The sequence below is a fragment of the Cupriavidus sp. 2KB_3 genome (assembly GCF_052115685.1).
In the GTDB taxonomy this organism is placed as follows: domain Bacteria; phylum Pseudomonadota; class Gammaproteobacteria; order Burkholderiales; family Burkholderiaceae; genus Cupriavidus; species Cupriavidus campinensis.
Genome location: NZ_JBFRHD010000002.1, coordinates 171,708 through 226,468 on the forward strand (window position 1 = coordinate 171,708; position 54,761 = coordinate 226,468).

Annotated in this window: 53 protein-coding genes and 2 riboswitches (1 of these 55 only partly in view); of the genes, 16 read left to right on the top strand and 37 right to left on the bottom strand. The window is 67.2% G+C overall.

Annotation, left to right across the window (positions count from 1 at the left end; genetic code table 11):
* Together glmS and glmU are read right to left on the bottom strand one after the other, a co-directional pair.
* A protein-coding gene (gene glmS, locus AB4120_RS02565; RefSeq protein WP_149136864.1) for a glutamine--fructose-6-phosphate transaminase (isomerizing) crosses the window boundary here: on the bottom strand, positions 1-1,735 show its 5' portion. 104 nt of this gene lie to the left of the window's left edge; 1,735 of the gene's 1,839 nt are visible here — the first part of the coding sequence; the start codon lies at positions 1,733-1,735; its stop codon lies beyond the left edge, outside the window.
* Between the two features lie 107 nt (positions 1,736-1,842).
* Positions 1,843-3,213 carry a bifunctional UDP-N-acetylglucosamine diphosphorylase/glucosamine-1-phosphate N-acetyltransferase GlmU gene (gene glmU / locus AB4120_RS02570; protein WP_149136865.1) on the bottom strand — a complete coding sequence of 457 codons (1,371 nt, stop codon included), beginning with the start codon at positions 3,211-3,213 and terminating at the stop codon, positions 1,843-1,845.
* A gap of 254 nt (positions 3,214-3,467) precedes the next feature.
* Here glmU and AB4120_RS02575 point away from each other — a divergent pair, with 254 nt between their 5' ends.
* A complete protein-coding gene (locus tag AB4120_RS02575) occupies positions 3,468-4,280 on the top strand; it encodes a DUF6279 family lipoprotein (protein WP_149136866.1) in 813 nt (270 codons plus the stop codon).
* Here the strand turns inward: AB4120_RS02575 and ttcA are convergent.
* From ttcA to AB4120_RS02590, 3 genes are all read right to left on the bottom strand, one after another.
* Positions 4,273-5,226, bottom strand: coding sequence for a tRNA 2-thiocytidine(32) synthetase TtcA (ttcA, locus tag AB4120_RS02580; protein WP_441641826.1), 954 nt, complete (start codon positions 5,224-5,226; stop codon positions 4,273-4,275). The genes AB4120_RS02575 and ttcA overlap by 8 nt on opposite strands.
* Before the next feature lie 72 nt (positions 5,227-5,298).
* On the bottom strand, positions 5,299-5,691 hold the full coding sequence (locus tag AB4120_RS02585; RefSeq protein ID WP_144199101.1) for a dihydroneopterin aldolase: 393 nt from the start codon (positions 5,689-5,691) through the stop codon (positions 5,299-5,301).
* A gap of 64 nt (positions 5,692-5,755) precedes the next feature.
* Positions 5,756-6,574, bottom strand: coding sequence for an SDR family oxidoreductase (locus tag AB4120_RS02590; protein ID WP_149136867.1), 819 nt, complete (start codon positions 6,572-6,574; stop codon positions 5,756-5,758).
* Between the two features lie 16 nt (positions 6,575-6,590).
* Between AB4120_RS02590 and AB4120_RS02595 the strand changes: the two genes are divergently transcribed.
* Together AB4120_RS02595 and AB4120_RS02600 are read left to right on the top strand one after the other, a co-directional pair.
* Complete coding sequence (locus tag AB4120_RS02595; protein WP_441641827.1) at positions 6,591-7,769, top strand: class I SAM-dependent methyltransferase; 1,179 nt, start codon at positions 6,591-6,593, stop codon at positions 7,767-7,769.
* Between the two features lie 12 nt (positions 7,770-7,781).
* A complete protein-coding gene (locus AB4120_RS02600) occupies positions 7,782-7,976 on the top strand; it encodes a DUF2905 domain-containing protein (RefSeq protein ID WP_144199105.1) in 195 nt (64 codons plus the stop codon).
* 10 nt (positions 7,977-7,986) lie between these two features.
* On the opposite strand, the gene AB4120_RS02605 is transcribed toward AB4120_RS02600, so the two are convergent.
* The 4 genes from AB4120_RS02605 to AB4120_RS02620 all read right to left on the bottom strand — a co-directional run bounded on the left by AB4120_RS02605 (position 7,987) and on the right by AB4120_RS02620 (position 13,167).
* Entirely contained in the window at positions 7,987-9,237 is a 1,251-nt protein-coding gene (locus AB4120_RS02605) for a multifunctional CCA addition/repair protein (protein ID WP_149136868.1), read from the bottom strand.
* Between the two features lie 7 nt (positions 9,238-9,244).
* On the bottom strand, positions 9,245-9,934 hold the full coding sequence (locus AB4120_RS02610; protein ID WP_149136869.1) for a glutathione S-transferase family protein: 690 nt from the start codon (positions 9,932-9,934) through the stop codon (positions 9,245-9,247).
* 141 nt (positions 9,935-10,075) lie between these two features.
* Complete coding sequence (locus tag AB4120_RS02615) at positions 10,076-11,098, bottom strand: complex I NDUFA9 subunit family protein (RefSeq protein ID WP_149136870.1); 1,023 nt, start codon at positions 11,096-11,098, stop codon at positions 10,076-10,078.
* Positions 11,099-11,181: 83 nt separating this feature from the next.
* On the bottom strand, positions 11,182-13,167 hold the full coding sequence (locus tag AB4120_RS02620) for a transglycosylase SLT domain-containing protein (protein WP_441641828.1): 1,986 nt from the start codon (positions 13,165-13,167) through the stop codon (positions 11,182-11,184).
* Between the two features lie 118 nt (positions 13,168-13,285).
* Here AB4120_RS02620 and AB4120_RS02625 point away from each other — a divergent pair, with 118 nt between their 5' ends.
* On the top strand, positions 13,286-13,879 hold the full coding sequence (locus AB4120_RS02625) for a 5-formyltetrahydrofolate cyclo-ligase (RefSeq protein ID WP_149136871.1): 594 nt from the start codon (positions 13,286-13,288) through the stop codon (positions 13,877-13,879).
* On the opposite strand, the gene AB4120_RS02630 is transcribed toward AB4120_RS02625, so the two are convergent.
* From AB4120_RS02630 to AB4120_RS02655, 6 genes are all read right to left on the bottom strand, one after another.
* The gene (locus AB4120_RS02630) at positions 13,876-14,637 is read right to left on the bottom strand and encodes a Mut7-C RNAse domain-containing protein (RefSeq protein ID WP_149136872.1); all 762 of its coding nucleotides are present in this window, start codon (positions 14,635-14,637) and stop codon (positions 13,876-13,878) included. The two genes, AB4120_RS02625 and AB4120_RS02630, sit on opposite strands and share 4 nt — an antisense overlap.
* Before the next feature lie 38 nt (positions 14,638-14,675).
* Positions 14,676-15,506 carry a methylenetetrahydrofolate reductase [NAD(P)H] gene (gene metF, locus AB4120_RS02635; RefSeq protein WP_144199115.1) on the bottom strand — a complete coding sequence of 277 codons (831 nt, stop codon included), beginning with the start codon at positions 15,504-15,506 and terminating at the stop codon, positions 14,676-14,678.
* Between the two features lie 12 nt (positions 15,507-15,518).
* Positions 15,519-15,866, bottom strand: coding sequence for a phage holin family protein (locus tag AB4120_RS02640; protein WP_092291458.1), 348 nt, complete (start codon positions 15,864-15,866; stop codon positions 15,519-15,521).
* Positions 15,867-15,947: 81 nt separating this feature from the next.
* Entirely contained in the window at positions 15,948-17,366 is a 1,419-nt protein-coding gene (ahcY, locus tag AB4120_RS02645) for an adenosylhomocysteinase (RefSeq protein ID WP_149136873.1), read from the bottom strand.
* Positions 17,367-17,476: 110 nt separating this feature from the next.
* Positions 17,477-17,548, bottom strand: a riboswitch (S-adenosyl-L-homocysteine riboswitch).
* A 32-nt stretch (positions 17,549-17,580) separates the two neighbouring features.
* The gene (locus AB4120_RS02650) at positions 17,581-17,958 is read right to left on the bottom strand and encodes a DUF2195 family protein (RefSeq protein WP_262389496.1); all 378 of its coding nucleotides are present in this window, start codon (positions 17,956-17,958) and stop codon (positions 17,581-17,583) included.
* The gene (locus tag AB4120_RS02655; RefSeq protein WP_244844642.1) at positions 17,951-18,532 is read right to left on the bottom strand and encodes a tlde1 domain-containing protein; all 582 of its coding nucleotides are present in this window, start codon (positions 18,530-18,532) and stop codon (positions 17,951-17,953) included. Before AB4120_RS02655 ends, AB4120_RS02650 begins: the two co-directional genes overlap by 8 nt.
* 110 nt (positions 18,533-18,642) lie before the next feature.
* On the opposite strand from AB4120_RS02655, the gene thiD reads away from it, so the two are divergent.
* Together thiD and AB4120_RS02665 are read left to right on the top strand one after the other, a co-directional pair.
* Positions 18,643-19,494, top strand: a complete 852-nt coding sequence (thiD, locus tag AB4120_RS02660; protein ID WP_149136875.1) for a bifunctional hydroxymethylpyrimidine kinase/phosphomethylpyrimidine kinase — start codon at positions 18,643-18,645, stop codon at positions 19,492-19,494.
* A gap of 9 nt (positions 19,495-19,503) precedes the next feature.
* Positions 19,504-19,920, top strand: coding sequence for a PGDYG domain-containing protein (locus tag AB4120_RS02665; protein ID WP_149136876.1), 417 nt, complete (start codon positions 19,504-19,506; stop codon positions 19,918-19,920).
* Between the two features lie 6 nt (positions 19,921-19,926).
* Here AB4120_RS02665 and AB4120_RS02670 read toward each other — a convergent pair whose 3' ends face one another.
* The 6 genes from AB4120_RS02670 to thiC form a co-directional block, all read right to left on the bottom strand.
* On the bottom strand, positions 19,927-20,361 hold the full coding sequence (locus tag AB4120_RS02670; RefSeq protein WP_144199125.1) for a PaaI family thioesterase: 435 nt from the start codon (positions 20,359-20,361) through the stop codon (positions 19,927-19,929).
* Between the two features lie 109 nt (positions 20,362-20,470).
* Complete coding sequence (locus AB4120_RS02675; RefSeq protein ID WP_149136877.1) at positions 20,471-21,628, bottom strand: thiamine phosphate synthase; 1,158 nt, start codon at positions 21,626-21,628, stop codon at positions 20,471-20,473.
* Positions 21,625-22,482 carry a thiazole synthase gene (locus AB4120_RS02680; RefSeq protein ID WP_144199129.1) on the bottom strand — a complete coding sequence of 286 codons (858 nt, stop codon included), beginning with the start codon at positions 22,480-22,482 and terminating at the stop codon, positions 21,625-21,627. Before AB4120_RS02680 ends, AB4120_RS02675 begins: the two co-directional genes overlap by 4 nt.
* Before the next feature lie 6 nt (positions 22,483-22,488).
* Positions 22,489-22,686, bottom strand: a complete 198-nt coding sequence (gene thiS, locus AB4120_RS02685; protein WP_149136878.1) for a sulfur carrier protein ThiS — start codon at positions 22,684-22,686, stop codon at positions 22,489-22,491.
* A 15-nt stretch (positions 22,687-22,701) separates the two neighbouring features.
* Positions 22,702-23,910 (bottom strand): FAD-dependent oxidoreductase, encoded by a 1,209-nt coding sequence (locus AB4120_RS02690; protein WP_149136879.1) that lies wholly within the window; start codon positions 23,908-23,910, stop codon positions 22,702-22,704.
* A gap of 57 nt (positions 23,911-23,967) precedes the next feature.
* Positions 23,968-25,845, bottom strand: coding sequence for a phosphomethylpyrimidine synthase ThiC (thiC, locus tag AB4120_RS02695; protein ID WP_144199135.1), 1,878 nt, complete (start codon positions 25,843-25,845; stop codon positions 23,968-23,970).
* A 104-nt stretch (positions 25,846-25,949) separates the two neighbouring features.
* Positions 25,950-26,051: riboswitch (TPP riboswitch) on the bottom strand.
* A 224-nt stretch (positions 26,052-26,275) separates the two neighbouring features.
* Here thiC and AB4120_RS02700 point away from each other — a divergent pair.
* Positions 26,276-27,952 carry an acyl-CoA dehydrogenase family protein gene (locus AB4120_RS02700; protein WP_149136880.1) on the top strand — a complete coding sequence of 559 codons (1,677 nt, stop codon included), beginning with the start codon at positions 26,276-26,278 and terminating at the stop codon, positions 27,950-27,952.
* Between the two features lie 3 nt (positions 27,953-27,955).
* On the opposite strand, the gene AB4120_RS02705 is transcribed toward AB4120_RS02700, so the two are convergent.
* Complete coding sequence (locus AB4120_RS02705; RefSeq protein WP_149136881.1) at positions 27,956-29,419, bottom strand: T6SS phospholipase effector Tle1-like catalytic domain-containing protein; 1,464 nt, start codon at positions 29,417-29,419, stop codon at positions 27,956-27,958.
* Entirely contained in the window at positions 29,419-30,033 is a 615-nt protein-coding gene (locus tag AB4120_RS02710; protein ID WP_187645093.1) for a DUF3304 domain-containing protein, read from the bottom strand. The genes AB4120_RS02705 and AB4120_RS02710 overlap by 1 nt, the downstream gene beginning before the upstream one ends.
* Before the next feature lie 279 nt (positions 30,034-30,312).
* On the opposite strand from AB4120_RS02710, the gene AB4120_RS02715 reads away from it, so the two are divergent.
* Entirely contained in the window at positions 30,313-31,857 is a 1,545-nt protein-coding gene (locus AB4120_RS02715; protein ID WP_149136883.1) for a methyl-accepting chemotaxis protein, read from the top strand.
* Positions 31,858-31,879: 22 nt separating this feature from the next.
* Here the strand turns inward: AB4120_RS02715 and AB4120_RS02720 are convergent, their stop codons facing one another.
* A complete protein-coding gene (locus AB4120_RS02720; RefSeq protein ID WP_149136884.1) occupies positions 31,880-33,571 on the bottom strand; it encodes a GMC family oxidoreductase in 1,692 nt (563 codons plus the stop codon).
* Between the two features lie 230 nt (positions 33,572-33,801).
* On the opposite strand from AB4120_RS02720, the gene AB4120_RS02725 reads away from it, so the two are divergent.
* Positions 33,802-35,205, top strand: a complete 1,404-nt coding sequence (locus AB4120_RS02725) for a coniferyl aldehyde dehydrogenase (RefSeq protein WP_149136885.1) — start codon at positions 33,802-33,804, stop codon at positions 35,203-35,205.
* Between the two features lie 31 nt (positions 35,206-35,236).
* Here the strand turns inward: AB4120_RS02725 and AB4120_RS02730 are convergent, their stop codons facing one another.
* A complete protein-coding gene (locus AB4120_RS02730) occupies positions 35,237-36,130 on the bottom strand; it encodes a Kdo hydroxylase family protein (protein WP_149136886.1) in 894 nt (297 codons plus the stop codon).
* Between the two features lie 131 nt (positions 36,131-36,261).
* Entirely contained in the window at positions 36,262-37,425 is a 1,164-nt protein-coding gene (gene metK, locus AB4120_RS02735; RefSeq protein WP_149136887.1) for a methionine adenosyltransferase, read from the bottom strand.
* 335 nt (positions 37,426-37,760) lie between these two features.
* Between metK and AB4120_RS02740 the strand changes: the two genes are divergently transcribed.
* Genes AB4120_RS02740 through AB4120_RS02755 form a run of 4 tightly spaced genes read left to right on the top strand, consistent with a single transcriptional unit; the run spans position 37,761 to position 41,275 of the window.
* Positions 37,761-38,657, top strand: coding sequence for a lysophospholipid acyltransferase family protein (locus AB4120_RS02740; RefSeq protein WP_149136888.1), 897 nt, complete (start codon positions 37,761-37,763; stop codon positions 38,655-38,657).
* Complete coding sequence (locus AB4120_RS02745) at positions 38,654-39,547, top strand: lipid A biosynthesis lauroyl acyltransferase (protein ID WP_144199156.1); 894 nt, start codon at positions 38,654-38,656, stop codon at positions 39,545-39,547. The genes AB4120_RS02740 and AB4120_RS02745 overlap by 4 nt, the downstream gene beginning before the upstream one ends.
* A gap of 14 nt (positions 39,548-39,561) precedes the next feature.
* The gene (dapF, locus tag AB4120_RS02750; RefSeq protein WP_149136889.1) at positions 39,562-40,428 is read left to right on the top strand and encodes a diaminopimelate epimerase; all 867 of its coding nucleotides are present in this window, start codon (positions 39,562-39,564) and stop codon (positions 40,426-40,428) included.
* A 37-nt stretch (positions 40,429-40,465) separates the two neighbouring features.
* On the top strand, positions 40,466-41,275 hold the full coding sequence (locus AB4120_RS02755; RefSeq protein WP_149136890.1) for a PPK2 family polyphosphate kinase: 810 nt from the start codon (positions 40,466-40,468) through the stop codon (positions 41,273-41,275).
* 10 nt (positions 41,276-41,285) lie between these two features.
* On the opposite strand, the gene AB4120_RS02760 is transcribed toward AB4120_RS02755, so the two are convergent.
* Both AB4120_RS02760 and pyrE read right to left on the bottom strand, forming a co-directional pair.
* On the bottom strand, positions 41,286-42,593 hold the full coding sequence (locus tag AB4120_RS02760; RefSeq protein WP_441641841.1) for a DUF3734 domain-containing protein: 1,308 nt from the start codon (positions 42,591-42,593) through the stop codon (positions 41,286-41,288).
* Between the two features lie 88 nt (positions 42,594-42,681).
* The gene (gene pyrE, locus AB4120_RS02765) at positions 42,682-43,359 is read right to left on the bottom strand and encodes an orotate phosphoribosyltransferase (RefSeq protein ID WP_144199164.1); all 678 of its coding nucleotides are present in this window, start codon (positions 43,357-43,359) and stop codon (positions 42,682-42,684) included.
* A gap of 31 nt (positions 43,360-43,390) precedes the next feature.
* On the opposite strand from pyrE, the gene AB4120_RS02770 reads away from it, so the two are divergent.
* On the top strand, positions 43,391-44,167 hold the full coding sequence (locus AB4120_RS02770) for an exodeoxyribonuclease III (protein WP_149136892.1): 777 nt from the start codon (positions 43,391-43,393) through the stop codon (positions 44,165-44,167).
* Between the two features lie 36 nt (positions 44,168-44,203).
* On the opposite strand, the gene AB4120_RS02775 is transcribed toward AB4120_RS02770, so the two are convergent.
* Positions 44,204-44,605 (bottom strand): type II TA system antitoxin MqsA family protein, encoded by a 402-nt coding sequence (locus AB4120_RS02775; RefSeq protein WP_149136893.1) that lies wholly within the window; start codon positions 44,603-44,605, stop codon positions 44,204-44,206.
* A 299-nt stretch (positions 44,606-44,904) separates the two neighbouring features.
* On the opposite strand from AB4120_RS02775, the gene argC reads away from it, so the two are divergent.
* A complete protein-coding gene (argC, locus tag AB4120_RS02780) occupies positions 44,905-45,852 on the top strand; it encodes an N-acetyl-gamma-glutamyl-phosphate reductase (RefSeq protein WP_149136894.1) in 948 nt (315 codons plus the stop codon).
* Positions 45,853-45,952: 100 nt separating this feature from the next.
* Here the strand turns inward: argC and AB4120_RS02785 are convergent, their stop codons facing one another.
* Both AB4120_RS02785 and AB4120_RS02790 read right to left on the bottom strand, forming a co-directional pair.
* Positions 45,953-46,426 (bottom strand): heavy metal-binding domain-containing protein, encoded by a 474-nt coding sequence (locus AB4120_RS02785; RefSeq protein WP_149136895.1) that lies wholly within the window; start codon positions 46,424-46,426, stop codon positions 45,953-45,955.
* 114 nt (positions 46,427-46,540) lie between these two features.
* A complete protein-coding gene (locus tag AB4120_RS02790) occupies positions 46,541-47,482 on the bottom strand; it encodes a M48 family metallopeptidase (protein WP_149137604.1) in 942 nt (313 codons plus the stop codon).
* A gap of 127 nt (positions 47,483-47,609) precedes the next feature.
* Between AB4120_RS02790 and AB4120_RS02795 the strand changes: the two genes are divergently transcribed.
* Positions 47,610-48,893, top strand: a complete 1,284-nt coding sequence (locus AB4120_RS02795) for a muropeptide transporter (RefSeq protein ID WP_149136896.1) — start codon at positions 47,610-47,612, stop codon at positions 48,891-48,893.
* 34 nt (positions 48,894-48,927) lie between these two features.
* On the opposite strand, the gene AB4120_RS02800 is transcribed toward AB4120_RS02795, so the two are convergent.
* From AB4120_RS02800 to argB, 6 genes are all read right to left on the bottom strand, one after another.
* Positions 48,928-49,767, bottom strand: coding sequence for an acyl-CoA thioesterase (locus AB4120_RS02800; protein ID WP_149136897.1), 840 nt, complete (start codon positions 49,765-49,767; stop codon positions 48,928-48,930).
* 82 nt (positions 49,768-49,849) lie between these two features.
* Complete coding sequence (metW, locus tag AB4120_RS02805) at positions 49,850-50,461, bottom strand: methionine biosynthesis protein MetW (RefSeq protein ID WP_144199180.1); 612 nt, start codon at positions 50,459-50,461, stop codon at positions 49,850-49,852.
* The gene (gene metX, locus AB4120_RS02810; protein WP_149136898.1) at positions 50,458-51,636 is read right to left on the bottom strand and encodes a homoserine O-succinyltransferase MetX; all 1,179 of its coding nucleotides are present in this window, start codon (positions 51,634-51,636) and stop codon (positions 50,458-50,460) included. The genes metW and metX overlap by 4 nt, the downstream gene beginning before the upstream one ends.
* A gap of 301 nt (positions 51,637-51,937) precedes the next feature.
* On the bottom strand, positions 51,938-52,597 hold the full coding sequence (gene slmA, locus AB4120_RS02815; protein WP_149136899.1) for a nucleoid occlusion factor SlmA: 660 nt from the start codon (positions 52,595-52,597) through the stop codon (positions 51,938-51,940).
* Complete coding sequence (locus tag AB4120_RS02820) at positions 52,594-53,646, bottom strand: pyrimidine 5'-nucleotidase (RefSeq protein WP_149136900.1); 1,053 nt, start codon at positions 53,644-53,646, stop codon at positions 52,594-52,596. Before AB4120_RS02820 ends, slmA begins: the two co-directional genes overlap by 4 nt.
* A gap of 89 nt (positions 53,647-53,735) precedes the next feature.
* A complete protein-coding gene (gene argB / locus AB4120_RS02825; protein ID WP_092291393.1) occupies positions 53,736-54,653 on the bottom strand; it encodes an acetylglutamate kinase in 918 nt (305 codons plus the stop codon).
* Between the last annotated feature and the right edge of the window lie 108 nt (positions 54,654-54,761).

Here is a 54,761-nt window from a genome sequence, read left to right on the forward strand (position 1 = left end):
GGATCGGCGACAGCGCGCCGTAATGCTCGGGCAGGCGGATCACCTGGATGCCATCGGACGACTGGATATGCGTGTCAGCATCGGCAAACACATAGAGCCGGCCGCCGCGCGCGCGCACTTCCTGGATGTTGGACTTCAGCTTCTCCAGCAGCGCGTCGTTCGGCGCCACGGTCACTACCGGCATTGCCTCGGTGACCAGCGCCAGCGGGCCGTGCTTGAGCTCGCCAGCCGGGTAGGCTTCAGCGTGGATATATGAGATTTCCTTGAGTTTCAGCGCGCCTTCCAGGGCGATGGGGTAGTGCAGGCCCCGGCCCAGGAACAGCGCGTTCTCGCGGCGCGCGAAGTCTTCCGACCAGGCGATGATCTGCGGTTCCAGCGCCAGCACGCCATGCAGCGCCACGGGCAGGTGGCGCAGGTTGGTCAGCGCGGCGGCCTCCTCGGCCTCGGTCAGCCGGCCGCGTACCTTGGCCAGCGCCAGCGTCAGCATGTACAGCGCGGCGAGCTGGGTCGTAAACGCCTTGGTCGAGGCCACGCCGATCTCGGTGCCGGCACGCGTCAGGAAGCGCAGTTCGGTCTCGCGCACCATCGCGCTGGTCGCCACGTTGCAGATGGCCAGCGTGTGGGTGTGGCCGAGGTCGCGGGCATGGCGCAGCGCGGCCATCGTGTCGGCGGTCTCGCCCGACTGGGAGATCACCACCACCAGCGCGCGCGGGTTCGGCACGGTGTCGCGGTAGCGGTATTCGCTGGCCACTTCCACCTGGGTCGGGATCTTCGCCACGGACTCGAGCCAGTACTTGGCCGTGCAGCCCGAGTAGTAGCTGGTGCCGCAGGCCAGGATCAGGATGCTGTCGATCTCGGAAAACACCGAGGCCGCCTTCTCGCCGAACAGTTCAGGCGTGATGGCGACGATGCCTTCCAGCGTGTCGCCCAGTGCGCGCGGCTGCTCGAAGATTTCCTTCTGCATGAAGTGGCGGTACGGGCCCAGCTCGACCGTCGCCGCGTGGGCTTCGACCACGCGTTCCTCGCGCACGACTTCCACGTCGTTCACGTCGCGGATGGTGGCGCCGGCACGGGTCAGCTCCACCACATCGCCCTCTTCCAGATAGACGATGCGGTTGGCGGTGCCGGCCACGGCCAGCGCGTCAGAGGCCAGGAACGATTCGTTCTCGCCCAGCGCCACCACCAGCGGCGAGCCGGCGCGCGCGCCCACCACCACGTCGGGGTTGTCCTTGGCCACCACGGCAATCGCGTAGGCGCCGTGCAGGCGCTTGGTCACCACGCGCACCGAGCCAAACAGGTTGCCGCGCGTGGCGCTGCTCGGGTAGGTGTAGGCCTGGTGGATCAGGTGGGCCACCACCTCGGTGTCGGTCTGCGACTCGAAGCCATAGCCCACGGCGCGCAGTTCGTCGCGCAGCGGCTCGTAGTTCTCGATGATGCCGTTGTGCACCAGCGCGATGGTCTCGTCCGAGAAATGCGGGTGGGCGTTGACCGTATCGGGCTTGCCGTGCGTGGCCCAGCGCGTGTGGGCGATGCCCAGCGTGCCGGCCAGGCCGGACGACTGCGTCTGCGTGTCCAGATCGGCCACGCGCGAGACGGTGCGCGCGCGCTCGAGCATCCCGTCGCGCACGATGGCCACGCCGCACGAGTCATAGCCGCGGTACTCCAGGCGACGCAGGCCTTCGATCAGGACCGGAACGATATTGCGCGTGGAAACCGCGCCGACGATGCCACACATCTTGTGAACCCCCCGTTTGGGTCGCGCCGCGCCGCGCGGCACAACCCGCTGAATAATGATGGCCGGCCCTCCCCGGGCCCGGCCTGACTGACTTTGACTGACTACGCTTACTTCGACTGCTTCGGCTGCTTCACCGGGCGCTGCCACGCGTCCAGCGTCATCTGCTTGGCCCGCGAGAGCGTGAGCTTGCCGGCCGGCGCGTCCTTGGTCAGCGTGGTGCCCGCGCCGATCGTGGCGCCACGGCCCACGGTCACCGGCGCCACCAGCTGCGTGTCGGAGCCGATGAACGCATCGTCCTCGATCACGGTGCGGCTCTTGTTCACGCCATCGTAGTTGCAGGTAATGGTACCCGCCCCGATGTTGACGCGCTGGCCCACCGTGGAATCGCCCACATAGGCCAGGTGGTTGGCCTTGCTGTGATCCCCGACCTGGCTGTTCTTCACCTCGACGAAGTTGCCAATGTGCACGTCCTCGCCCAGCTCGGTGCCGGGGCGCAGCCGCGCGTACGGCCCGATCCGGCCCGCCGGCCCGATCTTTGCTTCCTCGATGTGGCAGAACGGTTGCACGCGCGCGCCGGCGCCGATGGTGGCATTCCGGATCACGCAATGCGCGCCGATGTGCACGCCATCGTCCAGATGCACGCGGCCCTCGAACACGCAGCCGACGTCGATGGTCACATCGCGTCCGCACGTAAGCTGGCCGCGCACATCGATGCGCGCGGGGTCCGGCAGCGTCACGCCGGCCTCGAGCAGGCGCTGGGCGAGGTTGCGCTGGTGAATGCGCTCCACCTCGGCCAGCTGGACCTTGCTGTTGACGCCCAGCGTCTCCCACAGGGCCGCCGGCTGGGCGGAGACGATCTCCACGCCCTCGTTGGCGGCGCGCTCGATGGTGTCCGTGAGGTAGTACTCACCTTGCGCGTTGTCGTTGCCCAGCGTGGCAAGCCAGCGGCGCAGGTGACCGGTCGGGCAGACGATGATGCCGGTGTTGATCTCGCGGATGGCGCGGATCTCGTCGCTGGCATCCTTCTGTTCCACGATGCGCACGATGTTGCCGGCGGCGTCACGTACGATGCGGCCGTATCCGGTAGGATCGGGCATCTCGACGGTCAGCACGCCCAGGCGCTCGGCGCCGGCCGCATGGACCAGGGCCTCGAGCGTGGCGCCGGTGGTGAGCGGCACGTCGCCGTAGAGCACCAGCGTGGGCTGGCTGTCATCGAGCAGCGGCAGCGCCTGCATCACGGCGTGGCCGGTGCCAAGTTGCTGGGTCTGCTCGGCGAACGCCACGTCCGGCGCGCCCACCGCCTCGCGCACGTGCTCCGCACCGTGGCCGACCACCACGACGAGGCGCGACGGCGACAGGGTGCGGGCGGTGTCGAGCACATGGGCGAGCATCGGCCGCCCGGCAACCGGGTGCAGGACCTTGGGCAGGGCGGAATTCATCCGTTTTCCCATCCCTGCGGCAAGAATGACGATATTCACAAGGAGGTCCCTAAGTGAGTGTGTCTGATAATAAGCGCGATAACCCGTGCCACGCGATCCTCTCAATCCCTCCAAACCCTTGTCAGGACTGGGCTGGCGGGCGATCTGCCGGGCCGGAAAACATGCGCGGCGATTTTAGCATGGCGCCTTGCGCCCGACCGCCGGTGGTTTCCGTTTTTCACATTTGGCGGCGGCGCATTTTTGCAGGATTTGCAGCATTTACCGTCGTCCTGGCTCTGGGTGGCTGTAACGCCATGAAACTCGGCTACCAGCAGGGCGACCGGCTCGCCTACTGGTGGGTCGACCGATACGTGGATGTCACGGACGACCAGGAACCGCCGACCCGCGAGGCCATCGCCCGGTTCTTCTCCTGGCACCGCCGCGCCCAGTTGCCCGAGATCGCCACCGTGCTGACGCGGGTCAAGAGCGAGGTGGCCGGCCCGGTGGATCCGTCCATGGTGCGCCACGCGCGCGAGGACACCCAGCGGCTGGGCCGCCAGGCCTTCGAGAACGCCATCCCCGACCTGGCCGACCTGATGCTGACGCTGACGCCTGCGCAGATCCAGCGCATGGAGTCGAAATTCGGCGAAAGCAACGCCAAATATCGCAAGGAATTCCTGAAATCGGACCCGCAAGCGCGCACAAACGCCCGTTTCGACAAGGTCATGGACTACGCCAAGCTGGTATATGGCAAGTTCTCGGACGATCAGGAGCAGAAGATCCGCGCCGCAATGGCGCCGTACATGCAGGGCGCCGATGCCCGCTACGCGGAGCGCGTGAAGCGGCAGCAGGAATGGCTGGCGATTGCCCGGGAGGTCTCGACGACCCATCCGCCCAAGGCGCAGGTGGAAGACATGCTGCGCAAGTACGCCGACCATTGGCAGCGCCCGGCCGCCGAGCGCACGCAGATCCGGCAGGCCAACGAGGCCGGGGTGGACCTGACCGTGACCATCGCCAACCTGACCACCCCGGCGCAGAAGGCCCACGCGGTGGACCGCTTCCAGAAATGGATCGACGATGCCCGCTCGCTGATGCGCGAGGCCGGTCCGTCGCAGGCGTCTAAATAAGGGGGCTGGCGGGGCTGTCGGCCTGATCGGCGTGATTGGCCTTCTCCGCCAGCTTGTCGAACCGGACGAACTCCATCCGGTTCGGCTCGGCGCTGCCGGTGAAGGTCAGCGCCTGCTGGGTGAAGGTGGTCTCGCCGAACAGCGAGGCCTCGTCCACCTTGGCCAGGCCGGTGGCCAGCCCGGTGAACGGGAACAGCTCGGTATCGGCCAGGTGCGACGGCACCACGTTGCGCAGCGACGCGAAGATATTGTCGATGCGGCCCGGGTTCTCGCGCTCCCAGCCCTGCAGCATCTCGCTGACCTTCTTGCGCTGGAGGTTCTCCTGCGAGCCGCACAGGTTGCAGGGGATGATCGGGTAGGCCATGGCCCGCGCGTAGGACGCAATGTCCTTCTCCGCACAATACGCCAGCGGCCGGATCACGATGTGCTGGCCGTCATCGGTGGACAGCTTGGGCGGCATCGCCTTCATCTTCCCGCCGAAGAACATGTTCAGGAAGAAGGTCTGGACGATGTCGTCCCGATGGTGGCCCAGCGCGATCTTGTTGGCGCCCAGCTCCTTGGCCGTGCGGTAGATCACACCCCGGCGCAGCCGCGAGCACAGCGAGCAGGTGGTCTTGCCCTCAGGCACCTTCTCCTTGACGATCGAATATGTATCCGCCTCGACGATCACATATTCCACGCCGGTGGACTTCAGGTACTCGGGCAGGATGTGTTCCGGGAAACCTGGCTGCTTCTGGTCCAGGTTCATCGCGATCAGCTTGAAATTGATCGGCGCGCGCTTCTGGAGCGCCATCAGGACCGACAGCATGGTGTACGAGTCCTTCCCACCACTCATGCAGACCAGCACGGTGTCGCCGTCCTCGATCATGCCGAAATCGCCGATGGCTTTGCCGGTCAGCGACTGGAGGCGGGTTTCGAGGCGATAGAAGTTAGCGGAGTGACTCATAAGACATACCTGATGCGGGGCGCGGGCCTTTGGGGGAGCCCGTCGGATGGCCCTGTCGGACGGGCCCGTATTCTACTTGACGTGGAACACCTCGACGCCGACCGAATCGCAATCCGGGTAGACATCGGGCTTTTCCGTGGAAACGCGCACGGCGCGCACCTTGGGGTGCTTCAGCATGGCACGCGCCACGTCGTCGCACAGCGTTTCCTGCAGGTGGATATGGCCCTGGGCCATGCGCGCGGCCACGGTGCTGCGCATGAAGTCGTAGTCCACCACTTCGTCGAGCTTGTCGGCCTGCGGCGTGCTCTGGGCCAACGGCACGAACAAGTCGATATTGACCAGCACGCGCTGCTCGCCCTTCTTCTCGAATTCGTGCACGCCGATATTGATCTGCACCTCGTAATTGCGCAGGAACAGGCGGCGGCAGTCTTGCAGACTGGGGTGGGAAAGCGCGGCAAAGGTCATGGTGGGGCGTCGGGCAGGTGCTGCGGTAAATCGGAAAAGGCTTGAAAAAGACCGAGGATCGGGATTACTCGGTCAGGAACATCACGTCGCGGGCCAGCGGCATCAGGTGCTGGCCGCCATCGACGTACAGCGTGGTGCCGGTCACGGCCTGGGCACCGGCGAGGTAGGCCACGGCCTGGGCGATGTCATCCGGCGTGGACGACTTGCCAAGTGGCGTCATGCCATGCGCGCGGACGAAGCCGGGGTCGGACTGGTCGCCGGACACCAGCGTGATGCCGGGCGCCACGCCCACCACCCGCAGCCGGGGCGCCAGCGCCTGGGCCAGTTGCACCGTGGCGGTCTGCAGCGCGGCCTTGGACAGCGTGTACGACAGGAAGTCCGGGTTCAGGTTGTTGAGCTTCTGGTCGAGCAGATTGATCACCACGCCGCGCTGGGCGGTCTGGTTGCCGTCGGCGCCAAGCGCCTTGTGCATCTCACGCGCCAGCAGCAGCGGCGCCGCCACGTTGGTGCGCATGTGGGTGTCGAGCGAGGCGTAGGAGAAGCTCGTCGCCACGTCGTACTGGAACAGCGAGGCGTTGTTGACCAGGCAGGTCGGCACGCCGAGCGCGTCGGCGCAGGCGGGGATCAGCTTGGCGGTGGCCGCTTCGTCGGACAGGTCGGCCTGCAGCACGGCAGCCCGGCGGCCCAGGCTGCGGATCTGCGTGGCGAGCGTCTCGGCTTCGTCGCGCGAGCGGTTGCAGTGGATCGCCACGTCCCAGCCTCGCGTGGCAAGTTCCAGCGCGATGGCACGGCCCAGGCGGCGCGCGCCGCCGGTCACGAGGGCGACGCCGCGCGCGGCGGCAGGATGGGCGCCGGAGGCGCCAGCAGTCAGGGAATCTGGCATTGCTACAATTCGCGGTATGCAGAAAGTCGCTAGTCTACCCCTTCCCCCCGCCGACGCGCTGGACGCCTCCGCGGCCCTTTCCACCTGTATTGGCGACGCCATCGAGGCCGCCGACGGCTGGATCGGCTTCGACCGCTATATGGCGCTGGCCCTCTACGCCCCCCGGCTCGGCTATTACAGTGGCGGCGCCGCCAAGTTCGGCTGCGATGCCCGGGACGGCAGCGACTTCATCACCGCCCCGGAGCTGACCCCCTTCTTCGCCCGCACGCTGGCACGCCAGTTCGCGCCGCTGATCGCCATGGACCTGCCGCGCGTGCTCGAATTCGGCGCCGGTACGGGCCGGCTCGCGGCGGACCTGCTGCTCGCCCTGGAAACCGAAGGTGCGCTGCCCGAGACCTACCAGATCGTCGAATTGTCGGGCGAGCTGCGCGTGCGCCAGCAGGAAACGCTGGCCGCCCGCGCGCCGCATCTGGCCGGCCGCGTGCAGTGGCTGGACGAACTTCCTGCGCAATTCGAAGGGGTTATCGTCGGCAACGAGGTGCTCGACGCCATGCCGGTGCGCCTGTTCGCGCGCCTGGGCGGCCGCTGGCACGAGCGCGGCGTGGCGCTGGCCGACGGCAAGTTCACGTTCGAGGACCGTCCGCTGGCGGACAACGCCATCCCCGACGTGCTGCGCGTGCTGCCAGGCGACCACGACATGGTCACCGAAACCCATGCCGAAGCCGAAGGCTTCACGCGCGCCGTGGGCGCAATGCTGACGCGCGGCGCCGCCTTCTTCATCGACTACGGCTTCCCGGCGGCCGAGTACTACCATCCGCAGCGCGCCGAGGGCACGCTGATGTGCCATTACCGCCACCACGCGCACCCCGATCCGTTCCTGTATCCGGGGTTGCAGGACATCACCGCGCACGTCAATTTCAGCGGCATCGCCGAGGCGGCGGTGGACGCAGGGCTGTCCGTGGCCGGCTTCGCCTCGCAGGCGCGCTTCCTGATGAATGCCGGGATCACCGAGCTGCTGATGGAACTGGACCCGACCGACGCCCGCGCCTTCCTGCCCCACGCCAACGCGGTGCAGAAGCTGCTGTCCGAGGCCGAGATGGGCGAGCTGTTCAAGGTGATCGTGCTCACGCGCGGCCTGGACGACGCGCTGCCGCTCGCAGGCTTCGCGCGCGGCGATCGCACGCACGCACTCTGAGGAACAGCCGCCATGCTGCGCTGGACATTCACCATCTTCCTCTGCGTGATCGTGCTGTCGGCCTCGCTGCCGTGGCTGCAGAAGATCGGCCTGGGGCGCCTGCCGGGCGACGTGCGCTTCCGGCTATTCAAGCGCGAGTTCGTGCTGCCGTTCGCCTCGACGATCCTGCTGTCGCTGATCGCGCTGGCGATTGGCAAGCTGCTGTAGGGGAAGCCCGTCAGGCGGGCTCCGCGCCCAGCCCCAATTGCTCCGCTACCGCCGCGATCCGCGCCTTGTGCACGCGTTCCTTGATCAGGTCCGGGCGGTCCGCGCAGGCCTTGGCAATTGCGCCGGCATCGACCGCCGCCGCCGCCGCCCGCGCCGCCAGCAGGCGTTCCGTCTGCGGATAATCGCGATCCTCGAAACCTAGCCGGCCGCGCGCGTCGGCCTCGCAGGCCCGCAGGGCCTCCGCGAAGCGGTCTGGCTTGCGCAGCGCGTCGCAGCGCTCCACCAGCCGGGTCAGCGCGGCGGCGCCGAATTCCATCGCGCGATGGATGTTGCCGTGCTCGCGCGCCACCAGCACCGCCAGGTCGCGGCAGTCGTTCGGCACGCGCAGCCGCTCGCAGACCGCCTCGAGCAACTTCACGCTGCGCTGCTCGTGGCCGATGTGGCGCGGCAGCACATCTGCCGGCGTGGTGCCCTTGCCGAGGTCATGGACCAGCGCCGCGAAGCGGATCGGCAGCGACGCGCCCGTCGCGGCCGCATGATCGACCACCATCATCACGTGCACGCCCGTGTCCACCTCGGGGTGATACTCGGCGCGCTGCGGCACGCCCCAGAGCCGGTCCAGCTCCGGCAGCAGCCGCACCAGCGCGCCGCATTCGCGCAGCACGTCGAACATCCGGGACGGCTTCGCCTCCATCAGCCCGCGCGCCAGTTCCTGCCACACGCGCTCCGGCACCAGCGCATCGACCTCGCCCGCCTCGACCATCGCGCGCATCAGCGCCACGGTCTCGGGCGCCACGGAGAAATCATGGAAGCGCGCCGCAAACCGCGCCGCGCGCAGGATGCGCACCGGGTCTTCGGCAAAGGCATCGGAGACATGGCGGAACAGCCGCGCAGCCAAATCGCGCTGGCCGCCGTACGGATCGATGACCGGGCCGACCAGCTGGCCGGCATCGTCCACGGCCTGCGCCATCGCGTTGATGGTCAGGTCACGCCGGACCAGGTCGTCTTCCAGCGTGACGTCGGGCGCGCAGTAGAACGCGAAGCCCTTGTAGCCGGCGGCCGTCTTGCGCTCGGTACGCGCTAGCGCGTACTCCTCCTTGGTGCGCGGATGCAGGAAGACCGGGAAGTCCTTGCCCACGGGCTTGAAGCCGGCCGCTTCCATCTCGGCCGGCGTGGCGCCTACCACCACGTAGTCGCGGTCCTGGCTTGGCTTGCCCAGCAACTGGTCGCGGATGGCGCCGCCCACGGCATAGACCTGCATGAAATTCCTAGTGATGGATGATGATGGCGTCCGGATGGTCCGGCACGGTGCGGTACGGCTCGTCGTCGGCCAGGAAATCACGTTCCTCGCGTGCGGCGGCGATCCATTCTTGCATGGCCGGCAGGGCGAGGATGAAATCGGCGTATTGCTTGGCCGCCTCGGGCAGGTGGATGCCGTAGGTAGCGAAGCGCGTGACCACGGGGGCGTAGAACGCGTCCGCCACCGTGAACGTGCCGAACAGGAACGGGCCTTCGGCGCCGTAGCGCGTGCGCAGGTCGGTCCAGATTGCGGCGATGCGCTCCACCTCGCGCTGCACCGCCACGTTCCAGCCGCAGCCGGGCAGCACGGCGGTCACGTTCATCGGCAGCAGGTTGCGCACGTTGGGGAAGCCCGAATGCATCTCGGCACAGACCGAACGGGCCAGCGCGCGCGCGGCGGGGTCGGCCGGCCAGAGCGCCTTCTCGGGGAAGCGCTCGGCCAGGTATTCCGAGATCGACAGGGAATCCCAGACCGTGATGTCGCCATCCACCAGCGTCGGCACCTTGCCGGCCGGCGAGTACTGGGCGACCTGGGCGGCGAAGCCGGGCGTGCCCAGCCGCACGGGAATCTCCTCGAACGCGATGCCAGCCTGGCGCAGCAGCAGCCAGGGGCGCAGCGACCAGGACGAGTAATTCTTGTTGCCGATGACGAGTTTCATCGCGAATCCTTGGGGGCGGGGGGAGGGAAGTGGGCTGAACCGATGATTCTAGCGAGTGGGCCGCGCCACCTCCAAATGAATTGCGCTCGCAAGGCTGTGAGCGCAAGTCACATCGGCGTCGGAGGGGGCGGGCTGGCGGTGTCAGCGATGCACGCTCTCCCGCATGGCCTGGAGTGCCGCCTCGCGATTGCGGCCACCCAGCACATCGGTCATCACGGACTCCAGGCTGGACGGCTGCAGGCCGAGATCGGCTGACATCGGCGCGTGCAGCACGTTGTCCAGCCGCATCGAGTCGAGGTTATCGCGCGACATGACCGGCCCGCCGGGCATGTGTTCGAGCACGGCCGCCTGCACGCGCGCGAGCGCATCAGGCAGCGCGATCACCGGGCGCGGATGGCCCGACGCCCGCCCCGCGAAGCGCACCAGTTCCTCGAGCGTATAGACCTGCGGCCCGCCCACCTCGTAGACCTGGCCCACCGTGGCCGGGTTGACCATCGCGCGCAGGAACGCCTCCACCACATCCATTACGAACACCGGCTGGAAGCGCGCCTGGGCGCAGGCCAGCGGCACCACGGGCGCCATCTGCTGCATCTGGGCGAACAGGTTCAGGAAGTGGTCGTCCGGCCCGAACACGACCGACGGCCGCATGACGGTCCAGTCGAGCCCACTTTCGCGCACCACGCGCTCGCCCTCGCCCTTGCTGCGCAGGTACATCGACGGCCCCTGCGGGTCCGCGCCGAGCGCGCTCATGTGGATCAGCCGGCGAACGCCGGTGCGCTGGCAGGAAGCCACGATCTGGCGCGGCAGGTCCACATGCGCGGCGGCGAACTGGGGGCCATATGGGTCGCCCCGGTCGCCATGCAGCACGCCGACGAGGTTGACCACAATGCCATCCATGCCGACCGAGCCGATGGCGTCGTCCAGCGCGGCGGCATCGGCCAGGCCCAGCTCGCACACCTCCACGCGCGGCAGCAGCAACAGGTGCTGGGCATGCTCGGCATGGCGCGTGCCCACCAGGATGCGCTCGGGCGCGATGGGGCTGTCGGGATTGGTGGCGGGGTTGCGCGGCACCCCGGAGGCGGAGGCCGCGCCGGCAAGGCGGGAGACGAGGTGGCTGCCGATGAATCCGGCGCCACCGATCACAAGGACATTACTGGTCAGCATGTTGGGCTCCGTGACGGTCACGTAACGCTGGCATCTCACGATGCGCGCCCGGGGTCACGGCGCCCCTGCTGGCCCCGCTTACGTCAAGGCAGGCTGGTGGTCGTGATCGAGGACGGTGCGACTGTCCCCAGGCGGTCTTTGAGAGACTGGGGCCGGCCGCTCATCAATGCAGCATAGTACGTAGCGTTGGAAAGCACATTCTTGACATAAGTTCGCGTTTCCGTGAACGGAATCGTCTCTGCAAAGATCGCGCCTTCCACCGGCCGGGACAGGCTGCTGCGCCAGTTCTTGGGCCGCCCCGGGCCGGCGTTGTAGCCCGCAGAGGCCAGCGTCCACGAGCTGTCCAGGTCCGTCAGCACCATGCTCATGTAGCTGGTGCCGAGCAGGATGTTGATATTGGGGTCACTCATCATCGACGGCGAAAAGTCGGTCATGCCGATCTTGCGCGCCACGAACTTGGCCGTGGCCGGCATCACCTGCATCAGGCCATGCGCGCCGGCCGACGAGCGCGCATTCATGATGAAGCGCGATTCCTGGCGGATCAGGCCATAGGCCCAGGCCATGTCCAGGCCCACGTCATCGGTCGCGCGCTGCATGATGTCCCGGTACGGCATCACAAAGCGCAGCGAGAAATCGTGCTCCGCCTTGGTGCGGTCGGCCGTGTTGACGGTGCGGTCCAGCAGTTCGATCTTGCGCGCGTACTCGGCGGCGGCCAGCAGTTCGCGGTCGCTCATGCTGCGCAGCTCCCAGTTCCACTCGCGATTGCCTTCGAAGCGCAGGTTCAGTTCATAGAACTTCTGCGCGCGCACGAAGCCGGGCCGCGTACGCATGGCCATGGCCTCGGCATCCGAGACCGTGGTGCGCGCCGGCAGCGTGATGCGGTTGCCAAGTTCCTCGGTGGCCAGCTGGCCGTAGAAGTTGAACTGGCCGGCGATGGTCTGGAACTGCGTCTGCGCGTCCGCGGTACGGCCATCGGCCTTGAGCGCGCGGGCGTACCAGTAGATCCATGCCGGGTCCTTGGTGCGCAGCTCGGGGCGCATCAGTTCCACGGCCTGGCGCACCTGCTTCCAGTCGCCCTGGCGCAGCGCAGCGCGCACGCGCCATTCCTGCGATTCGTCGGACAGCCACTGGTTGCCGCCCAGCGTCATCTGGTTCTTGTAGTAGCCAGCCGCTTCCGGCATCAGCTTCTTGGCCGCGTACTGGCCGATCACGCCCCAGCCGGCGCCCTGCTCGTCGCGTGACAGCGCGCCGCCCGTGGCGGTCAGGTAGGCGGCAGCCTGGGCCGGATCGTTGCGCGCCATCTTGACCACGGTGGCCAGCGTGTCGCTGTCCACCCGCGCCCCCGGTGCCGTGGGCGCCGATGGTGTATCCGGCACGGTTGCGGCGATCTTTGCCGCCAGCGTGGTGAAGTTCAGTTCGAGCGCCTGGCGTGCCTGGAACGCCACGTCGCTGCGCTGGATCTGCTGGCTCTGGGCCAGGTAGCTGATCAGGTCGACGCAGCCCTCGCCGTAGTAGCGCGGGTCCGCCAGCACCGCGCGGGATTCGGCGGCCACGTTCTTGCCCTTGAGCGCACTCGACAGCAGCGCGTAGCACTCCACCTGCGTGTCGTCCTTGAGCACGAACTGCGGGTATTCGACGTCGAAGTTCGCCCAGTCGCGCTTCTTGCCCAGCACCAGCAGCCAGTCGTTGCGCATCCGGTCGGCAATCGCCTCGCCCTGGTAGCGCTTCAGGAACACGCGCACCTGCTCGTCGGGCACGTCGATGCGGGCCAGGCCGCTGGCATCGAACATCTGCGGCTTGATGCGGAAATACTCCACATACGACGGAATCGGATAGTCCACCAGCGTGGCCGAGATGGCAGCCGTGCGGTCCACGTCGTTCTTGCGGGCGGCCTCGCGCAGCGCGACAAAGGCCTCGTCCGGATTGCTGGGGATGGTCAGCGCGGCCGGCTGCGGCGCCGGGCGCTTCTGGGCGTAGGCCGGCGTGGCCAGCAATGCACCTGTCAACGCCCCCAGCCCTGCCAGCCACGCGGCGCGTTGCGCACGGCGCAGATATACTCCCTTCGGCATTCTTGCTATCCCTTGTTGGTCCGCGCGCGGCGCCGGGATTCCCGGTCGCGCCCTGCGCGTGTTGGTATTCGGATGTCGATCCGTCGATCGATCGCGGTGCCGGCCATTATTGCACGCCATGCAGCCTGAACAGGCCCCAGACAACGGGGCGGAAAACCTGCCATTCCTCGAAGATCGCCGCGCGCTGCGCCGGCGGCTGCTCGCGCTGCGCGCCGGCCTGCCGGATCGTGCCGATGCCGACGCGCGCATCGGCGCCGCGCTGGCGCCCCTGCTCGAACGCCTGGGCGCGCGACGCGTGGGCTTCTACTGGCCGATCCAGGGCGAATTCGACGCCCGCGCCGTCATCGCGCAATGGCTGGCCGGCATGCCGGGCCGCCAGGCCGCGCTGCCCGTGGTCAGCCGCCCCGGCACGCCGCTGGACTTCCACGCCTGGACGCCCGAGACGACAATGCGCGCCGGCCACTACGACATTCCCGTGCCCCATGGCACCGAAGCCGTGTTGCCCGACGCGCTGCTCATTCCCTGTGTCGGTTTCAGCCGCGATAAGTTCCGCCTCGGCTACGGCGGCGGCTTCTATGACCGCACGCTGGCGGCCCGCGCAGACACCCCAGTGGCGATCGGCATCGGCTTCGCGGCCTGCGAGATTCCCTTGCAGGCCCAGCCGCACGACCTGCCGATGGACTGGATCGTCACCGAAGGCGGCGCGTTTTAAGCGTTCGCTTCCCCTAGCAATTCGTCCACCAGCGCGCGCATCTTGCGCCAGTGCGACCCTTCCCAGAACACCCGCCGGCAGTGCGTGCAGGTAACAAAGCGCGCGTGCCGCGCCAGCACGCCCTCGGGCACGCGGCCATCCACGTCAGACTTGTCGATCCGGTGCAGCGGCACGTTGCAGTCCAGGCACAGCGCGAACGGCCGCGCGCTGCGGGCCAGGTCCAGCCGCCGGAAGACCTCCCGCACCTGAAGCGACGACTTGATCGCCCGCACATAGCAGCCGTGCGTCACCCCGCGCCGCTTGAGCAGTTCGCGGTCGCGCGTGAGCACGATGCGGCCCTCCTCGGCGGCAATCCGCGCGATCTCGCTGTCTTCGAAACGATTGTCGTAGAGCGTGTCGAAGCCGGTCATGCGCAGCAGGTGCGCCAAGCCGCCCAGGTGGGCATCGGCAACGAAACGGGTCTCGCGCAGTGGCTGATCGCGCACGCGGAGCAGGGGCGAGATGTCGAACGCCTCGAAGGTGGGATAGACGGCCACGCGGTCGCCGTCCTGCAGGGGGCGGTCGAACGGCACCGATTCGCCGTTGACCAGGATCAACTCCACCTCGGTGTGCGGCACGCCAAGCGCCTCGATCATGTGCTTGACCGTGGCCGCGCGGGCGCAGGGCACGACGATGTCCTGGTGGCGTCGGGTGTGCGCCAGGAAATCGTTCAGCTCCTCGTAGAAGCGGAAGGTGGCGGTGACGTTGGCGGGAACCATGGGGCGCAGTATGCCCCCATGACCCCGTCCGATGGAAGTTACAGCTTCAGCCGTTCCCAGACCGCCTTGGTGGCGCCGGCCGCGTTGAGCGTGTAGAAGTGCAGGCCCGGCACGCCGGCGGCCAGCAGCCGCTCGCAGAGCCCGGTCACCACGTCCAGCCCGAATGCGCGGATGGACTCCCGGTCGTCGCCGAACGACTCCAGCCGCTTGGCCACCCAGCGCGGCACTTCGGCACCGCACATTTCCGAAAAACGCATCAGTTGCGAGTAGTTCGTGATCGGCATGATGCCTGGCACGATCGGCACGTCCACGCCCTGCGCGCGCACCTCGTCCACGAAGCGGAAGTAGGCGTCGGCGTTGTAGAAGTACTGGGTGATCGCCGAATCGGCGCCTGCACGGACCTTGCGGACGAAATTGTCGAGGTCGTGGCGCGGCGACTTGGCCTGCGGGTGGTACTCGGGATACGCCGCCACCTCGATGTGGAACCAGTCGCCGGTCTCGGCGCGGATGAATTCCACGAGTTCGTTGGCGTATCGGAATTCGCCGATTTCGCCCATGCCGGAGGGCATGTCGCCACGCAGCGCAACGATATGGCGGATGCCGCCGTCGCGGTACGTCTTCAGGATCTGGCGGATGCTGTCGCGCGTGGAGCCCACGCACGAGAGGTGCGGTGCGGCCTCGATGCCGTCACGCTGGATCTCCAGCACGGCGTCCAGCGTGCCCTGCTGCGTGGTGCCGCCGGCGCCGAATGTCACCGAGATGTACTTGGGTTGCAGCGGAGCCAGCTGCGCGCGCGTGTTGCGCAGTTTCTCCGTGCCTTCCGCCGTCTTCGGCGGGAAGAATTCGAAGCTGTAGTAGCGGTCTGTCATGCGAATAAAGTCTCAGTCGCGGTCGCCGAGCAACAGGCTCGACAGCACCCACGAGATCACGCTGTACAGGATGGAGCCCAGCAGCGCGGCGCCGAAGCCCTGCACCACGAAGCCCGACAGCAGGTTGCCGACGAACAGGAACAGCAGCGCGTTGATGACGAAGATGAACAGGCCCAGCGTCAGCAGCGTGACCGGCAGCGTCAGAATGACCAGGATGGGCCGGATCAGCGTGTTGACGAGGCCCAGCACCAGCGCGGCGATCATCGCCGAGCCAAACCCGCCCAGCGAGATGCCGGAGATGACGCTTCCGACCAGGAACAGCGAGGCGGCGTTGATGATCCAAACGGCCAACAGTCTCATTGCGACTCCTTTTCCCTTTTCCAGGTTGCCTGTCGAATTCCCCCTCCCCCGCGCACGGGAGAGGGGGACACCTCCCGCCAATCAATAGCGGTAGTGGTCAGCCTTGTACGGACCCTGCTTCTGCACGCCGATGTAGGCGGCCTGCTGGTCGGTCAGCTCGGTCAGCTGCGCGTTCAGCTTCTTCAGCTGCAGGCGCGCCACCTTCTCGTCCAGGTGCTTCGGCAGCGTGTACACGCCCACCGGGTACTTGCCGCTGTCACGCTCGGCCCACAGTTCGATCTGGGCGATGGTCTGGTTGGCAAACGAGCTGCTCATCACGTACGACGGGTGGCCCGTGGCGCAGCCCAGGTTCACCAGGCGGCCCTTGGCCAGGATGATGATCTTCTTGCCGTCCGGGAACACCACGTGGTCCACCTGCGGCTTGATCTCGTCCCACTGGTACTTTTCCACCGAGGCGATGTCGATCTCGTTGTCGAAGTGGCCGATGTTGCAGACGATGGCCTGGTCCTTCATCTTGGCCATGTGGTCATGCGTGATGACGTGGTAGTTGCCGGTGCAGGTGACGAAGATGTCGCCGTGCTCGGCGGCGTAGTCCATGGTCACCACGCGGTAGCCTTCCATGGCAGCCTGGAGCGCGCAGATCGGGTCGATCTCGGTCACCCAGACCTGGGCCGACAGCGCGCGCAGGGCCTGGGCGCTGCCCTTGCCCACGTCGCCGTAGCCAGCCACCACGGCCACCTTGCCGGCGATCATCACGTCCGTGGCACGCTTGATGCCGTCCACGAGCGATTCCCGGCAGCCGTACAGGTTGTCGAACTTGCTCTTGGTCACCGAGTCGTTCACGTTGATGGCGGGGAACTTCAGTTCGCCCTTCTGCGCCATCTGGTACAGGCGGTGCACGCCGGTGGTGGTTTCCTCGGTCACGCCACGGATGGCGGCGAGGTTGCGGCTGTACCAGCTCGGGTCCTTGGCGAGCTTTTCCTTGATCGCGGCGAACAGGAAGGTTTCTTCCTCGCTGGTCGGCTTGGCGATCAGCGACGCATCCTTCTCGGCGCGGGCGCCCAGGTGCAGCAGCAGCGTGGCGTCGCCGCCGTCGTCCAGGATCATGTTCGGCGTGCCGCCGTCGGCCCAGTCGAAGATGCGGTGCGTGAAGTCCCAGTATTCCTTGAGCGACTCGCCCTTGAACGCGAACACCGGCGTGCCGGACGCAGCGATGGCGGCGGCGGCATGGTCCTGCGTCGAGAAGATGTTGCACGAGGCCCAGCGCACGTCGGCACCCAGTGCCGCCAGCGTCTCGATCAGCACGGCGGTCTGGATGGTCATGTGCAGCGAACCGGCGATGCGGGCGCCCTTGAGCGGCTGCGCGGCGGCGAATTCGTCACGGATGGCCATCAGACCCGGCATTTCGGTCTCGGCGATGGCGATTTCCTTGCGGCCCCAGCCGGCCAGGCCGATGTCGGCCACGAGGTAGTCTTGCTTGAGTTCGGTCACAGCGTTCATGTTTCACTCCGGTGAAGAGTGGCACGCAGGTGACGAGGGGGGACAACGGCCGCATCCCGCGCGAATTGCGGAACGGGCGGATAGGTCGACTCGCCTCCGTGCGGACCACGGATCAGCGAGCGCCGTTGAAACATTCCGAGCCTGGCGGATGAGGGCCATCCGTTGCAACGCTCCTCGGACGGACAGGAGTGTACCATTTCTGGCGCAAAAGACGCTATGAGGGGCCAGCACAAGCCAATCGCACCTGTACCGCTTTGTTGGTGACCAGGGCCGGCTCCGTCGCAAGAACGAGTGATTTTTCTCCGCCACTTTTTAGCCCGACCAAGCCCCCTTGCAGGATCTGCCGGACCCCCGCCCGGTTTACGCTGCTGGTGTATGTTGCCAGCGCCGAGAGACAGCCACATTCGCCAATGGGTTTACGCAACTGAATGGTGGTATTGGCCAGCACCACATTGGATGCCGTCGCCGTCTTCGTTTCCTTTATCGCCACGCAGGCGGACAAATCATTCTGAAATGTAATTTTCTCAACATCCGCGGCGGAGGCTATACCAACGAATGTCGCCAACACGATGAACGGGATCAGGTTACGCACGCGTGCCCCCGTTCGTCGCGCGTCCCGGAACATACTTGACGCTCAGAATGAAATGGCTCCGCTGGCTTGTCGCGCGCGCTCGCAGGATCGCGAAGAACCGTGGCTCCACTTCAATACATCCGTGGCTGTAGCCTTTAGTGGAATCGTGTATATAAAAACCGGCCCGTTTGGGCGTGCATGCCTTGCTCGTCTTGATGTCGGCGGGTTCCAGTCTTGCCCGGTTCCGCCCCCAGTTTGCCCAATAGGTTTCGCACATTCCGGCATCGGCTCCCCGCGGAATCCTTTGGACACCCCATCCAGGCGACAAGTTACATTGCCCGGTGCCGTCGTCCTTCGCAACACCAAGATCCGTAACAAGCACTTTATACATGCCCTCGGGAATCGGCCCGCTGTCCTTGACACATTGGTTGTTTGGGTGCTGGTGGCCAGCGAGTCCCGTAGTTGCCTTGAACGTTCCCGAGCCGATCCATGACAACACCTGTCCATCGAACTTCATGTCTGGAATCACAAGCATCTCCCTGAACCAATCGTTGGCGACGGCGTGCCGCCATTCCGAGTGATAAAAGAGGCCCATTGTTCAGCGACGCTTTCTTCACATCAATCGCCGAAGCCCTAAAATTGCCGGATTGCGTGAGAATCGTTCCAGTGGTTCCTTCCAGATTACCGACTTTCCTGCCCGCCCATATGCTTTCCACGCCACCCCGCACGCTGACCATCGCCGGTTCCGACTCCGGCGGCGGTGCCGGCATCCAGGCAGACCTGAAGACTTTCAGCGCACTCGGCTGCTTCGGCATGAGCGCGATCACCGCCATCACGGCGCAGAACACGCTCGGCGTGACCGGCGTGCACGCCATTCCGGCCGACATGGTGGCCGCCCAGATCGATGCCGTCGCCACGGACATCGGCGTGGACGCCGCCAAGACCGGCATGCTCGGCACGGCCGCCATCGTCGAGGCCGTGGCCGAGGCGGTGGACCGGCACGGCATCCGCCAGTTGGTGGTGGACCCGGTGATGATTTCCACCTCGGGCGCCACACTTTCCGACGACGCCACCAGCCAGGCCATGGTGCGGCTGCTGTTCCCGCGTGCGCTGGTGGTCACGCCCAACCTGCCGGAAGCCTCGTACCTGCTCGGCCGCCGCATCGCGCGCCGCTCGGACATGGAAACCGCCGCCGCGGACCTGCTCGCGCTGGGCTGCCAGGCCGTGCTGCTCAAGGGCGGCCATCTGGAAGACGATCGTAAAGCCGATCGGGACGATGGCCTGGACGGACGGGGGCTGGATGACCTGCTGATGCTGGCCGACGGCACGGTGCGCGTGTTCACCCATCCGCGCATCGACACGCCGAACCTGCACGGCACCGGCTGCACGCTGGCGGCCGCCATCGCCGCGCAACTGGCCCGTGGCGACGCGCTGGCCGACGCCATCAGCACCGCGCTGGACTACGTGGCCCAGGCCATCGCCGCCGGCGCCCGGCTGCGCATCGGGGCCGGCAACGGCCCCCTGAACCATGCCTTCGCGCCGCGCGCGCTGGGCTGAGGACCGACCATGCAGACCCTGAGCGATATCGACCTGCGCACCGATCCGGCCGCAGCCCGCTATATAAAAGAGGAAGTGGTCCAGGTGACGTTTGCCGCAGAGCCCGGCGAGCTGGCGAGCCGGGAAGGCCCCAACCGCTACCAGCCCGGCGACGCCATCGTGACCGGTGCCACGGGCGACCGCTGGGTGGTCTCGCGCGACCGCTTCGACGCGCGCTACGTGCCCGCGGACGGCGGTGGCTGGTGCAACCGGCCGGTGCCGGTGCTGGCGAAGGAGATGGCGGCGCCGTTCGCCATCGCACGCTCGGCCGGGGGCGACGTGCTGACCGGCAAGGCCGGTGACTGGCTGATGCAATACGCGCCCGGCGACTATGGCATCACCGAGCGCGCGCGCTTCCTGGCGGTGTACCGCCGAATGGAGGACTAGTCGGACTTAGTTGCCGCCGGCCAGCTGCACAAGCTTGAATGCGGCGCGGGCCACGCACACCACGGTGCCGGCCGCGTCACGCGCCTCGCCTTCGCAGAAGGCGATCTTGGCGCCGCGCCGGATGCAGCGCGACTCGAAGGTCAGTTCGCCGCGCGCAGCGGCCAGGAAATGCGTGGACATGTCGATGGTGATGACCCCCACGTCGAGCGGCGAGTAGGAGCGCGCCGCGCCGCTAAGCGTGAAATCGAGCACCGCCATCAGCGTGCCGCCGTGCACATCGCCCCGGCTGTTCACGAGCGACGGGTTGGCCGGCAGGCGCGTGCGGCACATCCCCTCTTCCATATGTTCCGGCTGCAGGCCCAGATGCCGCATCAGCGGAATGTCGATGCCGAAATACGGCTTTTCCGGCGTGCCAGGGGCGGCGGGCTTGATCTCGTTCACGGCTGTTTCCTCTCTGCTCCGGGTTCCGTATGGCGGAACCTCGATCCATTGTGTCGGTGGAGCGGAGAGGATATGCGGATTTCAGGGGCCGTGCCAGCCGGCTGGGCGGTCAGCGCCCAAACAATGCGGTGAGGGAGGCGACCGCCGCCGGCACGTCGCTGGCCTCGGTAATCGCCCGCACCACGGCGGCGCTGCCGACGCCCACATCGAGCACCTCGCGCAGGTTGCTCCCGTTGACCCCGCCAATGCCCACCAGCGCGGGCACCACCGGCTGCATCAGCGCCACATAGGCCCGGAAGCGGCCCATGCCCTGCGGCGCGGTCGGCATGACCTTGGTCGTGGTCGGGAAGATCGCCCCGAGCGCCAGATAGCTGGGGCCGATGGCGGCCACGCGCAGCATCTCGGCGTAGCCGTGCGTGGACACGCCCAGACGCAGCCCGGAGGCGCGAATCGCCTCGAGATCGGCCTCGTCGAGGTCTTCCTGGCCCAGATGGATGCCGTAGATGCCGCTGTCGCCACCCATCGCCGCATGGTGGTCGAGCGCCACGCGCCAGTGATCGTTGATGAACAGGCGCGACGGCTGGCCCTTGGCTGCCCTGGCCGCGCGGGCGACTTCGGCCTTGACCGCCGCCGAGTCGTCCGATTTGAAGCGCAGTTGCACGGTCGGCACGGCCAGCGGCACCAGCCGCTCGATCCAGTCCGCGCTTGGCACCACGGCGTACAGGCCGAGGTCCGGCGGGCACGGCGCGAACGGTTGGGGTGGATTGTCGGGCGAGGCCAGCGCCGCGTGGCGCACGCGCGGGAAGCGGGCGAAGTCGGTCGGCCAGTCCTGGCGGCCCGGCTGCCACGCGCGGGCGATGCACAGCGCGTCGTGGGCCGGGAAGTGCAGTGCCAGCGCGGCCAGCAGCACGGCCACGAAAGCCGGCGGGTGCGGCATATCGTCGTCGGTACGGTCGTCGGTACCGTCGTCGGCTTGGACGTCCAGCACCCAGGTGCCCATCGGCGAGCGCACGGTGTCGATCCAGCGGCCGCCCTCGCGGTCGGTCTCGATCAGCACGGCGCCGGCCGCAGTCAGTTGGGCGATGGTGTCTGCCGTGGCCTCGCCTTCGGCCAGCACCACGTCGTGGCGGCCCGGCGCGGCCGGGGCGTTGGCCAGCGGCCACGCACGCCACGGGGCGTCGTCATGGCCGAAGGTGGCGCCGAAGCGGGTGATCAGGGTGTCGAACAGCGCGGAGTCGATGGCCGCGGCCACGCCGGGGCGCGTCATGCGCGGTCCTCCGCGCCTTCGGCGTGCCAGAACGGCATGCCGACCACCGGCGTGCTGGCCTGCGCCACGTCACGTTCGGGCATCGGCCCGGCCAGATAGGCGGTGCGGCCAGCCTCCACGGCCAGCGCGAACGCGCGGGCCATATTCACCGGGTAGGCGGACTGCGCCACGGCGGTGTTCAGCAGCACGCCGTCATAGCCCCATTCCAGCACCTGCGCCGCGTGCGACGGCAGGCCCAGGCCGGCATCGACGATCAGCGGCGTGTCCGGGAGTCGGTCACGCAGCGTGCGCATGGCCAGCGGATTGGCGGCGCCCCGGCCCGTGCCGATCGGCGCGGCCCACGGCATCAGCGCCTGGCAGCCCACGTCCAGCAGGCGGCGGCACAACACCAGGTCCTCGGTGCAGTACGGCAGCACCTTGAAGCCTTCCTTGATCAGCGTCTCGGCCACGGCGGGCATGTTCAGCGTGTCCGGCTGGAGCGTGTAGTCGTCGCCGATCAGTTCCAGCTTGATCCAGTCGGTCTCGAAGACCTCGCGCGCCATCATCGCCGTGGTGATGACTTCCTGCGCCGTGAAGCAGCCGGCGGTGTTCGGCAGTACCGGTACGCCCAGCGCGCGCAGCATCTGCCAGAACGGCTGGCCGCCGAGCGTCTGGCCATCGCTGCCGTCGCCCTTGCCCACCGCGCTCTGGCGGCGCAGCGCCACCGTGATCATGGCGGGGCGGCTGGCTTCCACGGCCGCCTGCAGCGTGGCCGGCGACGGATAGCGCGCGGTACCGAGCAGCAGGCGCGAGGCGAAGGACTCGCCATAGAGCACGAACGGGTCGCGCAGGGTTTCAGCGGGTTCGAAAGTCATGATGGGTCAGCCTCCCGTCACGGGTTGCACGAGGTCAATGTGGTCGCCCGCCGCAAGCGGCGTGGCGGCATGGGCGGTGCGCGGCACGAACTGGCCGTTGACCGCCGCGGCGAACGGGGGCGCGATGGCAGCCGCCGTCACCGCGTCCGCCAGCGTGGCGGCCTCGGGCAGGTGCAGCAGCTTGCCGTTGAGCAGGATTTCCATGATCCGGGTGTCTTCCTAATGCAGCATGCTGCCCAATCCCGGCACCGCCGCGCCGCGCGCGTGGGCGGGCTCCTCGACGGACTGGATCAGGCCCGGCCAGCGCAGCGACGCCGGCACCGCGTGCGCGGCCGGGTCCCCGGCCAGCAACGCGCGCACCACGGCGCAGGCGGCCTCGGTCACGGCCGGCGCAATCAGCCAGCCATGCCGGTACAAGCCATTCACACGCACCACGCGCGCCTGCTGATCCACGCGGATCGCCGGCAGGTGGTCGGGCCGCGTGGGCCGGCGCTGCACGTTCAGCTCCAGCACGCGGGCCTCGCCAAACGCGGGGTGCAGCGAGTGCGCCGCCGAGAGCAGCTCCAGCGCGGAGCGCACGCTCATCGGCGAGTCGTCCTCGGACTCGATTTCGGTCGCGCCAATCACGTACAGGTCGTTCGGCTTGGGCGCGATATAGATGGGGTAGCGCGGATGCAGCAGGCGGACGGGCCGATGCAGCTTCACGTCGGGCGCATGCACGCGCACCACTTCGCCACGCAGGCCGCGCAGGCCGGGCTTGACCACGCCGGGCTCCGCCGTGGGATCGCACCACGCCTCGCGCGCGCCCAGGCCGCGGCAGTCCAGCACCACGTTGGCGCGGATGTCGAACTGAGGCAGCAGGTCGATATCGACATCGCCGGCCTCCCAGATGCAATGCACGCCTTCCTTGACCGCGCAGTCGAGCAGCGCGCGCAGCGCGCCACGGTTGTCCAGCTGGCCTTCGCCCTTGAGCAGCAGGCCCTGTGGGAAGCGCCCGGCCAGTTCCGGCTCCACGGCGGCCACGCCGGCGCCGTCCAGCACGGCCAGCCTCTCCCGCACCAGTTCCGGCGGCGCCACGGCGCGCATGCGGCCCGTGAACAGCGACACCTCGCTGCGGTCCCGCGCGTGCCAGACCACCAGCGTGCCGTCTTCCTGGAAGAACACGGGCTCGGGCAACTCCTGGAGCCAGGCACGCCACAGGTCGACGCTGGCGATGCCGAGATCGACGATACGCCGCTCCGCGATGGCCGACTCGGCCAGCGGGGCCAGCATGGCGGCGGCCACGTGGGCGGCCGCGCCGGTGCCGTCGGGGCCGTCACGCTCGACCAGCGCCACGCGGGCACCGGCGCGCACCAGCAGCCAGGCGCACAAACGCCCGGCCAGGCCGGCGCCAAGAATGGCGACATCGAAGGACTTTACTGCTGTCATGGGTATCTTCGCCGCGGGCGCCCGGGTGGAGGTGGCGCCGCGCGGTCTTTAGTTGAATTACGAGTAGATCTTGGAGCCGGACTTCACGAACTCGATCGATTTCTCCTCCATGCCGCGCTCGGCTGCGGGCAGCGATGCCGCGTAGTCGCGCACTTCCTGGGTGATCTTCATCGAGCAGAACTTCGGCCCGCACATCGAGCAGAAATGCGCGATCTTGGCGCCCTCGGCCGGCAGCGTGGCATCGTGGTACGAGCGCGCGCGCTCCGGATCGAGGCCCAGGTTGAACTGGTCTTCCCAGCGGAACTCGAAGCGGGCCTTGGACAGCGCATTATCGCGCAGCTGCGCGCCGGGCCAGCCCTTGGCGAGGTCGGCGGCGTGGGCGGCGATCTTGTACGTGATGATGCCCTCGCGCACGTCTTCCTTGTCCGGCAGCCCCAGGTGCTCCTTGGGCGTGACGTAGCACAGCATGGCCGTGCCCATCCAGCCGATGTTGGCCGCGCCGATGCCGCTGGTGATGTGGTCGTAGCCGGGGGCGATGTCCGTCACGAGCGGTCCGAGGGTGTAGAACGGGGCCTCGTAGCAGTGCTTGAGTTCCTCGTCCATATTGGCCTGGATGCGCTGGAGCGGCACGTGGCCCGGGCCCTCGATCATCACCTGCACGTCATGCTTCCACGCCTTGGCGGTCAGCTCGCCCAGGGTGCGCAGCTCGCCGAACTGGGCGTCGTCGTTGGAGTCCGCGATGCAGCCCGGACGCAGGCCGTCGCCGAGGCTGAACGACACGTCGTAGGCCTTCATGATTTCGCAGATCTCGTCGAAATGCGTGTACAGGAAGTTTTCCTTGTGGTGCGCCAGGCACCACTTGGCCATGATCGAGCCGCCGCGCGAGACGATACCCGTCACCCGGTCGGCCGTCATCGGCACGTAGCGCAGCAGCACGCCGGCGTGGATCGTGAAGTAGTCCACGCCCTGCTCGGCCTGCTCGATCAGCGTGTCGCGGAACATCTCCCAGGTCAGGTCCTCGGCGATGCCGCCGGTCTTGTCCAGCGCCTGGTAGATCGGCACCGTGCCGATGGGTACCGGCGAGTTGCGCAGAATCCACTCGCGGGTCTCGTGGATGTGCTTGCCGGTGGAGAGATCCATGATGGTGTCGGCGCCCCAGCGGATCGACCAGACCATCTTTTCCACTTCCTCGGCCAGCGAGGACGTCACGGCCGAATTGCCGAGGTTGCCGTTGATCTTGACGCGGAAGTTGCGGCCGATGGCCATCGGCTCCAGTTCCGTGTGGTTGATGTTGGCGGGGATGATGGCGCGGCCGGCGGCGATTTCCTTGCGCACGAATTCCGGGGTCATGTCCTCGGGGCGCAGCGGCAGGTTCGCGCCGAGCGCGTTGCCCGGATGCTGGCGCAGCAGGGCCTTGTACTCGGGCTTGTCGTAGAGCGCCTGGAGGTTCAGCGACTCGCGCAGCGCCACGTATTCCATTTCCGGCGTGATGATGCCCTGGCGCGCGTAGTGCATCTGCGACACATTGGCACCCGCCTTGGCACGGCGCGGGTTGGTCAGCTGGGCAAAGCGCAGGTGCGCCGTGGCCGGGTCGTTGGCGCGGTCGCGGCCATATTCGGACGACAGGCCCGGCAGCACCTCGGTGTCGCCGCGCTCCTCGATCCAGCGGGTGCGCACGCCGGGCAGGCCGGCCTTCAGGTCGATATGGATGTCCGGGTCGCTGTACGGGCCCGAGGTGTCGTAGACGGGGATCGGCGGATTCGCCATCTCGCCCTTGTCGGTGCGCGTGGACGTCTGCAGGATCGTGCGCAGCGGCACGCGCAGGTCCGGACGGCTGCCGGTCAGGTAGGTCTTGCTGGAAGCCGGATAGGCGAATTTCTGGTCGAGATCGCTCTCGAGCGATTCAAACGATGCGGCGGGGGCAGTGCGGGCCATGGGTGTCGTCCTCTCTCTTGCGGGGGATGGACGAAACCAGGAGCCCTGTGAGCCCGCTGCGCGGCAGAGCCGGCGGCGAGGTCCCGTTGCGGGACAGGAGCTGTTCGGTATTCAGTGAAACTTCCCACGCCGGTACTAGCCGGATCGGGTTCGAAGGGACTCTCTCAGCCGCACGGCCCATCCGTACGGCACCCCTGTTTCATCCAACGGGGTGAATTTAAGCACAAGCCCCCGCCCGGCGCCACCCGGAATTTTGTTGCGACTGCCGTGCGCGAAGGTATCGACTGGCCGATGTTGCACTGCACGATGGCCGACGATGTAGCGACCTCGACCATTTTTGCCCGGGAATGCGCGCGTTTCCCGAACGCGGCAGTTGCCGTACCATCGGCCGTACCATCGACGCAGCCCGCCCGATTGCCAAGGAGCCGCCATGTCTGCCGTGCCCGATTCCTCCGCCGCGACCCACGCCGTGTTCAATCAGGTGCCGGACCTCTCCGGCTACAACCTGTTCGAGACCGACCCCGGCCTGCGGGCCACGCTGGAACGGCTGGGCGGGGGATGGCACGCCGGCGCGCTCGGGGCCTTCGGCGCCCGGCTCGGCGATCCCCAGGTACAGGCGTGGGCCGCCGACGCCAACCGGCTGACGCCGGAACTCCACACCCACAGCCGCACCGGCGAGCGCATCGATGCGGTGAGCTTCCATCCGTCCTGGCACGCCCTGCTCGGCCTGCTGCGCGGTCAGCAACTGCAGGCCCTGCCCTTCGCCCAGCCGCGCCCGGGTGCGTGGGCCGCGCGCACCGCCGGCTACTTCCTCCAGGCCCAGGTGGAATCGGGCTCGCTCTGCCCCACCACCATGACGCTGGCCAGCATTCCGGTGCTGCGCAAGGAACCCGCGCTGTTCCGCGACCTGGAACCCCGGCTGTATTCGACCGAGCACGACGCCCGCGACCTGCCCTGGCGCGACAAGACCGCCGTGATGATCGGCATGGGCATGACCGAGAAGCAGGGCGGCTCCGACGTGCGCGCCAACACCACCGTCGCCCTGCCGGTGCGCGGCGAGGGCCGGGGCGCCGAGTACGCGCTGACGGGCCACAAGTGGTTCTTCTCCGCACCGATGTGCGACGCCCATCTGGTCGTGGCGCGCATGGGCGGGCCCGAGGGCCCGCTCTCGTGCTTCTTCGTGCCGCGCTTCCGCGACGACGGCAGCAAGAACCCGATCGAGATCCAGCGCCTCAAGGACAAGCTCGGCAACCGCTCCAACGCGAGCAGCGAGGTCGAGTTCCGGGGCGCCACGGGCATCCTGATTGGCGAGGAAGGGCGCGGTATCCCCACCATCATCGAGATGGCCACCAACACCCGGCTCGACTGCGTGATCGGCAGCGCGGCGCTGCTGCGCGCGGCGCTGGTGCAGTCGCTCCATCACGCGCGCCACCGCATGGCGTTCGGCAAGCTGCTGGCCGACCAGCCGCTGATGCGCAACGTGCTGGCCGACCTCGCCCTGGAGTCCGAAGCCGCCACGCAGATGATGATGGCCCTCGCCCACGCCTTCGAGCATGCCGAGGACGACCCGCTCGCCGCCGCGTGGAAGCGCGTGGTCACGCCCGCCGCCAAGTTCTGGATCTGCAAACGTGCGCTGGAAGCCACTGGCGAGGCCATGGAGGTCTGGGGCGGCAACGGCTACGTCGAGGAAGGCCCGATGGCGCGGCTCTACCGCGAAGCGCCGGTCAATTCGATCTGGGAAGGCTCGGGCAACGTGATGTGCCTGGACGTGCTGCGCGCGCTGCAACGCAACCCCGACGATGGCGCGCGGATCCTGCACGAACTGGCGCGGCTTTCCAACGGCAACGCGGCCGTGCGCGCGGAACTTGCGTCGCTGCAGGCCATGCTGCGCGAACCGGCCGAGCAACTCGAAGCGAGCGGCCGACGCTTCGCGCAGGGCCTGGTGCTGACCGCGCAGGCCGCGCTGATGATCGCGCATGCGGACTCGGAATCGGCCGAACTGTTCGTCGCCAGCCGCCTCGGGCGGCAGCACGGCCGCGTGTTCGGCACGCTGGATGCCGATACCGTCACATTGCAACGCGTGGCCAAGCGGACGTGGCCGGTCTGATTCCTATAGAGCGGCAAGCGCAGGAGTCGCCGCTGGCACGACCGACATCGCCACGATATCGCGCGGCGACAAATAGCCGCCATTGCCGACCATCATGAATCCCGCCCGCGAGTCATGCACATATTCGTCGAAGAAGCGGATGAGATTGGGCGACAGGTCGGGCGGGTTGCTCCACGCCTCGAAGTAGGCGGATTCCCTTTCGCTCAGCACCGGCGGCGCGCGATGTTCGTGTTCGTAGCGCATCGCCAGATGCCAGCGATAGGTATCGGGATACCGGCGCTGCATATCGGCGACCCAGGCGCGATCCGCCAGTTGCGCGGCATCGCGTTCGAGATAGGCGTAGGACTTCCGGATCCGGTCCATCTCCGCATCGCCGCCGATATTCGAGGCTTGACACCGACTATAGACATCGCACGGGCTGGTCTTGTAGCGGGATTTCAACCACCCGTAGTACAGCCGCACATGGGCCAATATCTGCGCCTCGCGTGATTCGTGGGTCGGGATGGCCGCCATATATTCGTCGTACAGGGCTTTCAGGTCCGCGCTGTATTCGAAGAGCGCATGAACATCCGGAGTCAGGAGCAGGGGCGGCGTAAATGGCACGCCGGCAATGGCCGCCTCCAGCCGCATGCGATTCAGCGGAATGCGGGCCAGCATGTCGGATCTCCCCTGGTCGTCAGGCCGATATCCGCCGCCCACGTCGGAATGCACGCCCGGCATGGCGATTTCCTCGCAGTGCTTGAGACCGGCATCGACGGGCGTCAGCGGGAAAAAGGACCGCAGTTCGTGCGTGGCGTAGTGATGGACGCAGCGTTCCACCTGCTCGGGAATGGACATCCACATGTCCGGATGCAGGTTTTTTCCCGGCAGGCCGACCGATTCGACGGTATCGAAAAGGCCCAGGAACCGGATATGCAGCGGTGCGGATTCGCCGTCTAGGGCAGTCTCGCAAGGCCAGTGGAGTATGCCATCGCGCATTTCGCACTTTTGGATCAGGCGGTTGACGAAGGCCCGCGCCAGGGCGGCGCCTCGGGAAAATCCGAAAACGGCGATGTCGATGCGCGTGACGCGGTGGGTGTATTTGAGGAGGTCGACCAAATCAGCTTGTGCAGTGGCCAGTCGAATGTCGGCGCCAAGTCCTGCTCCGCCGCCAAGCGCCTCGCTATCGCGGACCATTTCAAGCCAACTTGCGTTGCTCGGAGCGAGCGGGGTGCCAACACCTGGATAATATAGGCGAGAAACTTTAGGAGTTTCTTCGCTATGCCCCTCGTAAAGCCTCGCAATATTTGAAAATTTATTTAAAGGCCTGTCGATATCCATGTTGTTGCCCGTCCCATCAAAGAAGAAACTGACCCATGGACGCTGCTCGCATGTCGAGCAGGTCACAAAATCGTCTGGGTAAAGAATAGTGGCGGTTTTCAGGGCCCGAAAAAATGTATCGTGGCAATCTTGAATCCAATCCTGCATCACTCCCCCTTACGCCGCATGAGCCGTTTTCCGGAGAACGCAGCGTCAGTGCGTGGATTGGCCGGATGAAATTTCTCCCTTTGTATAAACTCCGCCTCAATCTCGTGACCTTCGAAGAATCGGATAATTAGATACCCTTTCGCATTTGCCTTACTGGGGGCCTCACCGATAATAATGACGTCTTTGCTGTACGTTTTCCACTGCGGACGCAGATCATGAAAGTCCCCAACCTGCCATTCAACCTTGATAGATCGGCCTACACCGGGTAGCCATACGCAGCAGCCACCGGTACCTGCACTTCCCCAGGAAAAGGGCTTCACTTGACCACCGCCAATACCATAGGGCTCACCGCTAAGCTTCATGATTGAGTAGCGATGGATGTAATCTTCCGTGTAGTTAACCGATTTTGCGCGGGCATCGATAGAATTATCTGGCGCAACAGCGCACCCACTAATCGCGACTGCAATGGCAAGTATTGCCGACGATCGGACAACCCGTCTCGACACACTGATATATAAAACCTGACAATCTGACGCCCTTCGGGCCGTCAGCAACGCAGATGGACGAGGCATCCGTGGCAAGAAAAATCCGAGAAAAGATGAATGCCGCCTCATGAAATACCCCTCCTTTGCGATACGCACATGCGCAAGAGGCATATCAGGCCCTTTCAGATCCGATTAAACAATCGTAAAAATGTGATTTTTGATATCTCAGGGGATCTCAGCGCAGTGGGGGCATGGCCGGACATCGCACGCCGGTTGCTGCGGCGCATCGAAAATCCCTTCAACCCGTCAGAAACCGGTCGTAAACGTTGAGGTGACGGGCTACGAGCCTGCCTGCACTTCAGTCGCCACCAACGAGCACTGCGATAAAGCATGTGCCGTCCACACCCCATGAATATCACCCAACGCCTGCTTCTTACGCTTTCCATCGCCGTACTCTCGCTGCTGTTCCTCGGAATCGGCGGCATCTGGCAACTCAACCAAGCCGAGAAACGACTCGAGTACTTCAACTCGAACACGCTGGCCAGTGTGCGACACCTGAATATCATCAGCGACGCCGTGGCCGGTCTGCGCGTGAGCCTGTACCGCCATGCGGTCACCGATGACGCCGCGGCCAAGAAGGAGGCCGAAGCCGACATCGACAAGGCCAGGAAGCGCCTCGACGAAATGGCGGCGCTGTACGCCCGCGAGGATATCTCGGACGAGACCGACAGCAAGATGCTGGAATCCGGCAAATCCGCCATCAAGCGGTTCGTCGACCAGTTCCCCGCCTTCCTCGATCGGTCCAACAACAACGACCATAATGCGGTCCAGCAAATGCTGACGCCCGGCAGCGAGCTGTTCCAGGCATCGGCGGCGCTGCGCAATGCCATCGACGAACACATCGCGTACAACACCAAGCTCGGCGACGACGCCGTGGTGGCGAACAAGGCGCAGCACACCCGCACCGTGTGGACGTTCGTGAGCGTCATCGTCGCCGTCGTGGCGTTCACCGTCTTCATGGCCGTGTCGCTGTATCGCCGCATCAGGCACAGCCTGGCCGATATCCAGGGCACGCTGGAACACGTGAGCCAGACGCTGGACCTGGATCATCGCGCGTCGGTGGCGCGGATGGACGAGATCGGCCAGACCGCGCAATCGTTCAACACGCTGATCGAGCGCGTGGCGCAGACCCTGCGCGAGGTGCGCCAGTCCACCGATTCCGTCAGCGTGGCCGCCGGGCAGATCGCGGCCGGCAATGTGGACCTGTCGTCGCGCACGGAGCAGCAGGCGGCGTCACTGGAGGAAACCGCGTCGAGCATGGAAGAACTGACCACCACCGTGCGCCAGAACGCCGAAAACGCGCGCCAGGCCAGTTCGCTGGCCGCCAATGCCGCCGAGGTGGCCGACGCCGGCAACCAGGCCGTGCAGCAGATGGTGGATACGATGGGCGCCATCAGCGGCAGTTCCGAGCGCATCGCCGAGATCACCAACCTGATCGAGGGCATCGCCTTCCAGACCAATATCCTCGCGCTGAACGCCGCCGTGGAAGCGGCCCGCGCCGGCGAGCAGGGCCGTGGCTTCGCGGTCGTGGCCGGCGAGGTGCGCAGCCTGGCGCAGCGCTCGTCCAGCGCCGCCAAGGAAATCAAGGAGTTGATCGAGGCCTCGGTGACCACCGTGCGCACCGGCTCGGCCCAGGCCGAAGGCGTGGGCGGCACGATGACCGAGATCCGCCAGGCCGTGAAGCGCGTGTCGGACATCATCGCGGAGATCGCCGCCGCCTCGCAGGAGCAGAGCGCCGGCATCGAGCAGGTGGGCCACGCGGTGGGCCAGATGGATCAGGTCACGCAGCAGAACGCCGCGCTGGTCGAGGAAGCCGCCGCCGCCGCCCAGTCCCTGGACGAGCAGGCCGGCAAGCTGCGCGAGTGCGTGGGGCAGTTCCGGATGGCCGGCTGATCAATCCGCCATCAGTCCGCCATCAGTCCGCCGCCACGCCGGCCACGGTCTCCCGGATGCGCAGCGTCACGCGCGGCGCATAGCGGATCAGGTCGTGGGCGCGCTCGCCGATCATGATGGCGGGCGCGTTGGTATTGCCGCCGACCAGCGTCGGCATGATCGACGCATCGACCACGCGCAGCCCCTCCACGCCGCGCACCCGTAGCTGCGGGTCCACCACGGCCAGCGGGTCCATGCCCATGCGGCAGGTGCCCACCGGGTGGTAGATGGTGTCCGCATGGCGGCGGATCAGGGCGCGCACGGCGTCATCGTCGCTGCCATCGAGCCGCAGGTCCGCCGAATACAGTTCCCGCCCGCCAAACGCGGCCAGCGGGGGCTGGTCGAAAATGGCGCGCACGATGCGCAGCCCGGTGACCATCCCCTCCATGTCTTGGGGATCGGACAAATAGCGCGGATCGATGGCCGGCGCCTCGCGCATGTCCGCCGAGGCCAGCCGCACCACGCCCCGGCTGCGCGGCCGCAGCAGGCACACATGGCAGGAATAGCCATGCCCGCGATTGACGCGGCGCATGTGGTTGTCCGCCATCCCCACCACGAAATGCAGTTGCAGATCTGGTTCGTCGAGGTCCGGACGGCTGCGCACGAAGGCACCCGCCTCGGCGAAATTCGAGGTCATCATGCCGGCGTTCTCGCGGCGGTAGCGCCGCATCTCGGCCAGCAGCCGCCAGGCCCCCGCCAGCGAGACGCCGAACAGCGCCGTGGCCGCCACGCGCTTGTGCAGGATCACGTCGAGATGGTCCTGGAGGTTCTCGCCCACGCCGGGCAGGTCGTGCACCACGGCCACGCCGTGCCCGCGCAGGTGCGCCGCCGGGCCGATGCCGGACGCCATCAGCAACTGCGGCGAGCCGAACGCACCGGCGCTGACGATGACTTCGCGGCGCGCGCGCAGCACCACTTCGGCCCCATCGCGCCGGGCCAGCACCCCCACCGCGCGGCGCCCTTCGAACAGGATGCGCAACACCTGCGTGCCGGTGAGCACATGCAGGTGCGAGCGCCCGCCGTTGCAGGCGCGGTCGCGCACGTTGCCGCCGTGCAGGTAGGCGCGCGCGGCGTTCCAGCGCTCGCCGTTGTGCTGGGTCACCTGATACCAGCCCACGCCCTCCTGCTCGTCGCCATTGAAATCGTCGTTGCGGGGCAGGCCGGCCAGTTCGGCGGCATCGATGAAATGCTGGCCGAAGGGGTTGGGCGAGCACAGGTCGCTGACGTGGAGGGGGCCGGTGCCGCCGTGCAGCGGATCGTCGTCGTGGCCGGCCACGCGGGCGTTGCATTCGGCGCGGCGGAAGACGGGCAGGACGTCGTCCCACGACCAGCCGTCGCAGCCGGCGGCGGCCCAGCCGTCGTAGTCAGCCGGGCGGCCCCGCATATAGATCATGGCGTTGATCGACGATGACCCGCCCAGGCCCCGGCCGCGCGGCTGGTAGCCGCGCCGGCCATCCAGCCCGGCCTGCGGCACCGTCTCGTAGCCGTAGTTGCGGCGGCCGGCGCGCGGCAGCATCGCGCCGCAGCCGGCGGGTGTGCGCACCAGCACATGGTGATCGTGGCCGCCGGTTTCGAGCAGGCCGATGGAGTCGGTGCCGCTGTCGGCCAGCCGGCCGGCGAGCGCGCAGCCGGCCGAGCCGGCCCCCACGACGAGATAGTCAAAGATCGCTTCCATCTGTCTCCCCGCCTGCCTGTGTTCCCGGGCCACCGCGAAAATCCAGTGTAGGCGCTGGGGCCGGCGGAATGAAGCCGGGAACGACCCGCGCCGGCACGCAGCGTTTGGGGGCCGTCCTCCATTGCGGGAACGAGGCGGCTGGCTTATGGTGCGCGATGGTGCGCGATGGCCTTGCGCCATCCCCCCGATGCAGCCCCCGGACAGCCCCCGGACAGCCAGGAGACCGCCAGATGAGAGAAGTTCCCGCCATGTCATCGGTGTTCGGCGCCATGCGCGCGGCGTCGCGGCACGACCAGACCCCGCCGTGGGACGTCCGCGCGGACCGCCTGCGCCGGCTGCGGCAGCTCGTGAAGACCCACCACGACGCCATCGCCACCGCCATCAGCGCCGACTTCACCAACCGGCCACCGCAGGAAACCGCGCTGCTGGAGGTATTCCCAAGCCTGGCCGGCATCGATGACGCACTGCGGCACGGCCGGCGCTGGATGCGCGTGCGCCGCGCCCGCACCGGCCTGTGGTTCCTGCCGGGCCGCTCGCGCCTGATGCCGCAGCCGCTCGGCGTGGTGGGCGTGGTGGTGCCGTGGAACTATCCGCTCTACCTCACCGTGGGGCCGCTCACCGGCGCGCTGGTGGCCGGCAACCGGGCCATGGTCAAGCTGTCCGAATACACGCCGCGCTTCTCGGCGCTGTTCGCCCAGCTGGTGCAGGCCAGCTTCGCGCCGGACGAGATATCGGTCATCAACGGCGATGCCGAGGTCGCCGCCACCTTCAGCGCCCTGCCGTTCGACCACCTGCTGTTCACCGGCTCGACCAACGTCGGCCATCACGTGATGCGCGCTGCCGCCGCCAACCTCACACCGGTGACACTGGAGCTGGGCGGGAAGTCGCCGGCCATCATCGGTCCGCATGCCGATTTCGACCACGCCGTGGAACGCATCGTGGTGGGCAAGCTGCTCAACGCCGGCCAGACCTGCATCGCCCCGGACTACGTGCTGGTGCCCGAGCACCAGCACGAGCGCTTTGCCGAGACCGCGCGCCGCTGCGTGAACCGCCTCTATCCAGATCTGACCCGCAACCCCGACTACACCAGCATCATCAGCCCGCGCCACTTTGGCCGGCTGGTGTCGATGATCGACGCCGCGCGCGCAGCCGGCGCCAGCGTGGTGCCGCTGACCGACGCCACGCCGGATGCCGACGCGCGCCGCCTGCCGCCCGTGCTGCTGACGAACGTGCCCGGCGATGTGATGGCGATGCAGGAGGAGATTTTCGGGCCGGTGCTGCCCGTGGTGACCTATCGCACCGTGGACGAGGCCATCGGCTTCGTCAATGCGCGGCCCCGGCCGCTGGCGCTCTATCTGTTCGACCGGCGCCGCGACGTGGTGGACCACGTGATGCGCCAGACCGTGGCCGGCGGCGTCACCATCAACGACACGCTGTTCCATATCGCCCAGGACGACCTGCCGTTCGGCGGCGTGGGCCCGAGCGGCATGGGCGTGTACCACGGCCGGGCCGGCTTCGAGACCTTCTCCAAGCTCAAGCCGGTGTTCCATCAGGCCGGGCTGAACGGCGCCGGCCTGCTGCGGCCGCCTTACGGCAAGCGTTTCGCGTCGATGCTGAAGCTGTTGTTGCGCTGAATCGGGTCCGCTCGGGGACCGTCATGCACGCTCAGGCCGCCAGCATCGGCTTGCCGAGCATGCGCGCCAGCACCGCCTCGGGCGAGTGGGTGTGGTCGCTGATGGCTGCCGGATCGAGGTAGATGGTCTGCTCCATCATCGCCCGGCCGCGCATGGCGGCGTGGAGCAACTGGTCGCTGAACACGATCCAGGTGGCGCCGGGCGGGAAGTGGAACTCCTGCTGCGGCACGGTCTTCTGGTAGTCCAGGTCGGCCTTGGCCAGGTCGTGCAGCTGGAGCATGCGGTGGTCGTACTCGGACCGCGTGCGCTTGGTGATGTGGAGCTGCTTCATCAGCCACGCCTGCCCCGGCCACATGCCGCGCGTCTTCGGCACGAAACGGGCGGCGAAGTCCGCGAACGGCTCGCCCACGCGCCACACGCGCGGCGCGGCGGGGTCGATGTTGTGGAACACGCGCAGCAGGCGCTTGCCCAGCATCGGATTGGACGGGAAGGAATCCACGTGCAGGCGGGTGTCGTCCTTGCGCCAGCTCACCGGCCGGCCGGCGATCTCGCTGGGCCGCAGCGAGGTGCCCGCACGCGTCATATGCGTCACATATTCCGGGAACAGCGTGTGGATCAGCGTCTCGCTGGCGTCCGCATAGCGGCGGATCAGCGCGTAGAGATCGGCCAGGTCCTGCTCGCTGCCCACGGCACCGCGCACGGCGCGGTCATCGGCGCGCAGGTTGATGTTCTTCGACTTGCCGTCGGACCAGCGGGCATCGAGAAAGCGCTCCTCGCCAGGCTGGAAGCGGAAATTCAGGTTCGGGAAGTACAGCACGGCGCCCTGCTCCAGCTGGCGGCGCAGGTCGGCGCGCACCTCGGGGGTGACGTCGGGCGCCCATTCGGTATAGGGCTGCGTGCGGATCAGGTTCAGCGGGGTCGTCATGGCGTTGGCGTGGAGGTCCGGTTGCCCCGGATTCTACTCCGCGGCCAGCGTGGTGCCACGTGGCGCCCAGATAACAAAAAACCCCGCGGGTCCCGAAGGACCGGCGGGGTTTCTGACTGCCGGGCGACCGATTACAGGCCGGCGGCGGCGCGCAGCACGGCGGCCTTGTCGGTGGCTTCCCACGAGAACTCCGGCTCCTCGCGGCCAAAGTGGCCGTAGGCGGCGCTCTTCTCGTAGATCGGGCGCAGCAGGTCCAGCATCTGGACGATGCCCTTCGGGCGCAGGTCGAAGTGCTCCTGCACCAGCTCGGCGATCTTCTCGTCCGAGATCTTGCCGGTGCCTTCCGTGTACACGGTCACGTTGATCGGGCGGGCCACGCCGATGGCGTAGCTGACCTGCACCTGGCACTGGCGCGCCAGGCCGGCTGCCACCACGTTCTTGGCCACGTAGCGGGCGGCGTAGGCGGCCGAGCGGTCCACCTTCGACGGATCCTTGCCCGAGAACGCGCCGCCACCGTGCGGCGAGGCACCGCCGTAGGTATCGACGATGATCTTGCGGCCGGTCAGGCCGCAGTCGCCCTGCGGGCCGCCAATCACGAAACGGCCGGTCGGGTTGACCAGGTACTTGGTGTCCTTGAGCATCGCGGCCGGCAGCACCGGCTTGATGATTTCCTCGATCACGGCTTCGCGGATCTGGGCCTGAGTGATATCCGGGGCGTGCTGGGTCGACAGCACCACGGTATCCACGCTGTGCGGCACGCCGTCGACATAGCGCACGGTGACCTGCGACTTGGCGTCCGGGCGCAGCCAGGACAGGCGGCCGTCACGGCGCAGCTGCGACTGGCGCTCCACCAGACGGTGGGCGTAGTAGATCGGGAACGGCATCAGTTCGGGCGTCTCGTCGCAGGCGTAGCCGAACATCAGGCCCTGGTCGCCGGCGCCCTGGTTCAGGTAGTCGTCCGAGGCGCGGTCCACGCCCTGGGCGATGTCCGGCGACTGCTTGTCGTACGCCACCAGCACGGCACAACCCTTGTAGTCGATGCCGTACTCGGTGTTGTCGTAGCCGATGCGCTTGATGGTGTCGCGGGCGACCTGGATGTAGTCCACGTTGGCCGTGGTGGTAATTTCACCGGCCAGCACCACCAGACCGGTGTTGCAGAGCGTCTCGGCCGCCACGCGGGCGTACTTGTCCTGGGCCAGAATGGCGTCCAGGACAGCGTCCGAGATCTGGTCGGCAACTTTATCGGGATGGCCTTCGGATACAGATTCCGAAGTGAACAGGAAGTCGTTTGCCACGAGCTTGTTTCTCCAAGGTTTGCCAATATTGGCTGTGAGTCGGCTATTGCGTGCCACCCTCGGGAAACGATGCGGCGACGCTTTAGCGGTATTTTCAGACCGCTCTGGAGAGAGCGGCATCGCCCCGCAAGTTGTCAGTTAACTCGGCGATACAGGCTATTATACGCGCCTGCCGCGTGCGCTGCAGCACTCCGCGATGCCCGGGAATGGCGCGCCGCACAGTGCACCGCGCGCACGGATGCGCCAGGACGTATAGCCGGTACGATACCGTGCCTGCCTCGCGCGCGATTCCCCGTCGACAAGCCTTTTTTGCCCGTATTTCCACGTTTGGCCCCATGACCTTTATCTTCTGGCTCATCTCCCTCCTGCCCCTGCGCGTGCTGCACGCCATCGGCGGCGCGCTGGGCCTGCTCGTGGCGCGGCTGCCGGGCCGCTATGGCCAGCGGCTGACCGAGAACTTCCGCCACGCCTACCCGGACGCCACCGACGCCATGCTGGCCGAGGCCGCGCGCGCCACGGGCCGGCTGATCCTTGAGATGCCGTACTTCTGGAGCCGCAAGACGCTGGACGCCAAGCTCTACAACTTCGACGACTCGCTCTGGCCCACGCTGAACCGGCTCCAGATGCAGGCCAACGGCATCATCATCCTGACCCCGCACCTGGGCTGCTTCGAAGTGCTGCCGCAGTCCCATGCGGTGCACCGCCCCGTGACCGTGCTGTACAAGCCGCCGCACCAGCAGTGGCTGCGCGAGTTCATCGAACGGATGCGCAGCCGGCCGGGCATCTCGATGGCGCCGGCCACGCCGCGCGGCGTGCGGATGCTGGTCAAGGCGCTCAAGCGCGGCGAGGCCGTCGGCATCCTGCCCGACCAGGTACCAAGTGCCGGAGACGGCACCTGGGCGCCGTTCTTCGGCAAGCCGGCCTATTCGATGACGCTGGTGCACCGCCTGCACCGGCTGACCAACGCGCCGGTGGTGATGATGTTCGCCGAGCGCCTGCCCAAGGGCGCCGGCTATGTCGGCCACATGCGTCTGGTGGGCTGTGGCGGCGTGCTGGCCGCCGAGGTGGACGCGGCCGCCGCCCAGATCAACCGCGCGGTCGAGGAGTCGATTGCGATGGCGCCCACCCAGTACCTCTGGGGCTACAACCGCTACAAGCAGCCCACCGGCGCCCCGCCGCCGCCCGCCCTGACCAGCCAGCCGCAGGCGGCCACCCACGACACCATCCAATGAGCCGAATCTTTACCTGGCTCGGCATCGGCCTGCTGACCGTGCTGGGCAAGTTGCCGTATCCGTTCGTTGCGCGCTTCGGCGAAGGGCTGGGCGGCTTGCTCTACCGGATTCCGAGCGGCCGCCGCGAGGTGGTGCGCGCCAACCTGCGGCTCTGTTTCCCGGAGAAATCCGAAGCCGAGATCGACGAGATGTCGCGCGAGACCTTCCGCCACATCTTCCGCAGCTTTGCCGAGCGCGGCATCTTCTGGACCGGCAGCGAGGCGCAGATGCGCCGCTGGGTGCAGATCGACGACCAGGCCAACCTGGTGGCGCTGGACGGCAAGCCCCATATCCTGGTGACCATGCACCTCTCGGGCGTGGAGGCGGGCGCGATCCGGCTGACCATCCACCTGCGCGACCACGTGGGCCGCTCGGGGGCTTCGCTATATACCAAGCAGAAGAACGCGCTGTTCGACGATTTCCTGAAGCACGCGCGTGGCCGCTTCGGCGCCAACATGATCTCGCGCAACGACAGCGCGCGCGACATCCTGCGCTGCCTGAAGAAGGGCGAGGCGCTGCAACTGATCGCCGACATGGATTTCGGCGAGCGCGACTCGGAATTCGTGCCGTTTTTCGGCGTCGAGGCGCTCACGCTGACCTCCGTGTCACGGCTGGCGCGGCTGACCGGCGCCAAGGTCGTGCCGATCTATACCGAGATGCTGCCCGACTACAAGGGCTATGTGCTGCACATCCTGCCCGCCTGGGAGGACTACCCGGGCGATAGCGTGACCGACGACACGCGCCGCATGAACGCCTTCTTCGAGGACGCCATCCGCCCGCGCGTGACCGAGTACTACTGGGTGCACAAGCGCTTCAAGCATCGGCCGCCCGGCGAGGCGGAGATTTACTAGCTACAATCCGAGCCATGAAACTCCAGTTCACCAAGATGCACGGCGCCGGCAACGACTTCGTCGTGCTGGACGGCATCCACCAGAAGCTCGACCTGACCGAGGCCCAGTGGCGCGCGCTGGCCAGCCGGCACTTTGGCGTGGGCGCGGACCAGATCCTGATCGTCGAGAAATCGACGCGGCCGGACGTGGACTTCCGCTACCGGATCTTCAATGCCGATGGCGGCGAGGTGGAGCATTGCGGCAACGGCGCGCGCTGCTTCGTGCGCTTTGTCACGGACAAGGGCATGACCGACAAGCGCTCGGTGCGCGTGGAGGTCATGAACGGCGTGATCACGCTGACCCTGCAGGACGACGGCCAGGTCACGGTGGACATGGGCGCGCCCGAGCTCACGCCGGCCCGCGTGCCGTTCCTGCCCGAGGGCCTGCCGACGCGCCGCGAGGGCGACGACACGCTCTATGGGCTCGAGGTAAACGGGCGCACGGCGTGGATCTCGGCGGTGTCGATGGGCAATCCGCACGCGGTGCAGATCGTGGATGACGTCGAGCAGTTTCCGGTGCTCCAGGATGGCCCGGTGATCGAACACCATCAGACATTTCCCAAGCGGGTGAACGCCGGCTTCATGCAGATCTTGGATCGCGGCACCGTGCGGCTGCGCGTGTTCGAGCGCGGCGCCGGCGAGACGCTGGCCTGCGGCACGGGCGCCTGCGCGGCCGTGGTGGCCGGTATCCGGCGCGGCCTGCTGGACTCGCCGGTCAAGGTCCACACCCATGGTGGCGACCTGACCATCGCCTGGAACGGCGCCGGCCAGCCCGTGCAGATGACCGGCCCGGCTACCACCGTGTTCGAAGGCACTATTGACCTCGCCGCACTGAACGCGTGACTATGAGGGCTCCGCAGGCCACGCCACCGGAGACCCCATGACGCTGGACGATTTCCGCATCACCAGTAGTAAAAAATTCAATCTGGCCGATTTCGACCCGCGCGGCAAACCGCTGTCGCAGGGCGACAAAGCCGCCGACGAGGCGCGGCTGGAGACACTCTCGGCAGAACTCGACGCGCTCCAGGACATCTTCTACGCCGAGCACCGCCGCAAGGTGCTGGTCGTCCTGCAAGGCATGGATACCAGCGGCAAGGACGGCACGGTGCGCTCGGTCTTCCGCAGCGTCGATCCGCTCGGCATCCGCGTGGTCAGCTTCAAGGTTCCCACCGCCGAGGAACTGGCGCGCGACTACCTGTGGCGCGTGCATGCACAGGTGCCGCGCGTCGGCGAGATCGTGCTGTTCAACCGCAGCCATTACGAGGACGTGCTGATCACGCGCGTGCATGGCTGGATCGACGAAGCCGAGTGGGAGCGCCGGTACAAGCAGATCCGCGCGTTCGAGTCCCTGCTGACCGATACCGGCACGACCATCGTGAAGTGCTTCCTCCATATTTCGAAGGACGAGCAGAAGGCGCGGCTCGAGGCGCGCATCGCCGATCCACAGAAACACTGGAAGTTCGACACGCAGGACCTGGCCGAGCGCAAGTTCTGGAAGGAATACGAGAAAGCCTACGAAGCCGCCATCGCGGCCACGGCCACGCCGGACTGCCCGTGGTACATCGTGCCGTCCGACTCCAAGACCCACCGCAACCTGATGGTGGCCGAGATCATCACGGCCGTGTTCCGGCAGCTCAAGCCGGAATACCCGCCGCCGAAGCCGGAACTGGCAAAGCTAAAGGTGGAGTAGGCGCCGGCGATCAGTCGTCGCCGTTGCCGCGATGCACGTCGTGGGTGACGAACGGCCGCTCCGGGCCGGGCATCGCCAGCCATTTCGGGTGCTTGAGGGTGTCGCGGATATCCTCGAGCCCGCTCGCCCAGTGCTCGTGCATCGTCAGCGCACCGAACTGGTAGTCCTTGGCGCTGCCCTCGAACGACTTGTCGCGGTAGATCAGCTGGATGACGTTGCGGCGCGCGTCGCAGGCATGGTCGGCGGCGCGCTGGTACCACGGGTCGTTGCGCCTGGACGCCGGCACCAGCGCCATCAGCTCGCTCAGCATGCGGCGATAGTTCTGCTGCTCGCGCATGACGTCCGTGATGGCGCGTGTGCGGCTGGAATACTGGATGTCCTTCTGGCGCTCGGCCACGTCGAGCAGGTTGTGCGGCAGCTTGCCGCGCGCGCTCCAGAGGTCCACCTGGAAGATCAGGGCGTCCCGGCGCGGCTGGGCGGTCAGCACTTCCTGGAGCGGCGTATTCGAGACCAGCCCACCATCCCAGTAGTACTCGCCATCGATCTCCACGGCCGGGAAACCCGGCGGCAGGGCGCCGGACGCCATGAAGTGCTCGGCGCGCAGCCGCTCGCGCGTGTTGTCGAAATACGCGAAATTGCCTGTGCGCACGTTCACCGCGCCCACCGAGACGCGCATCTCCTTAGGATGGTTGATGCGGTCGAAATCGGCAAAGCGCTCCAGCGTGGCCTTGAGCGGCGCGGTGTCGTAGTAGCTGGCGCGGCCCGGGTCTTCGCCACGGCCCCAGAGATCGGCGATGGCGCGCGGCGTGAAGAAGCCGCGCTGGCCTTCGATCATCGCGCGGGCCGCGTTGAGGCTGTCGAACCAGATCCGCATCGGCTCCGGCCAGGTGGGCGCGGTCTCGGTCAGCAGCTCCAGCGGCAGGCCGGGCAGCCACGGCTGGGCGCAGATGTACTCCCAGAACGCGCGCAGCTGCGTCACGCGGGTTTCGGGCGGGTTGCCGGCGATGACCGCCGCATTGAGCGCGCCGATCGAGATACCCGCGATCCAGTTCGGATGAATGCCGCCTTCGGCCAGGCCCTGGTAGACGCCGGCCTGGTAGGCGCCGAGCGCGCCGCCGCCTTGCAGCACCAGCGCGCGGATCGCATAGGCTTCGTGGGCGGGGCCGTCGCCCGGCAGCGCGTCAGGGGCGCAGTGGTCGCTCACTGCGGCGCGCTTGGGCGCCCGGGTGCGCTTCGCCCGGGCCGCTGTGGCCGTCGAGGCGGAGTCCTGCGGGGGCGCGCCCTGATCGCCCAGTTCGCGCCTGACTGCCTGCCCGATTGCCTGCTTTACTTTTTGCCGCTTGTCCGCCACGCCATGCTCCCTCGGAAGTTGAGCCGGGGCGCCCCATGGCGCCCGCTCCGGCGCGTCAGACGCCGTACTTCTGACGATAGGCCGCCACGGCCGCCCGGGAGTTCCCGAGCGCGGGGTCGTTCGACGCATCGAGGTAGGCCAGCAGGTCCTTGAGGCTGGCGATCGAGATCACCGGTACGCCGTATTCGCGCTGCACGTCCTGCACGGCCGAATGCGTGCCGATGTTGTCGGCGGTGCCGCTCTTTTCCATGCGGTCCAGCGCGATCAGCACGGCGGCCGGCTCGGCGCCGGCGGCGCGAATCATCTGCATCGACTCGCGCACCGAGGTGCCGGCCGAGATCACGTCATCGATGATCACCACCTTGCCCTGCAGCTTGGCGCCGACCAGCGTGCCGCCTTCGCCATGGTCCTTGGCTTCCTTGCGGTTGTAGGCAAACCCCACGTCCCGGCCCATGCCGGCCAGCGCCACGGCCGTGGCCGAGGCCAGCGTGATGCCCTTGTAGGCCGGCCCGAACAGCACGTCGAACTCGAGGCCCGAGTTGAGCAGGGTTTTCGCATAGAATTGCGCCACCTGACCCAGCATCGCGCCCTGGTTGAACAGGCCGGCGTTGAAGAAGTAGGGCGACTTGCGGCCCGCCTTGGTCACGAACTCGCCAAAGGACAGCACGCCCGCATCGAGCGCGAAGCGGATAAAGGTCTGGCTGAGGTCGTCCGGCGTGGTCTGCTGCGTCATCTTTTCTCTCTGAATTTCAAAATTTCCCGAGATGTTACGGATTATCAGCGCCAACCTCAACGGCATCCGCTCCGCGGCCAAGAAGGGCTTTTTCGAGTGGATGGGCAAGCAGGACGCGGACATGATCTGCGTGCAGGAACTGAAGGCCCAGGAAGCCGACATGACCGAGGCGTTCCTGGCGCCACATGGCTACCACGGCTTTTTCCACTACGCCGAGAAGAAGGGCTACAGCGGCGTGGGCCTGTACACGCGCCACAAGCCCGAGCGGGTGGTCACCGGCTTCGGCGTGCCCGAGTTCGACGCCGAGGGCCGCTACGTGGAAGTGCAGTATCCGCACCTTGCGGTGATCTCGGTCTACGTGCCGTCCGGCTCCAGCGGCGAAGAACGCCAGCAGGCCAAGTTCCGCTTCATGGAGGCGTTCCTGCCGCATCTGCTCCAGTTGAAGGCCAGCGGGCGCGAGATCGTTTTGTGCGGTGACGTCAACATCGCCCACAAGGAAATCGACATCAAGAACTGGAAGGGCAACCTCAAGAACTCCGGTTTCCTGCCCGAGGAGCGCGCCTGGATTGGCGAACTGTTCGACAACCATGGCTATGTGGATGTCTTCCGCCAGCTCGATCCGCGCCCGGACCAGTACACCTGGTGGAGCAACCGCGGCCAGGCCTACGCGAAGAACGTCGGCTGGCGCATCGACTACCACCTGACCACCGACAAGATCGCCGCCACGGCTCGCGCCTGCGCCATCTACAAGGACGAGAAGTTCAGCGACCACGCCCCGCTGTCGATCGATTACGATTTTCCGCTTTAAGGCAGGCGCCCCGGCGGGATGCCGGGGCCGTCGCGCTCAGATGGCGCGGATTTCCTCCAGCAAGTTCGGGTGGCGATCCAGCAACTTGAGCAGCTTCACCAGCGCCAGCGGTGGCTTGGTCCGGCCGGTCTCATAGCGCGAGAACGCATTGACGCCGCCGCCGAAGATCTCGCCGGCCTCCCGCTGGTCGAGTTCCAGCTTGCGGCGCACGGATACGATGAACGCCGGATCGACGATGGCGGCGTTGACCTGCTTGTTGAAGGCAACCATCAAGTGTCCGATCCGCTCGTCTTCATCGAGATCGAGAACTCCTTCACCGCAGGCGGGACACCAGTCCGCCAGCACTGCTTCGATCACCGTGGTTTCGCCGCGATAGTCGTAGGGCATGTCTCGCCGCTTCCTGACCAGTTCGGATCCGCCGCATGCCGGGCATCTCATATCCCGACTCCTTTTTCGAGGTGGTGCTCTTTACAGCACCTTGAATGACACAATCACCAGTTGCCCGATCACACCCTCCCCTCTGCCACCAACGCCCTCACCAAAGACAGCTTGTAATGCGCTGACGATTTCTCCATGCAAAATTAACCTACTTGGTTATTGCCTGCAAGCCCCGGAATGTGTCGGATCGCAACCGCTCCTCTCGCGTAAACCCTGCGCCCAACCCCCAACCTCGCTACAATGCAGGTTCGCTGCCCCGTTGGGCAGGCGACTTTTCGCATTTTCAGAGTGAGTCAGCCATGGTTTTCAAAGTGTTCGTCGATGGTCAGGAAGGCACCACCGGTCTCCGGCTGCTGGACTACCTCTCGGGTCGCTCCGATGTGGAGTTGCTGCGCATTGCCGATGACAAGCGCAAGGACCCGCAGGAGCGAGCACGCTTTCTGAATGCCTCGGATGTCTCGTTCCTGTGCCTGCCGGACGTGGCCTCGCGCGAGGCCGTTTCGCTGGTGACCAATCCCGATACGTGCGTGATCGACGCCAGCACGGCGTTCCGCACCACCGACTCGTGGGCCTATGGCCTGCCCGAGCTGACCCGTGGCCAGCGCGAGCGCGTGCGTGCCAGCAAGCGCATCGCGGTGCCGGGCTGCCACGCCAGCGCCTTCGTGCTGGCCGTGCGGCCGCTCGTGGAAGCGGGCCTGATGCCGGCCGACTACCCGGTTTCGGCGTTCTCGCTGACCGGCTACAGCGGCGGCGGCAAGAAGATGATTGCCGAGTTCGAGGCGGGCGGGAATCCGCGTCTCGATAGCCCGCGCCCCTACGCGCTGGGCCTCGAGCACAAGCACCTGCCCGAAATGCGCGTGCAGGCCGGCCTGGCCCAGGCGCCGATCTTCAACCCGATCGTCGGCAACTTCCTGAAGGGGCTGGCCGTGACCGTGCCGGTGTTCCCGGCGCTGCTCTCGCGCAAGGCCGATGCCGAGGCCATCCTCGACATCTACCGCAAGCATTACGAGGGCGAGCAGTTCGTGCGCGTGCATCCGTTCAATAGCGATGCCAACCTCGACGGCGGCTTCTTCGACGTCCAGGCCAGCAACGACACCAATCGCGTGGACCTGTTCGTGTTCGGCAACGCCGAGCGCCTGAACCTGGTGGCGCGCCTGGACAACCTCGGCAAGGGCGCCGCCGGCGCCGCGGTGCAGTGCATGAACGTGCACGTGGGCGCCGACGAGGCGACCGGGCTGACCGCCTGACGCGGCACGCACAGCGGCACGGCACGCGTCACGAACGCGTCGCCACAATAAGAAAAGCCGGCTTCGCGCCGGCTTTTCGCTTTTCCAGGGTCCAGCCGGCCTAGCTGCCGGTCTTGACCAGCGTGGCCTTCAGCGCCACGCCGATGTAGGCCGCGCCCTTGGCGCAGACGTAAGTGGTCTCGCTGGCGGTCTCGTCGTCCTTCCAGTTGCTGCGGATCTCCACCACGGCATTGCTGCCGGCCTCGGCCGCGCGTTGCTGGAGGTCCTGCACGGCCTGCACGAAGACCGTCTGGCACAGTTGCTCATCGGTCGGCTTGGGGGCATCCGGCACCTGGCTCACCGGGCGCCGCACGCGCTTCACTGTCTTGTACGCGGTGGGCGCGGTGGCGCCTTCGAGCTTGTTGAAGCCGAACAGCAGCTTCGTGTTCGGGTCGATGCGTTCCTTGGCGGCCTCGCTGGACAGCGCCTTGTCGATCGGCATCGTCAGCAGTTTGTCGGCGGCGCTGGCCATGCCCGACGCGCCCGCAGCCACCAGCGCGGCCGCTACCAGGCCGCAGCGCAATCCTGTCCTCATGTCTTTCTCCCTGATCAAGGTTGAGATCCTCGCTCGCCCACGCCGGGTTCAGGGGCGCTGGCGCCACTTTTCCATCGTACAGGAATGGCCGATAACCTGATTCGTCGGCCGTCGTTACTTTTTTAGTGGACGCTGGCTGTCGTCGTCGCCGGCATCGACCGGGGCGTCACCGAGGTTAGCCATGTTGGGGGTGTGCGCGGGCAGCTTCTCCATCGGCATGTTCATGGCCTTGGCATAGAGCGGCATCACCTCGGCCATGTGCGCCTCCAGCACCGCGATGCGGCTGCGGCCGGACGGGTGCGTGGACTTGAACTCGTCGCCCATCGCCAGCACCGTGCCCATCTTGCGCCACAGCGTGACGGCGGCGCGCGGGTCGTAGCCGGCGCGGGCGGCAATATCCATGCCGATCAGGTCCGCCTCGGTTTCCTCCAGCCGCGAAAACCGCAGCGAGACGAGCCGGGCATTGTTGCCAATATCGAAATTGCCGAGGTTGCCGAAGCCGGTCAGCTGGGACACCACGTTGGCGCCAAGATTCGAGATCTCGGACTGCGCCGCGCGCTGCCGGGCGTGCTCCTCCAGCGCGTGGGCGATCTCGTGGCCCATCACCATGGCCACTTCGTCGTCGGTGAGCTTGAGTTGGTCGAGCAGGCCGGAGTAGACCGCCATCTTGCCGCCGGGCATGCAGAACGCATTGACCAGCTTCGATTCGATCAGGTTGATCTCCCACGCCCAACGGCCCGCGCGCGGGTTCCACAGCACGGTCTCGGGCAGCAGCCGGATGCCGATCTCGCGCAGGCGCTTCACCTGCGGGTTGTCGTCGCCGGCCAGCGTGTGCTTGGCGATGGCTTCCTGCTTGATCTGCTCGTACTCGCGGGCGGCCTGCTGGTCGATGACTTCCATCGGCACGATCGTGCGCACACGGGAGTAGCGGCGCTCCACGCGCACGCCGTCGTCGGGCGCGGCCACCACGGCCACTTCCTGCGCGATGGCCGGCAGGCACACGCACGCGGCGCAGGACCATGCCAGCCATGCCAGCCAGCCCGGGCGCCGGGGCATGCGGCGCCGTGGCAACGGCGATTCGTTCGACGCGATCAGGGTCACGGCAGGGCTCGGCGCGATAAGGGTCGACAAACGGCGTCGAATCGGTAAGTGGGGACGCAAACGGTGATGCAATAATACATCCATGACGTTCCAAGACTACCTCGACATTTTCCGCAACCGACGCATCGGCGCCATGCTGACGCTGGGCTTTGCGTCCGGACTGCCGCTCGCGCTGACCTCGGGCACGCTCCAGGCCTGGATGACCGTGGAGGGGCTCGACATCAAGACCATCGGCTTCTTCTCGCTGGTCGGGCAGGCGTACATCTTCAAGTTCCTGTGGGCGCCACTGATGGACCGCTACACGCCGCCCCTGCTGGGCCGGCGGCGCGGCTGGCTGCTGGTGACGCAGCTCGGGCTGGTGGCCAGCATCGCCGCCATGGCGTTCTGCCCCCCGCGCGAGGCGCTCTGGGCGCTGGCGGCGCTGGCCACGCTGGTGGCGTTCCTGTCGGCGTCGCAGGACATTGTGTTCGATGCCTACAGCACCGACGTGCTGCGCCCGGCCGAACGGGGCGCCGGTGCGGCGGTCAAGGTGCTCGGCTACCGGCTGGCGATGCTGGTCTCCGGCGGGCTGGCGCTGTACCTGGCGGACCGCGTGCTGGGCTGGTCCAGCATGTACCTGCTGATGGCGGCGCTGATGGCGGTGGGGCTGCTGACGCTGTTCTGGGCGCCCGAGCCGGACGTGCCTGCGCGCCAGCCGCGCACGCTGGAGGAAGCCGTGGTCGGCCCGCTGCGCGACTTCTTCGGGCGCCAGGGCGCGTGGTGGCTGCTGCTGCTGATCGTGCTCTACAAGCTGGGCGATGCCTTCGCCGGCAGCCTCTCCACCACGTTCCTGATCCGGGGCCTGGGCTTCGATCCGGGCGAGGTGGGCATCGTCAACAAGACGCTGGGCCTCGCGGCGACGATCATCGGTGCGCTGTTCGGCGGGTCGCTGATGGTGCGGTTGGGGCTGTACCGGTCGCTGATGCTGTTCGGCATCCTGCAGGCCGTGTCGAACCTCGGCTACTGGGTGCTCTCGGTCACGCCGCCCCATATCTGGAGCATGGGCGCGACCATCGCCATCGAGAACATCTGCGGCGGCATGGGCACGGCGGCCTTCGTGGCGCTGCTGATGACGCTCTGCAACCGCTCGTTCTCGGCCACGCAGTATGCGCTGCTGTCCGCACTGGCGTCGATTGGCCGGGTCTACGTGGGGCCCACCTCGGGCTATATGGTCGAAGCCTGGGGCTGGGCGCCCTTCTACCTCGGCACCGTGGTGGCGGCCGTGCCCGGCGTGGCCCTGCTCTGGGCGATGCGCGGCACGGTCCACCGCTATGAGGCCCAGGCGCGCGAGCCGGCCAAGGAGCCGGGCGTGCCCCGCCCGGCCTGATCGGCCTGAGCCGCCTGATTGGCCTTATTCCTTGTTATTCCTTGTAGTAAACGATCTGGTGCGACGAGGCCAGCAGCACGCCGCTGGCGCTCCAGATCTGCGCGCTCTGGTCGAAAAAGCCCTGGCGGAACACCTGGGCGCACGCGCTGCCGAGCACGTGGCTGTCGCCCAGCGCGGCCAGCGTGGCCGCATCGGCATGGAAATAGGTCGTGATCGACACCGTGCCAGCCGGCACGAAGCCGGCGCGCTTGAGGAAAATGCGCGGATAGAAGGCATCGCACCACGCCGCCACGGCGGCATAGTCGGGCGTGCGGGCCGGTTCGTCGCGCAGCCAGAACTGGGTCAGGCTGTCCGGATGCTCGGTGCCGACGGCCGCTGAGGGCTTGGCGCCGCGCACCGCGCGCATGTCGTAGCTGCCGATCCAGCGCACCGGCGCGAAGCCGCCCATGCCGGGCAGGGTGTCGGCGGGTGGCACATCGGGCATGACGGCCTCGCCGCTGCCCCAGGTCTCGCGCCGCACGGCGAAGACCGCGCTGCCGGTGGTCGTCACCTCGCCGTTCTGGCGCAATTCCAGATGCCAGTGCTGGGTGGAGCGGTTGGTCCGCGACGGACGCGCCTCGATCTCGAACGGCCCTTCGGCAATCGGCCCGGCAAAATTCACCGTGAGCGCAATCGGATCGCCGAGCCGCTCCGGGTGGCCCAGCGCCGCCTGGAGCAGCGTGGCCGCCGTCATCCCGCCGAACGGGCCGATCATGTTCCAGTAGGCCTGGCTGGTATGCCCCAGGAAGCGGTGCTCGCCGGCTGGCTCCAGCGCCAGGGCGAGGTCGAACGGATGCTGCGAGGGTTCCGATGGGGCGACGGGCGCTTGGGTCATGGCAGAATCGTGGCAGAAAATAGTACGATCGTTCGGTAATCGTCGTACGGTATGCCGACCCGGCCCCGGCGTCAAGCCAGACTCACACCGCGCAAACCCGGTACACCGCCAGGCTGCCGCGCCAGTTCTCGCCCCAGTTCACGGTCACGCCCTCGTGCATCACCACGCGGTCCAGCACGCGCAGGCCCACCTTGGGCGCCAGCGCCTCGAAGTCGCTGATGGTCAGCACGCGCACGTTCGGCGTGTTGTACCACTGGTATGGCAGCGATTCCGACACCGGCATGCGCCCCCGGAACACCGACAGCCGGTGCGGCCAGTAGCCGAAGTTCGGGAACGAGACGATGCACTCGCGCCCCACCCGCAGGGTGTCGCGCAGCACCTGGGCCGTGTTGTGGATGGTCTGGAGCGTCTGGGACAGGATCACCGTGTCGAAGCTCCGGTCCTCGAACAGCGCCAGCCCGCCCTCCAGGTCCTGCTGGATCACGTGCACGCCCTTCTGGGCGCAGGCCAGCACGCCTTCGTCGCGGATCTCGATGCCATACGCCTGCACATCCAGTTCGTCCTGGAGCACGCGCAGCAGGCTGCCGTCGCCGCAGCCGGCGTCCAGCACCGTGGAGTTGGGCTCGATCCAGCGCGCAATCGCGCGGAAGTCGGGCCGCAGCGCGAGGATATTGGGATTGGCGGAGGCGTTCATGCGCCGATCTCCTCGGCAATGCGTTCGTAATAGGCGCGCATCAGGTTGTGGTAGCGCGGGTCGTCGAGCAGGAAGGCGTCGTGGCCGTGCGGGGCGTCGATCTCGGCGTACGAGACCGGCCGCTTGTTATCGAGCAATGCCTTGACCAGTTCCCGGCTGCGGTTCGGCGCGAAGCGCCAGTCGGTCGTGAAGCTCGCCACCAGGAAGCTGGCCTGGGTGTGGGAGATCGCGCGCTTCAGGTCGCCGCCGTAGGCCAGCGCCGGGTCGAAGTAGTCGAGCGCGCGGGTGATCAGCAGGTAGGTGTTGGCGTCGAAGTACTCGGCGAACTTGTCGCCCTGGTAGCGCAGGTAGCTTTCCACCTGGAATTCGACGTCGAACGAGAAGCGGATGTCCTCGGACTTCAGCGAGCGGCCAAATTTCTCGGCCATGTCCTCGTCGGACAGGTAGGTGATATGGCCGATCATGCGCGCCACGCGCAGGCCGCGCTTCGGCTTGACGTTGTGCGCGTAGTAGTTGCCGCCGTGGAAGTCCGGGTCCGACAGGATGGCGCTGCGCGCCACCTCGTTGAAGGCGATGTTCTGCGCCGACAGCTTGGGCGTGGACGCCACCACGATGCAGTGGCGCAGCCGGTCCGGGTACATCAGGCTCCAGGCCAGCGCCTGCATGCCGCCCAGGCTGCCGCCCATTACCGCGGCGAACTGCGTGATGCCGAACGCGTCGGCCACGCGCGCCTGGGCGTTGACCCAGTCTTCCACCGTCACCACCGGGAACAGCGCGCCGTAGGGCTGGCCGGTGGCCGGATTGGTGCTCATCGGCCCGGTCGAGCCGAAGCAGGAACCGAGGTTGTTCACGCCGATGACGAAGAAGCGGTCGGTATCGAGCGGCTTGCCGGGGCCGACCATGTTGTCCCACCAGCCGATGTCGCGCGGGTTGTCCGCCGCGATGCCGGCCACGTGGTGCGAGGCGTTGAGCGCGTGGCACACCAGCACGGCGTTCGATGCCGCCGCATTGAGGGTGCCGTAGGTTTCCACCATCAGGTCATAGCCGGCCAGCTGGCTGCCGTTGCGCAGCGGCAGCGGCTCGGCGAAGTGCATGCGCCGGGGCGTGACGACGCCGACGGAGCCGGCTGGCAGGTCGGCGGCCGGTACGGCGGCGGGAAGAGCAACATCTGTCATGGAGGGAGCCCGCGGCGAACGGGCATAAAAAAACCCGACTGGCAGTTGCGTGTGTCGCAGCCAAGTCGGGCATGTCGCGGTGTCCCGCGCGTCGGCGCCATATCGTGGATTGCTCCCGCGAGGCACCGACCCAACCTCTTTAGCCGCATTTATAGTGGCAGCCGGCGGTCATCCTGAGATCCCCGTTGGCTGCCGCGCGCCCGCAAGCCAGTCATCAAATCGGCGCGACGCGGCCATTATAGTGCAGTTCCCGGGTGCGCTGCTGGCCGCGTGTGACGCGCCCCCGGTCCTCCCGCCGGGTTCAGCCCAGCAGGATCCGCAGCTGGGTGTCGATGTTCTCGCCCGGCGCCTTGCGGAAGCCGCTCTTCACGTAGCGGTGCCACTGGCCCTGCACGGCGGCCGTGATCAGCGCCACGCGCACCGGGATGTCGGCGTCGGCCGGGAAAGCGGCCTGCGTGACGGCCACCTTCAGGCACTGGCGCAGCGACGCCTCGATCCGGTCCACCATCTGGTTGATGCGCTCCTGCAGCCGTTCGTGCTCGCCCACCAGCGCCTCGCCGGTCAGCACGCGCGTCATGCCGGGGTTCTTCTCGGCAAACGACAGCAGCATCCGCACGATGGCCTGCACCTGGCGCAGGCCATGCTCCTCCTGCGTGGTGATCTGGTTGATCAGCCCGAACACGGTCTGCTCGATAAAGCCGATCAGGCCCTCGAACATCTGCGCCTTGCTGGCGAAATGGCGGTACAGCGCGGCTTCCGAGACCGACAGCCTGGCAGCCAGCGCCGCCGTGGTGATCTTTTCCCCGCGCGGATGCTCGAGCATGCCGGCCAGCGTCTGGAGGATCTGGATGCGCCGTTCGCCGGGGCGCGGTCGCTTGCGCGTGGGCCCTTCGGCGGTCTGGATGGCGGTGGCGGCCACGAGCGGCGGCGCCTCCGGCTGGCTTTCGATGGTTTGCGTCATGACCCGGTTCTCCGTATTCGTCGTAGGAGTTGATGCATCGATTGTACTTTTATGTCCACATAGCCGGGCCGATTCACCACGCGCGCCCGTACGCGCGGGGCATGGTCGGGCAACTGCTGCGGCGCCGTGCCGTATTGTGCGCCATCCGCGCCAGGTGGCGGAAGCTGCGCTTCGGCGGCCATCATCGTCACCGAGCGCTCCTGGGCGCCGTGGGCCACGTGCTGGCGGTCTTCGGCGGCCAGCGCGGTGCGCGTGGCGGCGTCGGCCACGGCGCCCGGCACGGCGGCATCGACCGGGACCGGAGCCGTCGCCGGCACCGCATGGGGCTGCGATGGCGCCAGCGTGCGCAGGTAGCCCGTCACCCAGGCGGTGCGGATACCCGTGCCCGCATAGTGTTTCAGATGCGACAGCGTGTCTTCCACCAGCACCGCGCGATGGGGCGCCACGCCGGTGCGCGCCAGCAACCGGCGCAGCATGCGGCGGTCAGGCTTGGGCCGCAGATGGCCGTGCACCCACATGTCCTCGATGGCCACCACGCGCTCGAAGCAGCGTTCGATGCCGGCAATCGCCATGACCGCCCGCGCGTAGTCGCGCGGCGCGTTGGTGACCAGGATCTTGCGCCCGGGCAGCCGGCGCAGCGCGGCGGCCAGCCCGCGCCGCACGCGCACCATCTCGGCCAGCGCCGGGAAGTCGTGGGCCTCGTGCAGGAAATCGGCCGCATCCACGCCATGGTGGCGGATCATGCCGAGCAGGGTGGCGCCGTAACGCTGCCAGTACTCCACCCGCACGCGGCTGGCGGTGGCCTCATCGGCGCCGAGCACGCGCGCCACGTAGGCGGTCATGCGCCGGTTGATGGCCGGGAAGATCGCATGCGAGGCGTCGTGCAGCGTGTTGTCCAGATCGAACAGCCAGACGATGTCGCCCGACTGGTCGCCCGCTGGCCGGCGCACCCGCGGATGCCGGGGGCGCTGCCGCGCGGCGGGAGTCGATGCCTCCGACGGGCGCGCGTGCGCCACGCCGCGGCGCTGGTGAGGTTGTCTGAGGAACACGCCGGGCTGCAGGGGGATGACTTGTGGGAGGGGGTGCGGGCGCGGCGGCGTGAATCCGCCCGCGCCCGCGAACCGGCTACGTGCGCGGCTCAGTGCGAGCGGATCATCGTGCCGAACGCCTGCTCGGTCAGGATTTCCAGCAGCAGCGAGTGCTCGATACGGCCGTCGATGATGTGGACCGAGTGTACGCCGCTCTTGGCGGCGTCCAGCGCCGACGAGATCTTCGGCAGCATGCCGCCCGAGATCGTGCCATCGGCAAACAGCTCCTCGATCTCGCGTGCGGACAGGTCGGTCAGCAGGTTGCCCTTCTTGTCCATCACGCCCGGGATGTTGGTCATCATCACCAGCTTCTCGGCCTTGAGGATCTCGGCCATCTTGCCGGCGACCACGTCGGCGTTGATGTTGTACGCCTGGCCGTCATCGGAGAAGCCGATCGGGGAGATCACCGGGATGAACGCGTCATCCTGCAGCGCCTTGACCACGGCCGGGTTGATCGCCTCGATATCGCCCACGTAGCCGATGTCGATGAAGGTGCCGGGCTTTTCGCGGTCCGGCATCTGCAGGCGCTTGGCGCGGATCAGGCCGCCGTCCTTGCCGGTCAGGCCCACGGCCTGGCCGCCGTACTGGTTGATCAGCATGACGATGTCCTGCTGCACCTCGCCGCCGAGCACCCACTCCACCACTTCCATGGTTTCCTCGTCGGTGACGCGCATGCCCTGGATGAACGTGCCGACCTTGCCCACCTTCTTCAGGGCTTCGTCGATCTGCGGCCCGCCGCCGTGCACCACCACCGGGTTCATGCCCACCAGCTTCAGCAGGATCACGTCGCGCGCGAAGCCGTGCTTGAGCTTCTCCTCCGTCATCGCATTGCCGCCGTACTTGACCACGATGGTCTTGCCGTGGAACTTGCGGATATAGGGGAGCGCCTCGGCAAGGATCTCGGCCTTGAGGGAGGGGGCGATGGCGGCAACCGTGGTGGTGGCCGGCCCAGGATTGTCGGCGTTCATGGCAAGGGACATCCGTTGGAATCAGCAGGTATCATGGCGAATCCGTCCGCCGGACTGGCTTTGACGGGCAGGCGCCGATTTTACAAGAAACCGCGCGGCACGCGCGAA

Excerpts from the sequence above, each read along its gene's own strand:
- metX (WP_149136898.1), bottom strand. The coding sequence starts at position 51,636 with ATGACAGATGTTGCTCTTCCCGCCGCCGTACCGGCCGCCGACCTGCCA.
- metF (WP_144199115.1), bottom strand. The coding sequence starts at position 15,506 with ATGACAGACCGCTACTACAGCTTCGAATTCTTCCCGCCGAAGACGGCG.
- AB4120_RS02785 (WP_149136895.1), bottom strand. The coding sequence starts at position 46,426 with ATGAGGACAGGATTGCGCTGCGGCCTGGTAGCGGCCGCGCTGGTGGCT.
- AB4120_RS02625 (WP_149136871.1), top strand. The coding sequence starts at position 13,286 with ATGCAGCCTGAACAGGCCCCAGACAACGGGGCGGAAAACCTGCCATTC.
- AB4120_RS02590 (WP_149136867.1), bottom strand. The coding sequence starts at position 6,574 with ATGCCAGATTCCCTGACTGCTGGCGCCTCCGGCGCCCATCCTGCCGCC.
- thiS (WP_149136878.1), bottom strand. The coding sequence starts at position 22,686 with ATGGAAATCCTGCTCAACGGCAAGCTGCTGCACCTGCCCGAGGCCGCC.
- AB4120_RS02705 (WP_149136881.1), bottom strand. The coding sequence starts at position 29,419 with ATGCAGGATTGGATTCAAGATTGCCACGATACATTTTTTCGGGCCCTG.
- AB4120_RS02585 (WP_144199101.1), bottom strand. The coding sequence starts at position 5,691 with ATGACCTTTGCCGCGCTTTCCCACCCCAGTCTGCAAGACTGCCGCCGC.
- thiC (WP_144199135.1), bottom strand. The coding sequence starts at position 25,845 with ATGGCCCGCACTGCCCCCGCCGCATCGTTTGAATCGCTCGAGAGCGAT.
- slmA (WP_149136899.1), bottom strand. The coding sequence starts at position 52,597 with ATGACGCAAACCATCGAAAGCCAGCCGGAGGCGCCGCCGCTCGTGGCC.
- AB4120_RS02605 (WP_149136868.1), bottom strand. The coding sequence starts at position 9,237 with ATGCAGGTCTATGCCGTGGGCGGCGCCATCCGCGACCAGTTGCTGGGC.
- AB4120_RS02620 (WP_441641828.1), bottom strand. The coding sequence starts at position 13,167 with ATGCCGAAGGGAGTATATCTGCGCCGTGCGCAACGCGCCGCGTGGCTG.
- AB4120_RS02675 (WP_149136877.1), bottom strand. The coding sequence starts at position 21,628 with ATGACGCGCCCCGGCGTGGCCGCGGCCATCGACTCCGCGCTGTTCGAC.
- argB (WP_092291393.1), bottom strand. The coding sequence starts at position 54,653 with ATGAACGCCGACAATCCTGGGCCGGCCACCACCACGGTTGCCGCCATC.
- metW (WP_144199180.1), bottom strand. The coding sequence starts at position 50,461 with ATGAACGCCTCCGCCAATCCCAATATCCTCGCGCTGCGGCCCGACTTC.
- AB4120_RS02655 (WP_244844642.1), bottom strand. The coding sequence starts at position 18,532 with ATGGGCCTCTTTTATCACTCGGAATGGCGGCACGCCGTCGCCAACGAT.
- argC (WP_149136894.1), top strand. The coding sequence starts at position 44,905 with ATGGTTTTCAAAGTGTTCGTCGATGGTCAGGAAGGCACCACCGGTCTC.
- AB4120_RS02595 (WP_441641827.1), top strand. The coding sequence starts at position 6,591 with ATGCAGAAAGTCGCTAGTCTACCCCTTCCCCCCGCCGACGCGCTGGAC.
- AB4120_RS02700 (WP_149136880.1), top strand. The coding sequence starts at position 26,276 with ATGTCTGCCGTGCCCGATTCCTCCGCCGCGACCCACGCCGTGTTCAAT.
- AB4120_RS02610 (WP_149136869.1), bottom strand. The coding sequence starts at position 9,934 with ATGAAACTCGTCATCGGCAACAAGAATTACTCGTCCTGGTCGCTGCGC.
- AB4120_RS02720 (WP_149136884.1), bottom strand. The coding sequence starts at position 33,571 with ATGGAAGCGATCTTTGACTATCTCGTCGTGGGGGCCGGCTCGGCCGGC.
- thiD (WP_149136875.1), top strand. The coding sequence starts at position 18,643 with ATGCTTTCCACGCCACCCCGCACGCTGACCATCGCCGGTTCCGACTCC.
- ttcA (WP_441641826.1), bottom strand. The coding sequence starts at position 5,226 with ATGAGTCACTCCGCTAACTTCTATCGCCTCGAAACCCGCCTCCAGTCG.
- AB4120_RS02640 (WP_092291458.1), bottom strand. The coding sequence starts at position 15,866 with ATGAGACTGTTGGCCGTTTGGATCATCAACGCCGCCTCGCTGTTCCTG.
- AB4120_RS02630 (WP_149136872.1), bottom strand. The coding sequence starts at position 14,637 with ATGGTTCCCGCCAACGTCACCGCCACCTTCCGCTTCTACGAGGAGCTG.
- AB4120_RS02715 (WP_149136883.1), top strand. The coding sequence starts at position 30,313 with ATGAATATCACCCAACGCCTGCTTCTTACGCTTTCCATCGCCGTACTC.
- AB4120_RS02755 (WP_149136890.1), top strand. The coding sequence starts at position 40,466 with ATGACGCTGGACGATTTCCGCATCACCAGTAGTAAAAAATTCAATCTG.
- AB4120_RS02680 (WP_144199129.1), bottom strand. The coding sequence starts at position 22,482 with ATGACTTTCGAACCCGCTGAAACCCTGCGCGACCCGTTCGTGCTCTAT.
- AB4120_RS02745 (WP_144199156.1), top strand. The coding sequence starts at position 38,654 with ATGAGCCGAATCTTTACCTGGCTCGGCATCGGCCTGCTGACCGTGCTG.
- AB4120_RS02730 (WP_149136886.1), bottom strand. The coding sequence starts at position 36,130 with ATGACGACCCCGCTGAACCTGATCCGCACGCAGCCCTATACCGAATGG.
- AB4120_RS02710 (WP_187645093.1), bottom strand. The coding sequence starts at position 30,033 with ATGAGGCGGCATTCATCTTTTCTCGGATTTTTCTTGCCACGGATGCCT.
- AB4120_RS02740 (WP_149136888.1), top strand. The coding sequence starts at position 37,761 with ATGACCTTTATCTTCTGGCTCATCTCCCTCCTGCCCCTGCGCGTGCTG.
- ahcY (WP_149136873.1), bottom strand. The coding sequence starts at position 17,366 with ATGAACGCTGTGACCGAACTCAAGCAAGACTACCTCGTGGCCGACATC.
- dapF (WP_149136889.1), top strand. The coding sequence starts at position 39,562 with ATGAAACTCCAGTTCACCAAGATGCACGGCGCCGGCAACGACTTCGTC.
- AB4120_RS02615 (WP_149136870.1), bottom strand. The coding sequence starts at position 11,098 with ATGCTGACCAGTAATGTCCTTGTGATCGGTGGCGCCGGATTCATCGGC.
- pyrE (WP_144199164.1), bottom strand. The coding sequence starts at position 43,359 with ATGACGCAGCAGACCACGCCGGACGACCTCAGCCAGACCTTTATCCGC.
- AB4120_RS02790 (WP_149137604.1), bottom strand. The coding sequence starts at position 47,482 with ATGCCCCGGCGCCCGGGCTGGCTGGCATGGCTGGCATGGTCCTGCGCC.
- AB4120_RS02575 (WP_149136866.1), top strand. The coding sequence starts at position 3,468 with ATGAAACTCGGCTACCAGCAGGGCGACCGGCTCGCCTACTGGTGGGTC.
- AB4120_RS02775 (WP_149136893.1), bottom strand. The coding sequence starts at position 44,605 with ATGAGATGCCCGGCATGCGGCGGATCCGAACTGGTCAGGAAGCGGCGA.
- AB4120_RS02770 (WP_149136892.1), top strand. The coding sequence starts at position 43,391 with ATGTTACGGATTATCAGCGCCAACCTCAACGGCATCCGCTCCGCGGCC.
- AB4120_RS02600 (WP_144199105.1), top strand. The coding sequence starts at position 7,782 with ATGCTGCGCTGGACATTCACCATCTTCCTCTGCGTGATCGTGCTGTCG.
- AB4120_RS02690 (WP_149136879.1), bottom strand. The coding sequence starts at position 23,910 with ATGACAGCAGTAAAGTCCTTCGATGTCGCCATTCTTGGCGCCGGCCTG.
- AB4120_RS02795 (WP_149136896.1), top strand. The coding sequence starts at position 47,610 with ATGACGTTCCAAGACTACCTCGACATTTTCCGCAACCGACGCATCGGC.
- AB4120_RS02725 (WP_149136885.1), top strand. The coding sequence starts at position 33,802 with ATGAGAGAAGTTCCCGCCATGTCATCGGTGTTCGGCGCCATGCGCGCG.
- AB4120_RS02665 (WP_149136876.1), top strand. The coding sequence starts at position 19,504 with ATGCAGACCCTGAGCGATATCGACCTGCGCACCGATCCGGCCGCAGCC.
- AB4120_RS02800 (WP_149136897.1), bottom strand. The coding sequence starts at position 49,767 with ATGACCCAAGCGCCCGTCGCCCCATCGGAACCCTCGCAGCATCCGTTC.